Below are 57671 nucleotides of genomic sequence, written 5' to 3' on the forward strand. Positions count from 1 at the left end.
GGAACAACCTCCACAACTCGTCCGGCACCAACCGCTCAACGATCCCCACCATGACTCACAGAATACCGAGTTCGCCCAAATGAGATGACCTCTAAAGGCTGTTCGCGGTGAGGCGGGCGACGGCCTCGCGGGTCAGTGCGCGGGCATGGGGTTCGCGGTCCAGGGCGCGGTGCAGGGTCATACCCTCGATCAGCGCGTCGACCTGGCGCGCGGTGTCCGGGTCGAAGCACTGCTCCAGGAGGGCACGGCTGCGCAGCATCCAGGTCTGGGTCAGCTCTCGGTACTCGGCCCGGCGGGCAGCGAGGGTGTAGAGCTCCTGGGCGAGGATCAGGTCGCGGCGGGGCCCCTCGGAGAGCGTATGGATGAGGTCGGTGACCGCCTCCCGGGCCTGCTCGACCGTCTTCACGCCGGTGAGATGACGCTCGAAGACGGCCACGATGTGTCCGGCGAAGAGAGTGAACGCCTCGCGCAGCAGTCCGTCGATGCCGTCGAAGTGGTACGTCATCGAGCCGAGGGGGACCTCCGCCCGCGCTGCGATCTTGCGGTGCGAGACGCCGGGGACCCCGTCGTCCGCCATCAGATCGAGGGCGGCGGCGAGGATGCGCTCCCGCCGCTGCGGGTCCGCCTGCCCGGTCGCCATCAGATCGTGCGCACGGGGCGGGCCGGGTTTCCGACCGCGACGACACCGGCGGGGATGTCCTTGGTGACCACGGAGCCCGCTCCGACGACGGAGTTGTCGCCGATGGACACGCCCGGGCACACGATGACGCCGCCGCCGAGCCAGACGTTGTCGCCGATGGTGATGGGGCGGGCCGCCTCCAGTTTGTCCCGGCGGGGCTGCGGGTCCACCGGGTGGGTGGGGGTGAGGAGTTGCACGTTCGGTCCGATCTGGCAGTCCTCGCCGATGGTGATCCGCGCGACGTCCAGGGCGGTCAGGTGGTAGTTGACGAAGGTGCGGGCCCCGATGCTGATGTTGCTGCCGTAGTCGACGAAGAGCGGCGGCCGTACGTCGACGCCCTCGCCCACGGAGCCGAGCAAATCGGCCAGGACGGACTGTGCTTGGTCTGCGTCGCCGAGGTAGGCCTCCTGGTAGGAGGCGGCGAGCCGCATCGCGTGCCGCTGACGCCGGACGATCTCGGGGTCGTCGGCGATGTAGAGGTCCCCGGTGAGCATGCGCTCCAGCTGGGTACGCGGGTCGTCGGCAAAGTAGTCCGTCGTCGTCATGCGTACGACCGTACACCTTGAAGGTGCGGGCGTACGTCTCCCCGTCCTGGACCACGCCTCGATCCCCGTCCCGATCTCACCTCGGCGGCGTCCCCGACGCGCGGGTGCGCGGGTGCTCAACGGCCGTCGCCGGTGCTTCGTCAGCCGATCCCGCCGACCCCGCCTGCCTCGCCGGCCGTGTCGGTCCCGCTGGCCCCGGACGCCGCCCCGTTCTGCACCCGCGGCGGCAGCCGCTCGACGGAGGAGCGGGCGCGGCGGTGGGCCGCGACCCGTTCGCGGGTCGCGCAGCGGCGTGAACAGTAGCGGCGGTCGGGTCCGCTGCCCCGGGTGAGGAAGACGTTGTGGCAACCGGAGGAGGAGCACACCCCGCCGGGCGGCCGTTGGGAGTCCCAGAGGAGGACGGTCAGGGCCAGGCACGACGAGGTGAGGAACCACTCCTCCCACGGGGCCTCGTCGTCGTGATCGAGGTGTGGGTGCCAGGGGCTGCCGCCACCGTGGGAGGTCAGCCGGAGCCGCCCGGTGTGATCCGTCAGGAGTTGGTTGAGCGCCGCGGCGGCGGTGTCGGTGTGCTCGGCGGCGAACACCTCCCGCAGGAGACCGGCGGCTTCGCGCATACCGGCGACGTCGTCCGGGGTGAGGCCGACGCAGCCCGTCTCGCCGAAGTCGCGCAGTACGGAGCCGATCGCACGGCCGTCGGAGCACTCCTCGGTGAGAGCGTTGATGAGCGCGACGGTCCGCCGGGCCGTGGTCCGTACGGAGTGCCGGGTGGACCAGTCGTCGGGAGTGGTGGGCATACGTCGAATGTAACGCGTATTGCGAGGTTTTGAGTTACCCACGTAACGTCCGACGGATGGACAAGCGTTACATCCTTCCGCTCTTCGTCGCCGGGGCGTTGGTCGCTCGTACGGGGGACGAGATGTCCGGCCCCGCGCTGCTGCTCGCCGGCTACGCCCTGACCGGGTCCACCGCCGGGGCGTCCGCACTGCTTGCGGGCATCACCGTCGCGGCCGTGGTGGGCGGACCGGTGCTGGGGGCGCTGCTCGACCGGGCGGGGCGTCCCGGCCGCATGCTGGCCGGATCCCTGGTCCTGTACGCCGTCGGCCTCGGGGCCGTGCTGCTGGGCCTCGGACGGCTGCCGTTCGCGGTGACCCTCCTGATCGCGGTGTCGGCGGGGCTCGTGGCTCCGGCCCTCTCGGGTGGCTGGACGGCTCAACTGCCCGGCGTGGCGCCCCCCGACCGCTTGCAGCGTGCGAACTCGTCCGACGCGATGACCTTCGGTGCGGCGAGTCTGGCCGGTCCGGCGCTCGCGGGGGCGGTGGCCGAAGTGCTGGGTGCGCCGACCGCGCTCGTCGTCTCCGCCGTACTCGTCGGCGCGGCGGTTCCGGTTGCCTGGACACTGCCCGCAGCCCGGCCACCTGCCGCGTCTCCCGGCCCACGTGTCCGCGTCCGTGACGGCACGCTCCGGGGCGACCTCGCGGCCGGGGCGGCGACCATGGTGAACAGGCCCGCGCTCGCCCGTGCGACGCTCACCTCGACCCTGTCCTGTGCGGCGCAGGGCATGCTGGCTGCCTGCGTCGTACCCCTGGGCGAGCATGTTCTGGGCGGAGCCGGCCGAGGAGCCGTGCTCCTCACCTGCGTGGCGGTCGCCGCCCTGACGGCCAACGCCGTGCTCGCGAGATGGCCGCTCCCCTTCACGCCCGACACGATCGTCTGGGCCGCTGCCCTCGTCCAGGCCGCAGCCCTGGTCCTCGCCGCCAGAGCCGGGCCCACCTTGCTCCTCGGAGCCGTACTCCTCGCGGGAGCGGCCGAAGGCCCCCAGCTCACGGCCGTGTTCGCGATCCGGCACCGCGAATCCCCGCCGCGTCTGCGCGGCCAGATCTTCACCACCGGCGCCGGAGTGAAGCAGACGGGCTACGCCCTGGGCGCGGCTGTCGCCGGTCCGGCAGCGACCCGCTCCCTGCCGGGCGCACTGTTTCTCGCGGCGGGTGTGGCGGCCCTGGGGGCGCCGGCGTTCTTCGCGATCCGGCCGCCGACGGTCGCACCCCCGGCGGAGCACCCGGACGTGAGCACCCGGACCTGAGTACCCGGACGTGAGCAAGCGCCGCCTTCGACGGGCGCCGTGGCCGGGACGCGGCGACGAGGGCACGGCAACCGAGGTGTCCGGAGCACCCGTCGACCGTGGGGCCGGGCCCACGCAGGCGACGTGGGACACCGCCCCGCTCCGGCCGGCCCCACAGGCAGGACGGCCGGAGCGCCCGGAGCGGTGGTTCGCAGGAGGGAATCGCGGCCCGTCCCCCGGTCAGACCCCGGTCCGTCCTCCGGTCAGGCGGCCGCGAGGAGTTCGAGGGTGTCGATCACACGGTTCGAGAAGCCCCACTCGTTGTCGTACCAGGCGACCACCTTGACGTGGCGGCCGTCGACGCGGGTCAGGGCCGAGTCGAAGATCGACGATGCCGGATTGCCCGTGATGTCGGACGACACCAGCGCGTCCTCCGAGTACTCGAGCACCCCGGCCAGCGGCCCCGCAGCGGCGGTGCGGTACGCCTCCAGCACGTCCTCGCGGGTGACGTCACGGGCGACGGTCGTGTTGAGTTCGACGATCGAGCCCACCGGCACCGGCACCCGGATCGAGTCGCCCGACAGCTTGCCCGCCAGGTTCGGCAGCACCAGGCCGATCGCCTTGGCGGCGCCGGTGGTGGTCGGCACGATGTTGACGGCTGCCGCGCGGGCGCGGCGGGCGTCGCGGTGCGGGCCGTCCTGCAGGTTCTGCTCCTGCGTGTAGGCGTGCACCGTCGTCATGAAGCCGTGCTCGATACCGGCGAGTTGGTCGAGGACGGCGGCCAGCGGCGCGAGCGCGTTGGTCGTGCAGGATGCGTTCGAGACGATGGTGTGCGCCGCGGGGTCGTACGCGTCGTTGTTGACGCCGTACGCGAGGGTGACGTCGGCGCCGTCCGCAGGGGCGCTGACGAGGACCTTCCCCGCACCCGCGTCGAGATGGGCGCGGGCGGCGCCGGCCGAGGTGAAACGGCCGGTCGCCTCCAGCACGATGTCGACGCCGAGTTCGGCCCACGGCAGCCGGGCCGGCTCACGCTCGGCGAGCACCTTGATGCGACGGCCGTCCACGACGAGGGTGTCACCTTCGGCGGAGACCGGGCGGCCGAGGCGGCCCGAGGTCGAGTCGAAGGCGAGCAGCCGTGCCAGCGCGGCCGGCTCGGTGAGGTCGTTGACCGCGACGATCTCCAGCTTGCTGTCGCGTTCGAGGAGCGCGCGCAGCACGTTGCGTCCGATGCGGCCGAATCCGTTGATGGCGATGCGAGTCATGAGCTGTGTCCCTTGTCCCTGGTGCGGTCTCCGGTTCGCTTCCAGGTTCGCCTGCCGCGCGGACCGGTGACAGCGGCTCGATCGCCACGGTCCGCAAGGATCGTGCCAAGCATCCGCGAGGACTTCTGACCGTGTGGTGGGGACTACTCGCCCCGCGCGAAGGTGTGCCGGTACTCGCTCGGGGTGGTGCCGAGGATGCGCTGGAAGTGCAGCCGCAGGTTCGCACCCGTGCCGAGCCCGACGTCAGCGGCGATCTGCTCGACGCTGCGCTGCGAACGCTCCAGCAGCTCGCGGGCCATGTCCACCCGGGCTCGCATGACCCACTGCATCGGGGTGTATCCGGTGTCCTCGACGAAACGCCGGGAGAAGGTGCGCGAGGAGACAGCGGCGTGACGGGCGAGGACGCCGAGCGTAAGCGGCTCGCCGAGCCTGCGAAGCGCCCACTCGCGGGTGGAGGCGAACCGCTCGCCGAGGGACTCCGGCACACTGCGGGGCACGTACTGCGCCTGGCCACCGCTGCGGTACGGGGCCGCCACCAGTCGCCGGGCGGCATGGTTCGAAGCGGCCACACCGAGGTCGCCGCGCAGGATGTGCAGGCAGAGGTCGATGCCCGAAGCGGCGCCCGCCGAGGTGAGCACGCTGCCGTCGTCGACGAAGAGGACGTTCTCGTCTACCCGGACGAGCGGATGCTTCGACGCGAGCGCCCGGGTGTAGTGCCAGTGGGTCGTGGCCCGCTTGCCGTCGAGCAGACCCGTGGCCGCGAGGGCGAAGGCGCCGGTCGAGATCGCGGCGAGCCGGGCGCCCCGGTCGTGTGCGGCGATCAGCGCGTCGAGGACGGCCCGGGGAGGGTCGTCACGGTCGGGAGAACGGTAGCCGGGGACGAAGACGATGTCGGCCCAGGCGAGCGCGTCGAGGCCGTCGGCGACGTGGTACGACAGCCCGTCGCCGCCGGTCACCAGCCCGGGGGCGGCGCCGCACACCCGTACCTCGTACGGCATGCTCGCGCGGTTCGTGAACACCTGGGCGGGAATGCCGACGTCGAGCGGCTTCGCGCCTTCGAGCACGAGTACGGCGACGTGGTGCGGGGGTGGCGAGGCGGACACGGGGGACAGCGTACGCGGGGCGTCGGCCACGGTCCGGGACCGGACGGAGTGCCTCCGGCCCTCCACGCGCCATGGCGGCCATCCTCCCGGCGCGGATCCTGTGCGGGCCTTGCGCGGGCCGCTCCCGGCTCCTTCGCGAATCCTTCGCGAGGATGGAGTGGGAGGGCTGGCAGGCCTGCTTCCGCCGGACGGGGGCAGGAGTTCTTCAAGGTCCCGCGGACCGCGGGACGTCAACCGGTCTACCTCCCTCAGTCGAGGGAGTGGGATGGAGCGAAGATGTTCTCGTTGACGAGTGCCGCAGACGCCACGGCCGCCCCCGCGTGGTTACACGTCGCGGTGATGGTGATCGCCGTTCTGGTGTTGCTGTACAGCCTTTCCAAGCGCAGGAGTTGACCGGCCCGGAGGCCGCATCCGCCGCACGCCGCACTTCGGACGTGAGGCCGGCCCGGGGCCGCTGTGCCCGGCCGCCGGAGAGGGTCACCCGCCCATGGGCGTCGGGCCGCGACCGTCCAGGACGGTCGTACGGAAGGACGCCACCACCGGCCGGAGATCGATCCGGTGCCATGCGGCCCACAGCTGCACCGACGCCCGGTGCCAGGGAAGTTCACGGACCGTGACCCCCTCGGTGGCGCCGCGGACCATGCTCCGCTGGACGAGTGCCAGCCCCAGACCGGAGGCGACCAGCCCCAGAGCGGTCAGCGGCTCCGGAGCGCTGAGGCGGATGTCCGGGGTGAAGCCCGACGCCACGCAGTCGGCGACGAACCCGTCCCTCGTTCCCGGTTCACCCGCACCTTCGACGGCGATCCAGGGCTGACCGTCCAGATCCCGCGCCGTGATGTCCTCCCGGCCCGCCAGCGGGTGGCCGGCCGGCAGCGCGAGCAGTAGCGGGTCCTCCAGCAGCGGGGCGGCCGTCAGGTCGGGGTCGTCCTCGGCCGGCGGGTGCGGGACGAGAGCGATGTCGAGGCTGCGCTGCCGCAGCCCCACGAACTGCTCCTGGGGATCGAGACTGTAGAGCGCGACGTGGATGCCGGGCCGTTCCCCCTGGAGCGTGCGCAGTGCCGCCGGGAGCACACCGGTGTGCATGGCGTCGGAGACGTATCCGATGCACAGGCCGCCCTCCTCGCCGCGTCCGAGGCGCCGGCCCAGGTTCTCCAGGCGGTCCGCGTGCCGCAGCAGCGCGCGCGTCTCGCCGAGGAAGACCCGTCCGTCGGCGGTCAGGCGGATGCGCTGCTGGCTCCGCTCGAACAGCGTGAGGCCCAGGTTCTTCTCCAGCTGAGCGATCTGCCGGCTGAGGGGCGACTGCGAGATGTGCAGTTCCTCGGCGGCCCGGCCCACGTGTTCGGCCTCGGCCACGGCCACGAAATAGCGAAGGTGTCGCAGGTCAAGCATGTAAGACCTCGGGGGACTCAAGTCAGTCCAAGCGTGTCTTGGACAGTCTCAAGTATCGCTCCTACTGTCGGAGAAGTCAGACCGGCGCCCGCCGCGGCTCTCCTGGAGAACCGTACGGAACGACGCCATCCCCCACTTTCCGTAAGGATTTCCACCATGGGCATCGCCCCGCTCCTCTCCGGACCGCTCGGCTTCGGAACCGCCCCGCTCGGCAACATGTTCCGCGCCATCCCCGACGCGGAGGCGACCGCCACCGTCCAGGCCGCCTGGGACCACGGCATCCGTTACTTCGACACCGCCCCCTTCTACGGCGCCGGCCTCGCCGAGCTCCGCGTGGGCGAGGTGCTCGCCGCCCAGCCCCGCGACGCGTACGTCCTCAGCACCAAGGTCGGCCGGGTGATCCTGGACGAGGCCGAGGACCCCGCCGCCCGCGAGCTCGGCGAGAAGGGCGGCCTCTTCGAGCACGGCCGTCCCAACAGAATGGTCAACGACTACTCGGCCGACGCCACGATGCGCTCCATCGAGGACAGCCTCACCCGCCTCAGGACCGACCGGCTCGACATCGTCTGGGTCCACGACATCGCCCAGGACTTCTACGGCGACGAGTGACTCGCCCAGTACGAGAGCGCACGTACCGGCGCCTTCCGCACCCTGGACAAGCTGCGCGCCGAGGGTGTCATCAAGGCCTGGGGTGTGGGAGTGAACCGGGTCGAGCCGCTGGAACTCACCCTCGACCTGGACGAGCCGAAGCCCGACGCCTTCCTCCTGGCCGGCCGCTACACCCTCCTCGACCACGACCGCGCCCTCCAGCGGCTGCTGCCCGCGGCCGCCGAACGGCACGTCGACATCGTCGTCGGCGGCCCCTACAGCTCGGGCATCCTCGCCGGTGGGAGCCACTTCGAGTACCAGCAGGCACCGGCGGAGATCATCGCCAAGGTCGAGCGGATCAAGGCGCTCGCCCAGCGGTACGGGGTCGGCATCAAGGCCGCCGCCCTGCAGTTCTCCCTCGCCCACCGGGCCACCGCGGCGGCCATACCCGGCGCCACCCGGCCCAGCCGCATCGCCGAGGACGTCTCCGCCCTCGGCGAGCGGATCCCGGCCGACTTCTGGGCGGAGCTGCGCGAGGAGCGACTGATCGCGCCCGGCGCGCCCGTGCCGGCCGTCTGACCCTCGGCCCGCCCGCGGCACGGCGGGAATCCGCCCGCCGGCCCTCCCAGTCCTGTACAAGGAGAACCTCATGGCCACCACCACCGCCTCGGTCCGAGTCCCCCTCCCGCCCGACCGCGTCTGGCGGCTCATCGGTGGGTTCGGCACCCTGCCCGACTGGCTGCCCTACATCCCGACGAGCGAACTCGGCGAAGGCGGCCGGGTGCGCACCCTCACCGACGCGGACGGCGGCGTGATCGTCGAGCGCCTCGAAGCCTTCGACGACAAGGCCCGCACCTACAGCTACTCGATCCTCCGCGCACCGTTCCCGGTGACCGGCTACCTCTCCACCCTCACCGTCCACCCGGAGCCGGGCACGGACTGCGCCCGGGTGGAGTGGAACGGAAGCTTCACGCCCGAGGGGATCGGCGAGGCGGAGGCGGTCGCCCTCTTCCACGGCATCTACGCCGACGGGCTCGCGGCGCTCGCGGCGACGCTGAAGGGCTGACGGCACATCACCCGCCCCATGGGGGCCGCCGATGGGGCGGTTCCGGTGAGGCGCCGACGCGTCAGGGACGGTCGGTGAGGTATCCGCCCATGGAGGTGAAGTACTCCGTCGCGGGCATCTCCCGGCCGTCCTCGGTGCGTACCCGGGTGAGGGCCAGACCGTGGTTGCGTCCGGTGCGCGCGTCGGCCCCGGCGACGATCACCACGCCCTCGCCCTCCCGGTAGAAGACGCGGCCCGGCGTGCCGCCGTAACGCGCCTCGGAGACGACAGCGGCGAGGACCTCGAGCCGCTTGCCCCGGTGGAAGGTGAAGGCGCTGGGGTAGGGGTCGGACTGGGCACGCACCAGCCGTTCGAGGTCCTCGGCCGGCCAGGCCCAGTCGATCCGGATGTCCTCGGCGGACCGCTTGTGGAAGAAGCTCGCCTGCGAGCGGTCCTGCCGGGTGAACTCCGTCTGTCCGGAGGCGATGAGCGCGAGCGCGCCGGTGGTGACCGGGGCGATGAGGTCGACGGTCTTGTGGAAGAGGTCGGTGGCGGTGTCCGCCGGACCGACGGGCACCGCCTCCTGCCGGACGATGTCACCGGCGTCGAGCTCGTCGTTCATCATGTGCGCGGTGACGCCGACTTCGGTCTCTCCGTTGATCAGCGCCCAGATCAGCGGGGAGAATCCCGCGTACTTCGGCAGCAGCGAGTCGTGGATGTTCAGCGTGCCGTGGCGCGGCAGCGCGAAGATGCGCGGGGGAATCCACGTACGCCAGTTGTTGGCCACGATGATGTCCGGTTCCGCCGCTTCGAGGCGCTGGAACAGTTCCTCGTCGTCCGGGCGGTTGCGGATCAGGACGGGGACGCCGTTCGCCTCGGCGAGGTCGGCGACGGAGTCGCTCCAGATCTTCTCGTACGCGTGCTCGCTCTTGGGGTGGGTCACGACCAGCACCACGTCGTGCTCGGAGTCCAGGAGGGCTTGCAGGGTCCGGTGACCCCAGGTCTGGTAACCGAACATGACGACCCGCATGGGGGTTCCTCCTCTGTGCCGGAATGGACCGTGGGTCAGTAAAGCAAGGCTAACCTTCGTTGGCAACGGGCGTGCGGCGCAACGTTCTTGACGCGGCGTGCGCCGCCCGGGCTGCCCGAGCACCCCCTCGACAGCCACTGGAGATTAGCTTAGGCTCACCTAAATTCGAGCCGCGCCGTCGGTGTGCCCGACGCTCGCACCTTCCCCATGCCATGAGCGGCTTCCCCGCACGAATGGGAGTGACATGTCACCGGTTCCCCCCTCCGACGCCCCGCAGGTCCACGACCTCGTCGGCATCGGTTTCGGACCGTCCAACGTGGCCATGGCCATCGCGATCAGTGAGCACAACGCCCGCGCCGGCGAGGGGCGGCCGGTCGGCGCCCGCTTCTTCGAGCAGCAACCGCGCTTCGGCTGGCACCGCGGCATGCTGATCGACGACGCGACCATGCAGGTGTCCTTCCTCAAGGACCTGGTGACGCTCCGGAACCCCACCAGCGGGTTCAGCTTCCTCTGCTACCTCAAGAGCAAGGGGCGGCTGATCGACTTCATCAACCACAAGAACCTCTTCCCCCTGCGGGTCGAGTTCCACGACTACTTCGAGTGGGCCGCCGCCCAGGTCGCGGACATGGTCTCGTACGGGCACGAGGTCGTCGCCGTCAGGCCCGCCGTCCAGGACGGGATCGTGGAATACCTGGACGTGACGGTCCGGTCGGGGGAAGGGCTCTCCGCCCACCGCGCCCGCAACCTCGTCATCGGTACGGGACTGCGCCCCCTCCTGCCCGAGGGTGTCCAGCGCGGCGACCGGGTGTGGCACAACTCCGAACTTCTCTCCAGAGTCGGTGAACTGGACGGAACCTCCCCCTCCCGGTTCATCGTCGTGGGCGCCGGACAGAGCGCCGCCGAGAACGTCGCCTACCTGCACCGCGCCTTCCCCGACGCCGAGATCTGCGCGGTCTTCTCCCGGTACGGATACAGTCCCGCCGACGACAGCGCCTTCGCCAACCGGATCTTCGACCCCGGCGCCGTCGACGAGTACTTCGCCGCGCCCGACGACATCAAGCAGCGGCTGATGGGCTACCACGGAAACACCAACTACTCCGTGGTCGACATCGACCTGATCGACGACCTCTACCGGCAGAGCTACCAGGAGAAGGTGCTCGGCACCGAACGGCTGCGCTTCCTCAACGTGTCCCGGCTCGTGGGCGTCGAGGAGACCCAGGAGAAGGCCCACGCCACCGTGACATCCCTGGTCACCGGCGAGGAAACCACCCTCGACGCCGATGTCGTGGTGCTCGCCACCGGCTACAGCCCCGTCGACCCCCTCGGCCTCCTCGGCGAGGTGGCGGACCGATGCCGCACCGACGACCGGGGCCGCGTCCGCGTCGAGCGCGACTACCGCATCGGGACCGACCCCGGCCTGCGGTGCGGCATCTACCTGCAGGGCGGTACCGAACACACCCACGGCATCACCTCGTCGCTGCTCTCCAACACCGCGATCCGGGTCGGCGAGATCCTGGATTCGCTTCTCGACCGGAGGGCCAAGGCCACTTCGGACGAAGCCGGGGCCGGGGCGATCGCCTCAGAGGTCGTCGCGGCCGCCCGCTGAGGCCGACGAGGGCTACGGTGCGCCGACCCGAGAGCGGGTCCGGCTTCGCCGAGCGCCCGGCCCGCTCTCCGGCCGGCAGCGGCGACGCGTCCGGGTGTCGATGCCCCCGGCCGAGGGTGCCGAGCCGCCGACGCCGGCCGGGCCGGTGGGTGCCCCGGCCCCTCATCGTGCTGCCGCACCGACGGCCGTTCCAACTGGCCTCCGCAGCACAGGAAATCGTCTGGTCAGGCTAGGCTCGCCTCACTTCTTCGGGTTACGGTTCGGCTGCTCCGACGACCGGGGGGGTGAGCGGCCGACGTAAGAGCAGCCGGCGTAAGAGCGGCCGGTGCGAGAGCAAGGGATTCAGGATGCTCCTCCAGAGAACGACGGGTACGAAGCCGTGGCAGGACACAACTGTGCACATCGCCGAGCCGCTCGGCACGGAGACCGAGGGGCCTTCCCTCCCGGGCGCCCTCGACGGACTCGTCACCGCGGTCGATCAGTGACTCCGCCCGCCCCGTCCCGCACCGCACGTCCCGCCAGGGGGCCGGAATGAGCGCCACGCACACCCGCACCGCCCCCGCGACCCTGCGTACGGCGGGCGGACGGGAAGCCACCCGCTGGCTCGTCGCCCACTGTCGGCAGGTACCTCTGCTGACCGCCGCCACCGTGCTCACCACGGTGGCGGGAGCCGTCCTTCAGGTGCTTCCGGTGCTGCTGCTCGGCCGGGTGGTCGACGGGGTGGTCGACGGCGAGTCACGATCGGTCCTGGTCACGATAGGAGCCCTGATGGGGGCCGCCGCGCTGCTCGGCGCGGCGGCCGCCGCCGGATCGGCCTACCTCGTCGGACGGCTCGGCGCGGACCTGCTCGCGCGACTGCGCGAAGGCGCCGTCCACGCGGTGCTGGGGATGCCGAGTGCCCGGATCGAGCAGGTCGGCCGAGGAGACGTGCTCTCCCGGGTGGGCGACGACGTCGCCGTGCTCTCCAAGGGCATCCGGTCGGCCGTTCCGACGGTGTTCACGGCCGGAGTGCTGGTCGTCATCGCCACGGCCGCCATGTTCCAGCTGGACTGGCGGCTCGGCCTCGCGGGAGCCGCCGCGCTGCCGGCCTACGCCTTCGCCCTGCGCTGGTACCTTCCCCGGTCCGCGCCGCTCTACCAGAAGCAGCGGGCCGCCCAGGCGGACCGCGCCCAGGCGCTGATCAGCGGCCTCGACGGAATCGACACCGTCCGCGCGTACCGCCTGGAGGGCGCCGTACGCGAGAAGGTCACCGGCGAGTCCTGGCGGGTGCGCGAACTGGGCGTCGAGGTGTTCCGATTCTTCGGCCGCTTCGTCGGCCGGGAGAACCGCGCCGAGTTCATCGGCCTGGTGCTGATCCTCCTGGTCGGCTACGCCCTGCTGGAGAACGGCGCCGCGAGCCTCGGCGAGGTGGCGTCCGCCCCGCTGATGTTCCACCGGCTCTTCACCCCGCTCGGCTCCATCATGTTCACCTTCGACGAGGCCCAGAAGTCGGGTGCGAGCCTCACCCGGCTGGTGGGAGTGGTGGGGGAGCGGGCGGAAGGCCGGCTGGTCGGTGACACCGCGGTCGCCCCGGCGGACGCCGTTGCGCACCCGGTCACGGTGGAGGGACTGACCTTCGGCTACCCCGACGCCGAGGAGCCGGTCCTGCGGGACGTGACTCTGACGATCCCGGCCGGCGGCTCGCTCGCCCTCGTCGGGGCCACCGGGGCGGGCAAGTCGACCCTGGCCGCGCTGATCGCCGGCATCGGCACCCCGCACTCCGGCGCCGTACGCGTCGGGGAGCACGACCTCGCCGACCTGGACGAGGCGGGGGCCCGGGCCCTCGTCAGCATTCTGACGCAGGAGACACACGTCTTCTCCGGTCCGCTCGCCGACGACCTGCGCCTCGCCGCGCCGACGGCCACCGACACCGAACTGGCCGACGCGCTGCGAACGGTCGGCGCGGGAGAGTGGCTCGACGCGCTGCCGGAGGGGCTGTACACACCCGTCGGCGAGGGCGGCGAACGACTGGACGGCACCAAGGTCGCCCAGATCGCCCTGGCGCGGCTGGCGTTGGGCCGCGCGCCCGTCGTGGTACTCGACGAATCGACCGCCGAGGCCGGCAGCGAAGGCGCTGCCGGCCTGGAGCGCGCCGTACTGGCCGCGTGCGCCGGCCGGACCACCCTGTTCGTGGCACACCGGCTCACCCAGGCGATGGCGGCGGACCGGATCGCCGTGCTGGACGCCGGGCGCGTCGTCGAGCAGGGCACCCACCGGGAACTGGTCGCCCTCGATGGCCGGTACGCACGCCTGTGGCATGCCTGGCGCGAAGGAAGTCAGGACCCGGACACCTGAATGGTGGTCCGGCGGACCATGACCGGGTAGGGCGACGCGTCCGTCCCTGCCTCACCAACCCCGTTCCGCCGGCCCCCGCGCGCCGGACGACGTCCCCCGAACTCTCCGCGACGCAGCGGACCGACGAACGCGCCAGGCCCGGCCCCATGGCCCGGCCCCGCCCCGCGGAAGCCGACGACCCTGCCCGGACCGTCCCCGTTCCGAGCCAACTCTCCAACCCCGGAAGGGACGATGAGTCTTCGATGACGGATTCCCACGCCCACCTCGTGACGCTGTCCCCCGAGAGCCTGTCCGCTCTCCGCCGGCGGACCGGTGACTACTCCGACACCACCCTCACCGAAGCCTGCGCCATCGCTCTGGCGTACTGGGCCACGGGCCGCGGCCCCGAGGAAATGGAGCTGAGTCCCGCCACCCTGTTCCCCGACGTCCTTGTTCAGGTGCACAACGGCGGCGCCGGGACCGCCGGCTGGACGGTCGGCATGGACAGCGCGGGCGGCCGGAGCATCACCGTCCCCGAGGGAGTCGAACCTGCCGGAGTGCAGGGCGTGCTGGACGATCTGGTGGACTTCCCCGACCGGCCCCTCGGCACGATCGATGCCACCGATGCCTCCGCCGGGGCGGCGCTGCTGGCCCGGTGGAACGACACCGACGCCGAACGGGACCGTCCCACCCTCGTGGAGATGTTCCGCGAACAGGTGCGCACCCAGCCGGACGCCATCGCCGTCGTCGACGAGCACCGCACCCTGACGTACCGTCAAATGGACCTTTACAGCACCCAGTTGGCGCACGAGCTCGTGCGTCGCGGCCTCGGTCCCGAGGAGGTCGTCGGCATCTCGCTCAGCCGCTCCGCCGACCTGGTGATCGCGCTGCTCGCCGTACTCCGGGCCGGATGCGCCTTCGTACCCCTCGACCCGCAGTGGCCCGCCGCGCGCCGGAGCGTCGTCATCGAGGACGCCCGGGTCGTCCTCCAGCTCAACGACTCGGGGATGCGCCCCGAGGGCGAACCGGAGGCCGTCGCCGTCGACCTCGGCGACTGGGGCCACGGTTCCCACCCCACAGACGGGGCCTTCGTCTCCGTGCCGGGCCAGGCACTCGCCTACGTGATCTTCACCTCCGGGTCGACCGGACGCCCCAAGGGCGCGATGATCCGGCACGAGGCGATCAGCGAACGCCTCCTCTGGCAGAGCCGCGAGATCCTCGGCTTCGGCCCCGAGGACGCCTCGCTGTTCAAGGCGCCGCTCTCCTTCGACATCTCCATCAACGAGATCTTCCTGCCGTTGGTGACCGGCGGCAGGCTTGTGGTCCTTCGCCCCGGCGGCGAACGCGACCCGCACCACCTGCTCGGCGTGATCTCCCGAGAGCGCGTCACCTTCACCTACCTGGTCTCGTCCATGCTGGACGTCCTGCTGGAGATGGCCGGCGACTCCGGCCGGCTGGACAGCCTGCGGCACGTGTGGTGCGGCGGCGAAGTGCTCACACCCGAACTCTACGAACGCTTCCGCGCCAAACTCGACATCCCGCTCTACCACGGCTACGGCCCCGCCGAGACGACCATCGGCGTCTCCCACGTCGTCTACCGCGGCGCCGCCGAACGCCTCTCGACCTCGATCGGCAAGGCCAACCCCAACACCCGCCTCTACGTCCTCGACGACGAACTGCGCCCGGTCCCGGTCGGGGTGGGCGGCGAACTCTACGTCGGCGGCTTCCTCCTGGGGCGCGGCTACGTCAACGCGCCCGGCCTCACCGCGTCCCGGTTCGTCGCCAACCCCTTCGCCGACGACGGCTCCCGCCTCTACCGCACCGGAGACCTCGCCCGCTACGCCCCCGACGGCTCACTGGACTTCCTCGGCCGCGCCGACAACCAGATCAAGATCCGCGGTATGCGGCTGGAGATCGAGGACGTGGAGGCCGGCCTCGCCGAACACCCCGGAGTACGGCACACCTGCGTCGTCGCGAAGAAGAACGCGGCCGGCGGCACCTACCTGGTGGGATACGTCATCCCCGCCTCCGGGTCCGAAGACCTGCGGGGCGAGCAGGTCAGGGCCTGGGCGGAGGAACACCTGGTGGAATACATGGTGCCCGCCCACATGGTCGTGGTGAAGGAGTTCCCGCTCACCCCGAACGGCAAGCTCGACCGCAAGGCCCTGCCCGAACCCGTCGTCGCCACCGGCTCGTCCGTACCGCCCACCACCGACGCCGAGCGTGCGGTCTGCACGGCGGTCGCCACCCTGCTCCGCCTCGACGAGGTCGGCGTCGACCAGGACTTCTTCCGCCTCGGCGGCGACAGCATCCTCGCCATCTCCCTGCTGGGTGCGCTCCGTGACGCGGGCCTCCATGTCACGGCCCGGCAGATCTTCACCCACAGCGTCGTCGGGGCACTGGCCGCCGTGGCGAGCCACGAGGACGTGTCCGCGCCCCTGCAGCACGACGTGGCCACCGGCGAGATCACTGGATCGCCCGTCCTGCGGTGGCTCGGTGAAACCACCGACGCCGTCGACGGCTTCGTGCAGTCCGTAGTGCTGAACGTCCCGGACGGGTTGACCCCCGACGCCCTGGACGAGATCCTCACCGCCCTGGTCCGCCGCCACGACATGCTCCGCGCCCGGCTGGTTCGCGGCGGCCACTGGAGCTTCGACGTCCCCGACGCGGACGGAGCCCTCGCCGGATGGCAGGAGAGCGACCTGCCGGTGGAGGAGTGCGTCACCCTCGCCACCGGCGCGCTCGACCCCGACGACGGCGTGATGCTCCGGGCGGTCTGGCGCCGCGCCGCACACCAACTCGTCGTCGTCGTCCACCACGTGGTGATCGACGGCGTCTCCTGGCGGATCCTGATGGACGACCTCGCCACGGCGTGGCGCCAGTGGTCCTCCGGCACGCCCGTCGAACTGCCCCCCGTCCGCGCGTCCTTCCGGCACTGGACGGAACTCCTCGCACGGACCGACTTCGACGCGGACCGCGCGTACTTCGCACGCCCCCTGCCGGGAGCGGACGGACCGGTCGGCCGCCGGGCGACGTCCGAGGCCGACACCGTCGAACGGGAACGTACCAGGACCATCGCGATCGGCCCCGGCCCCACCGCCGCGCTGCTGGGCGACGTGCCCGCCCGGTTCCACGCGGGCGTCAACGACGTACTCCTCACCGCGCTCGCCGTCACCCTCGTCCGGTGGCGCCGCGACCTCGGACAGGACCAGACGTTCGCACACATCGAGATGGAGGGCCACGGCCGCGAAAGCCGGTTCGTGACCGGTCCCGAGCCCGACCTCTCCCGCACCGTGGGCTGGTTCACCACCCTCTATCCGGTGACCGTGGACCCCGGCCCCGCCGGCGACCCCACCGCCCCCGGCTACCTCACCGCCGCGCTCAAGGCGGTCAAGGAGGACCTCGCCGACGTCCCGGCGGGCGGTCTCTCCTACGGGGTGCTGCGCCACCTGACCGGCACGGTGTTCGACGCACCCGCGCCCCAGGTGCTCTTCAATTACCTGGGCCGCTTCGACGCGGAGACCTCCGGCGACTGGCGCCTCGCCCGCCGCACCGGGCAGCTCGGCGAGCGCCGCGACCCGAGGATGCGCCTGCCGCGCGCCCTGGAGGTCAACGCGATCGCGGAAGCCTCGTCCACCGGCGCCCACGAACTCCTCACCACCCTCTCCTGGCCCGACGGAATGTTCACCGAGGAGGACATCGACACGCTCGGCACCTACCTGCGTGAAGCGCTGACCGGCCTGGCCGGACTCCAGCAGGGCGGCCACACCCCCAGCGACTTCCCCCTGGTGCCCCTCACCCGGGCGGACGTCGACGCCCTGGACGGACCGGCGCTCCGCGACATCCTGCCGCTGACCCCGCTCCAGGAGGGCCTCTACTTCCACTCGGTCTTCGACGACGACTCGGCGGGCGCCTACGTCGAGCAGCAACTGCTCACCCTCGAAGGCGAGGTGGACCCCGAGCGGCTCTCGGCGGCCGCCACCCGGCTGCTCTCGCTCCACCCGAACCTCGCCGCACGGTTCGTCCCCCTCGCGGACGGCCGTGTCGTGTCCGTCCTGGAGAGCGGAGTACGGGCGCCCTTCACGGTGCTCGACCGGCCCGGCATCACCGACGCCGAGATCCATGACCTCGCCGAACGGGACCGGCGCGCCGGATTCGACCTGGCCGAGGGCCCGTTGATGCGCTACACCCTGATCCTCGCCGGCTCCGGCCGGACCCTGCTGGTGCAGACCGTGCACCACATCGTCGCCGACGGCTGGTCCGTGCCGCCGATGCTCCGCGCGCTGCTGGCCGAGTACCACGCGCCCGGCACGGTGTACCCGGTCGGCGGGTTCGCCGACTACGTACGCCTGCTCGCCGGTCTCGACGACGAGGAGAGCGACCGGGTGTGGCGGGAGGAACTCGCCGGACTCCCGGGCCCCTCCCTGGTCGCTGCGGACCACACCGCGCCCGACCGTTTCGCCGACACCGCCGTCGAGGAGGGAGCGGACTTCCGGACCGGCATCGACGCGGCGGTACGTTCGGCCGGCGTGCCCCTGAGCGTGGCCGTGCACAGCGCCTGGGCGCTGACCCTGGGCGGCATCCTGCACGCCGGGGACGTCGTGTTCGGCTCCACCGTGTCCGGACGCGACGCGGACGTCCCCGGCATCGAGGACATGGTCGGTCTCCTCATCAACACCGTTCCTGTGCGCGCCCGTTGGTCCGACAGCACCACGGCCGGCGAGCTGCTCGCCTCGGTCCGTGAGCACCAGAGCGCGACGCTGCCGCACCACCACGTCTCGCTCGCGAGGACCGGCCGCCTGGCCGGCCCCGGCACTCTCTTCGACACCCTGGTGGTGTTCGACGTCGCGACCGACGTGGACGCGCTGCGGCGGCCCGGCGACGACCTCGCCATCACCGCCGTCGAGAACGAGGGCGCCCCGCACTACCCCCTCACCCTCGTCGTCGAACGCACCCCCGACGGGCGCGCCCGCTTCCACCTCATCCACGACGCCGACCTGCTCGGGAAGAGCGGCGCGCGGGAGATCCTGCGCACCTTCACCCGCACCCTCACGGCCCTCCTCGCCCGGCCGGACGCCCCGGTCCGCGAACTGACGCACCCGGAGCACAGGTCCGTCGAGCGGACGGGACCGGCGACACTCGGAGGGCTCTTCGACGCCGCCGCACGCCGCGACCCGGCCGCCACCGCGGTCACCGAATGCGCCCTCGACGGCGCCACCCGCTCCCTGACCTACGGCGAACTCGCTTCCGCGCGCGACGCGTTGGTACCCGTACTGCGCGCGGCCGGAGTCCGGCCCGGCACCCGGGTCGCCGTCGCGCTACCGCGCTCCGTCGAGCAGGTGGTGGCCCTCATCGCCGTCGTCACCGCCGGAGGCGCGTACGTACCCCTGGACCTGGCGTACCCGGACGACCGCCTGGAACACGTCCTCACCGACGCCGACCCCCAGGTCGTCCTCGTCGCCCCCGGCCACCGCGACCGCTTCACGGCCCTGCTCGGCCGGCAGGACGAGGGGACCGCCCGCCTGCTGGTGCTGGGGGAGGAGCCGCCGCGTACGGACCCGCCCGCGGCGGACACCGCAACGACCGAGGCAGGCGCGCACGACGCCGCCTACGTCATCTACACCTCCGGATCGACCGGCCGGCCCAAGGGCGTCGTCGTCCCGCACGCCGCCGTGGTGGCCCTCCTCGCGAACACCGGGCCCGCCATGGACTTCGGCCCCGACGACGTGTGGGTCCAGTTCCACTCGTACTCCTTCGACTTCGCCGTCTGGGAACTGTGGGGCGCGCTGGCGCACGGCGGGGAACTGCTCGTGCCGGAGTACGCGCTCACCCGCTCCCCGGTGGACTTCCACCGGCTGGTCCGCGAACGCGGGGTGACCGTCCTCAACCAGACCCCGTCCGCCTTCCACCAGTTCGCCGAGGCCGACCGGCACGCCGGCGAACCGGTCACCGCGCTGCGACGGATCATCTTCGGTGGCGAAGCCCTGGACCTCGGACGGCTGCGCGGCTGGGTCGATCGGCACGGCACCGCCATGCCCGAACTGGTCAACATGTACGGCATCACCGAGACCACCGTCCACGTCACCCACCGGGTGCTCACCGACGACGACTTCCGCGACGGCGACACCAGCCCCATCGGAGGCCCCATCCCGGGCCTGACCACGCACCTCCTCGACGACCGGCTCCGGCCGGTACCGCCGGGGCGGGTGGGCGCCATCTACGTGGCCGGTGACCAGGTGTCGCTGGGCTACCTCGGCAGGCCGGAACTCACCGCCGGCCGGTTCGTGGCCGACCCGTTCGCCGGTGACGGCTCCCGCATGTACCACACGGGCGACCTCGCCCGCCGTACGCTCGGCGGAGAGCTGGAGTTCGTGGGCCGCGCCGACGACCAGGTGCAGGTCAAGGGCTTCCGCATCGAACTCGGCGAGGTGGAAGCCGCCCTCAGGGAACTCGGCGGCGTCACCGACGCGGCCGTCACCCCCGCGGACAGCGGCGACCACCTGATCGCCCACGTGGTGGGCCGGGCGCACGGAGACATCGCCCGCCTGCTCGCCGCGAAGCTGCCCGCACACATGGTGCCCGGCCGGGTGCGGCCCGTCGAAGCCCTGCCGCTGACCGTCAACGGAAAACTGGACCGCAGGGCCCTGGCCGAGAGCGCCGCGCGGGACGCGGTTCCCACGGCTGCGACCCCCCCGACCGCGCGCAGCCGCCCCGCGCTCGACACACTCGTCACCCTCTTCGCCGAGACCCTGCCGGAACCGGACGTGGACGAGGACACCGACTTCTTCGCAGCCGGCGGCGACAGCATCGTCGCCATCACCGTGATCAACCGGGCCAGGGCGCTCGGCCTGCCCATCGCCCCCCGGGACGTCTTCCTGCACCGGACCCCGCGCGCGCTCGCCGCACACCTGGATACCCGCACACCGCCGCTCCCCGCCGCCCCCGGGCCCGCCCGCCCCCAGGACGGGCCGCTCCTCCCCACGCCGATCGTCCTGCGCCAGCGCGAACTGGGCGGCTCGCTCGACCGGTTCGCCCAGGCCCGTACCCTCCGCGCGGCCGACGCCACCACGCCCGCCGACGTCCGGCGCGCGGCGGACGCCCTGCTGGCCGCGCACCCGGCCCTCCGGCTGCGGCTGCGCGCCGACCACGGGGTGTGGTCCCTGCGCACCGAACCGGCCGGCCCGGCAACCGTCCTGCTCCCTGATACCACCGACCCGACCACCGCGGCGGACGAGGCCGCCGCGGGGCTCGACCCCGGCGCGGGCAGGGTCGTCGCCTTCTCCTGGCTGGCCCGCACCCGCACCCTGGTGGTCACCGCCCACCACCTCTGCGTCGACGCGGTCTCCTGGCTGATCCTCCTCGACGACCTGGCCGCCGCCCTGCGCGGGGAGGCCCCGGCGCCGACGACCACCCCCTTCGCCGAGTACGCCGAAGCGCTGACCGCCCGCTCCGCCGAAGCGGTCGACGACCTCGGTCACTGGCTCACCACGCTCGGGGCACCCGCCCCCCTGCCCCCGGCCGCAGCACTGCGCGGGATCACGACCGTCCTCCCGGCGGCGACCAGCGACCTGCTCACCCGCACCGCCCCCGCAGCCCTCGGCACCGGTCTCACCGAGCTGCTCGTCGGCGCGCTGCGCGCAGCACTGACCCGCGTCCAGCCCGAGCCCACCGATCTCGCGATCGACCTCGAACACCACGGCCGGGTCCCCGCCCGGGACCACCACGACTACTCCCGTACGGTCGGCTGGTTCACCGCCGTCGCACCCGTGCGCCTCACCGCGCACACCGACCCCGTCGCAGCCGCCCGTGAAGCCGCGGCCCGCCGGCCCGACGAGGAGGGGCACCTCGGCTACGGCCTGCTCCGCCACCTCAATCCGCAGACCGCACCCCTGCTGAGCGGCCGGCCGCACCCCCAGGTGCTCTTCAACTACCTGGGCCGGGGTAGCGAAACCGAGGCGCTCCGCCTCGCCGCGGGGGAGCAGGGCAGCCCGTACGCGGTCGAGGTCAACGCCTGGACCGACAGCGCCACCGGCACTCTGCACGCGGAGTTCACCCTCGCCGACGGCATCCCCGACACGATCACCGAGCACTGGCGGCGGGCGCTGGAGGAGATCGCGCACGCCTCCGCCACCGTCGAGCGCACGGCGCCGGTCACCCCGCTCCAGCGCGGCCTGTATTTCCAGACGCAACTGTCCGGCACCGCCGGACAGTACGTCGCCCAGAGCTGGTTCACCTTCGACCGGCGCCTGGACACCGACGCGCTGGCGGAGGCGATGGCGTACGTGATCGCCCGCCACCCGGTCGTCGGCGCAGGCTTCACCACCGACGACGACGGCAACCCCGTCCAGGTCCTCGCCGCGGGCCGGCACGTCGACGTCCGCACGGTCTCCCTCAGCACGAGGGCCGAGACCGATGCCCTGCGCGCCCGGGACCGCGACACCGGATTCGACCCCGGCGAACCGCCGCTGATCCGGCTGACCGCGGTGCGGCGGCCCGGCGACCGCGACGGGCTGCTGCTCAGCTACCACCTGCTGCTCTGGGACGGCTGGTCCCGCGAGATCGTGCTGCGGGACCTCTTCGACGCCTACCGGGCGATCCTCGCCGGCGAACCACTCGACCCGGCACCCGCCAGGCCGGCCTTCGAGGAGCACGCACGCGCGCTCGCGGCCAAGGACCCCGCCGCCTCCACCCGCTTCTGGGCCGGCCACCTGGCCGGCCTCACCGGCCCGACCCTGCTCGCGGGCCCGGCACCGTCCTTCCCGGACCGGCTGCCGCGCGCCCTCACCCAGACCCTCACCACCGAGGCGTCGGACCTCCTGCGCCAGGCCGCCAGGACGCACGGTGTCACCCTGAACTCGGTGCTGACCGGCGCCTTCGGCCTCCTGCTCGGCGCGCACACCGGCCGCGCCGACGCCGTGTTCGGCGTCACCGTCTCCGGCCGCGAGGACGAGGGCACTTCCGGCATCGTCGGCGTGCTCCTCAACACCGTGCCCCAGTGGACCCGGCCGCGCCCGGACGACACCGCCGGGGAGTACCTCACCGCCGTCCAGGAGGCCCGCGTCGAGGCGATGGAGCACGAACACCTGGGACTCGGCGAGATCCAGCGGGCCGCCGGCCACGACACCCTCTTCGACAACCTCTTCGTACTCCAGAACTTCCTGGACATGGAGGCGTTCGCCCGGATGAACGCCCGGCACGGCATCACCTCGGTCGAGGCCGACGACTCCACGCACTACCCCTTCACCTGGGTCGTCACCCCCGGCGACCGGCTCACCGTCAAGCTGGAGTACCGCGACGAGGACACGGCGGGCGCCCGCCGCCTGCTGGACGGCTACCTGCGCGTGCTCGACGATCTGGCCCGCTCCACCGGCCCCCTCGGCCGGCTCCCCGGACTCGGCGACGAGCCCGGTCCCCCCGACGTCACGGACATCGGCACGGACACCGTCGTCGACCGGTTCGACCGGGCCGCCGACCGTGACCCGCAGCGGGTCGCACTCGTCGCCCACAGCGCCAGGATGACCTTCGCCGGACTCCGCGACCGCAGCCGCGCCGTGGCCGGCGTGCTCGCCGCACGCGGCATCGGCCCGGAGACCACCGTGGGCCTCGCCCTGCCCCGCTCCCTCGACTCGATCGTGGCGCTCTTCGCGGTGCTGCGCACCGGAGCCGCGTACGTGCCCCTGGAACTCGACCACCCCGACGAGCGGCTCGCCACGATCCTCACCGACGCCCGGCCCGAGGCCATCCTCACCGTGAGCGCCGTCGCACCCCGGCTGACGGGTGAACTGATCGAACTCGACCGCCCGCTCCCCGACGCGGAACCCCTCACCACCTTCGCCCCCGACGACCCGGACCGCCTGCGCCACCCCGCGTACACCATCTACACCTCCGGATCGACCGGGAAGCCCAAGGGCGTGGTGACCGAGTACGCCGGTCTCACCAACATGCTGATCAACCACCAGCGCCGCATCTTCGAGCCGGTACTCGCCGAGCACGGCCACCGGACCTTCAAGATCGCCCACACCGTGTCGTTCGCCTTCGACATGTCGTGGGAGGAACTCCTCTGGCTCGCGGACGGCCACGAGGTGCACATCTGCGACGAGGAACTGCGCCGCGACGCCCCCCGGCTCGTCGCCCACTGCCTCGAACACGGCATCGACGTCATCAACGTGACCCCGACCTACGCCCAGCAACTGGTCGCCGAGGGCCTGCTCGACGACCCCGCACACCGCCCCGCGCTGGTCCTGCTGGGCGGCGAGGCCGTGACCCCCGCGCTCTGGCAGCGTCTCGCGGCGACGGAGGGCACCGTCGGCTACAACCTCTACGGTCCCACCGAATACACCATCAACACCCTCGGCGTCGGCACGTTCGAATGCGAGGACCCCGTGGTGGGCGTGGCGATCGACAACACCGGGGTGTACGTGCTCGACCCGTGGCTGCGCCCCCTGCCGGACGGCGTCCCCGGCGAGCTCTACGTGACGGGCGTCGGCATCGCCCGCGGCTACCTCGGGCAGTCCGCACAGACCGCGCACCGCTTCGTCGCCTGCCCGTTCGGCGAGCCCGGCGCCCGCATGTACCGCACCGGGGACCTGGTGCTCCGGCGGCCCGACGGGAACCTGATGTACCTCGGCCGCACCGACCAGCAGGTCAAGATCCGGGGCCACCGGGTCGAACTCGGCGAGGTGGAGGCCGCGTTCGCCGCCCACCCGGCGGTACGGTTCGTCGCCGCGGTCGCCCAGCCCGACCCCCATGCCGACGGAGCCCACCGGCTGGCCGCGTACCTGGTGCTCGACGACCTCGCCGGCCCCGACGGCTCCCGCGGCGCCGGCCTCGCCGCGGTCGCCGCCGCCGTCGGCGCCGGGCTGCCGGACTTCCTGCGCCCGACGCACTACGCGCAGGTCGACGCCATCCCGCTGACCGTCAACGGCAAGGCCGACACCAAAGCCCTGCCCGAAGCCAGACCGCTCGGCGTCCTCACCACGGCCGGCGAACGCGCTCCCGAGGGCAAGACCGAGACCCTCGTCCGCGAGTTCTTCGCCGAAGCACTGGATCTGGACGACGACGAGGTCAGCGCCGTGAGCGATTTCGTCTCCCTCGGGGGACACTCCATGCTGGCGGTGCGGCTGACCGGGCTGCTCCGCCGGGAGTACGGCCCCGTGATCACCATCCGTGATCTGCTCACCCTGCGAACCCCGGAAGCGATTGCGCGCCACCTTGAAGACAACAGCTGACCCCCAGCGGCCCCGCCAGGGCGCCGGCATCCTGCGGACCGCTCTGCGCCGCAACCTCGGCGCGATGGTCCGGGGCACCGTCCTCATGGGCCTCTACCAGGCCGGTGAGACGGCGTTCCCGATCGCGCTCGGCCTGATCGTCGAACACACCATGCAGGAGCGCGGTCCCGGCAGACTCCTGCTGTCCGTCGGCGCGCTGGCTGTGATCATCACGACCGTCTCACTGTCCTGGCGGTTCGGGATGCGCATCCTGCAGAAGGCCAACACGACCGAGGCGCACCACTGGCGGGTCCGCGTCGCGGCCTGCGGACTCCAGCCGGTGGCCCGGGACACGGACCTCGGATCCGGCGAGATACTGACCATCGCCACCGAGGACGCCGACCAGACCGCCGACATCATCGAGGTGGTGCCGCTGCTGGTCAGCTCGGTCGTCGCCATCCTGGTCGCGGGGACCGCGCTCGGACTCGCCGACGTACGGCTCGGCCTGCTGGTCTTCGTGGGAGCCGTCGCGATCCTCTCCGTCCTCGGAGTGATGTCGAAACGGATCGGCGCGAGCACCCAGGAGCAGCAGGCCCGGGTCGCCCGGGCGGGCGCGAAGGTCGCCGACCTGATCAACGGACTGCGCCCGCTCCACGGCTTCGGCGGCAACCACGCCGCGTTCCGGTCCTACCGGCAGGTCAGCACGGAGGCGAAGCGCCAGGCGATCGCCGTCGCCCGGGTGACCGGCACGTACGCCGGCGTCGCGCTGGCCCTCAACGCGCTCCTCGCGGCCGTCGTGACCCTGACCGCGGGCCTGCTCGCCTTCGACCGGCAGATCACCGTCGGCGAACTCGTCATGGCGGTGGGACTGGCGCAGTTCATCATGGAACCGCTCAGACTCTTCTCGGAGATGCCGAAGTACGTGATGACGGCCCGCGCCTCGGCCCGGCGCATGGCCCTGGTCCTCGACGCTCCGCCGGTCTCCACCCCGGGGACGGGAAGCCCCGAGCCGGGCGGCGACCTGGAGATCGACCGCGTCCGCCACGGCTCACTGCGCGAGCTGAAGTTCCAGGTGGCGGCGGGCGAGTTCGTCGCGATCGCCGCCTATCAGCCGCGCGCGGCGGCCGAGTTCGCGGCGATCCTGGCCCTGAACGTGCCGCCTCATTCGTACGAAGGGGTGGTACGGCTCGGCGGCCAGGAGATCGGCGACCTGCCGGCCGAGTCGGTACGCGCGCACATGCTGGTGAACCCGTACGACGGGGAGATCTTCGCGGGGACGCTGCGTACCAACATCGACCCCTCCGGCACCAGTGACATGATCCCGGAGGCCGTCGAGGCGTCCCTGCTGACGGATGTCGTCGCCCTGCACCGCGAAGGGCTGGACCACGTGGTCCGGGACCGGGGCGCCAACCTCTCCGGAGGGCAGCGCCAACGCCTCTCCCTGGCCCGCGCACTGGCCTCCGACAGCGACATCCTGGTCCTGCACGACCCGACCACGGCCGTCGACGCGGTCACCGAACAACTCGTCGCCCGCAACATCGCCGAGCTGCGCCGGGGGCGCACCACCGTCGTGCTCACCAGCAGCCCCGCCCTGCTCGACGCCGCCGACCGGGTCCTCGTCCTGGACGACGGCGTCGTCACCGCCGAGGCCACCCACCGCCACCTCCTCGCCACCGACGAGGCGTACTGCCGGGCCGTGGCGCGGTGATCCTCCGAAGGAAGCCGCCGGGCCCCGGGTGGTGTCCGGGCGCGGGAGGTTCAGCCGAGCGCCCAGGCCACGTCCCTGAGCAGTGCGTGCCGCCACCCCACCCGGTCATGGCCCGAGGGTGACCGCGAGACGCGCACGGTCGCCCCGGCCGCAGCTGCCAGCGACTCGACCACCTCGCAGTGGGGGAGCATGCGCGTCTCGTGCTCCCCCACGTCGAATGCCACGCGCAGCCGGGACAGTCCGGGGCGCCGACGCAGCCGGGCGGCCAGGGCGCCGCCGGGCGCGCCACCGAGCGGGTCGGCCGCGCCGACGGCGCCGGGGGACCACCAGAACGACCCCGACTGCACGGCGACCCGGGACACCAGGTCCGGGAACTCCAGCGCCGCGTACAGCGCGCTCAGGCCGCCGAGGCTCTGTCCGGCCACCACCAGCCGGCCCGGGTCCGCCGGCACACCGGACTCCGCCACCAGCGGCAACAGCTCGTCCCGGACCGCCTCCCACAGCGCCGGCCGGCACCCGAACTCCGCCTCCCGGTCCTTCACCGGCAGGAAGACCAGAGTCACCGGCTCCATGTCGCCGGCCGCCACCGCCGAGTCGAACGCGGTGGCGGCCGGATGGAGATGGAGCCAGTCGTCGCCGTCGAGCAGCAGCACCGCCGGCCCGCCACCGCCCGCCGGATGCACCCGCACGGTACGCCGCCCGCCGAGCCGCTCGCTCGCCCAGCGCAGCCGCGTACGCGGCAGGGGCAGGACGTCGTCCGCGCCGACGACGGGCCAGTGCGGCTGGGGCGGGGCGTCCGGGGTCGAGGCCAGCGAGCGGTCACCGCCCGCGCCCGCCGGGTTGAGCGGGTCGGCGTACGCCCCTTCCTCGCCGAGGAGTTGGTAGGTCACCCGCAGCCGCGCGGGCATCGCCACCTCGGCGTACCAGCAGTCCGTGTCGGCGAAGCGGCGCAGCGGCACCGGCTCGGACCAGCTCTCGAAGACGACACGCGCGGGGGACCCGCGCCGCAGGAAGAGGGCCGTCCAGCCGCCACCGGGGCGGGGCACCGGAACCGGACTGTGCGCCGACGCCCAGAACGCCTCCGTCCCCGGACCGCCGGGGAGCCCGAAGCGGGAGAAGTCCGCGAGGCCCGCGTCCCGCGTGAACTCCGCGGTGGACGCGGTCGCGGGCACCCGGGCTCCGTCACCGCTACGGAAGCCTTCTGTCACGGGAAGCATCAACGTCTCCTTGTGAGAGGGAAGTCGAAAGGCTAGGCTCAAGGGTGATTAGGTTAGCCTAACCTGATGAAGCTCCCCGGGTGAACAGCGTCCGACCGCGGCCCACCCGTCCGACACGGCCACCCGGCCGCTCCGCCGAGGAGGCGCTGGCGCATGAGCACCAATCCGTTCGACGACCCCGAAGGCCGTTTCCTGGTCCTGGTGAACGACGAGGGCCAGCACTCGCTCTGGCCGTCCTTCGCCGACGTTCCCGGGGGATGGGCGATCGCTTTCGAGGAGAACACGCGCGAAGTCTGCCTGGAGTTCGTCGAGACCAACTGGACCGACCTGCGCCCCCGTTCGCTCGCCGCGTCCACGGAGGTCTGACTTCCGGAGGCGGGACGGCCCCCGGGGCGCACGCGGCCGTTCCCACCGGCTCCCCGGGGAAGAAAGGGCGCCGGTGAGGGGTTACTGGCAGACATGACGTCATTCGCGGGCTTCGACCCCGCCACCGCCGAACTTCTCGACGGCAGGAACTTCGCCACCCTCGCCACGATCAACCCCGACGGTGGTCCACAGACCTCGGTGGTCTGGTTCGAGCGCGAGGGCGACGCGCTGCTCGTCTCCGTGACCGCCGGCCGCAAGAAGGCCCGGAACATCGAGCGTGACCCGCGCGTCAGCCTCACCGTCTTCGATCTGGGCAACCCGTACCGTTCCGCCGAAGTCCGGGGCACCGCCGAACTGCTGCCCGACCCGGACAAGGTGTTGCCGAAGCGGCTCTCGCAGCGCTATCTGGGCGAGGACCCGCCCCTCGAGAGCGCGACGGAGAAGCGGCTGATCATCCGGGTCACCCCGGAGCGGGTGAACGGCTTCGCCGTGTGAGTCCCCGGGCCGCCGGGTGACCCGCTCCGGCGCCAGCCCCGGTCGCACCGGCTCGGGCCCTCGCCTCCGGCCCCGAGCCGTGCCGCGGTTCCGCCGCGCCGGTGCGCCGAACCCGCCGCGGGTGTCACACAGGCGCCGGCAGCGTCCGTACGGACCCGGGGGCAGTGAGGGACTCGGCGCCGCTCGGCACGGGCACGGCGTCGAAGACGGCGTCCTGCTCCCGCTGCAACTCCTGCTTGCGCGCGGGACCGGTCGAGGGAAGCCGCTGCTCCTCGTACAGCTTGTGGGTCACCTCCTGGGCGTGCTTGCTGGCCGGCGTGTGGAACTGGATCTCGAACAGCTGCCCGGAACGGGGCGCCCGCCAACCGGTGTTGAGAGCCCGGTACCCGCTGGCACGGCCCCAGGTGTTCGACCACTTGGTGCTGTCGTTGCGGAAGGCGTCGAGCGTGTCCGAGAAGTCCGTGACGCCGGCCGTGTAGGCGGCATCCTGCCACTGCACGGTGTAGCGCACGGCGTCCGTGATGCCGGCCAGCACGGTGTCGACGTTGCGTCCGGCGTGCTCGACGAGCGCGGTGGCCACCTTCCGCTTCAGGGAGTCGGGCGACTTCAGGCGCTGGTCGAAACCGATGATCTCCGCGCCCGAGAGCGCGGCGGCGGCGCGCACCTGGACGCTGATGGTGCGTTCCGCCCGCCGGGCGTGGTCGAGGTAGGCGTCGACCTCGTTGTTCTCGTCGGCTGTCAGGGCGAGGCCGCCCTCGCCTTTCCAGCCCTGGGGTTCGTCGGCCGCGGCCACGGACCCCAGGGAGAGGACGGCGGTGACGGCGAGTGCGACTGCCGTACGGCTCACAACGGGACGGGTGTTGATGTTCATGCGGCGATGACCGGTCCTTCTGCTCGGGGAGGTGATCCCCGTCCATGAGGTGGATCACGCCCTGCGAACGATCACGGCCGCCGTCGGTCACGTACCGCAGCGGACCGGCGCCCCGGTGCACCGCGGGCCCGTGCACCGCCTCTTCTTCACTCGGCTTCCCAGTCCCAGGTGTCGAAGTACGCCGTCTCGCCCGACCGCCGGGCCCCGTCGATCGCCAGCAGCCTGCTGTAGTCACCGTCCGGCATGTGGTCCCGCCACTCCTTCAGCGGCAGCACGCGCACCTCGTCGTGCTCCGCCGGATCGAGGACGAGGTCCTCGATCTGACGGCGGGTGAGGCGGCCGCCGTCGAAGACGCACCCGAAGGTGCTGTACGGCCACTGGGCGCCCGGCAGACCGTAGACGGCGGCCAGGAGCCGGCGGGGCGGGCCGTCCACGACCATCCCGGTCTCCTCCCTGCACTCGCGCACAGCCGTACCCCAAGGGCGCTCGCCCGGGTCCATCGTCCCGCCGGGAACCTGCCACGGGTGCGAGGCGGAGTACACCGCGTGGAGCTGCAGGGGGTTGTCGTCCTCGTCGGTGAAGTAGAGCCCCGCGAAGCCCGTCGCGCGCAGGACCGTCTCCGCGAACTGGGCCGTCGACAGACCCGCCGGGTCCACCGGCCGCCGGACGGGAGTCCTGGTCATCCGCAGGAGCGCCGCATCGTGGGAGAAGCCGAAACGCTCGTAGAACGAAGCCGGTTCCCCGCCCGTATGGAGCGCGTACTCGCAGACGCCCAGCTCCTCCAGATGCCGCAGCAACGCGCCCAGCGCCGCCCCGGCATGGCCGCGCCCGCGGTGGGCCGGCTCGGTGGCGACGACGTCCACGTGCGCCGCGAGGCCCTCGGGGGAGCCGGGCGACGGAAACACGGGGTGGACCAGGGCGAGCGCGCAACTGACCAGCCCACCGCCCGCAGGGGCGTCGACGACGTAACCCACCGCACTGCCGGCCGCGGTCAGACGGGCGGCCAGCAGGGTCCGGGTGGCGGCGAGCCGCTCCGGCGAAAGCGGCTCGGAAGACACGTACGCCGACTTCATCCGCGCGATCTCCGCAGCGTCCCCGGGGACGGCGGGCCTGGGAGCGGGGGCGGCGGAGGCGGAGGACCGGTCCGGGCCGGCCTGCGCGGACCGCCCCGCCACACCCTCCGGACGGCGCGCCCGCGGTACCGGGCTCCGGCCCCGGTTCGCGACCGCAGGCAGCACGTGTTCGCCGTGCCCGGGAGATGTCCGTGGCACGTGCGCCGACAGGACGGTGGGGCGTGCGGTGGGCTGCTCTCCGGCAGCCTCGGCCCTCACGCGAGGTCTCCGGGCCGCCGGGCGAGACGCACGGTGAACACGCTCTCCCCGGTCAGCGGGCCGAGAGCGGCGTGGGCGTGGAGGAGCCGGTGTGCGTCGTCCTCGAAAGCGGCGTGCCGCTCACCGAAGAGCGCCGGGCCGGCGAACGACGTCGTCGTGAGATGACCCAGCACCCCCTCCGGCGTCCATACCCGCGTCACGGGGAACGCGTGCACGCTCACCCGGCTGAACGCGGAGGCGGCCAGATCCTCGTCGAACGACCGGGAGGACTCCACGTACACGCCGCCCGTACCGGCACGACGTACGGGGCCCAGGTACGACTGGACCAGTCCCCGCAGAGCACGCGTCCAGTCGGCGTCCTGCGTCCACAGGCTTTGGTCACCCATCACCGCGAAGGCCGCGCCGGGAGCGGCCACCCGATCGGCCATCGCGAGGACCGCCGGCCGGTCCATCCGGTGGAAGGAGCGGCAGCACGTGATCAGATGGGGACGACGGTCCGGGGCCACCGGCCCGAAGTCCTCGGCGCGCCCGACGAACCCCGTGACACGCGGCGCGCCCAGCTCCGGCAGCAGGGCACCGAGCGCCGCGCCCATCCGTTCCGGGCTCGTGTCCACCACGGACACATGGGCGAGGGGCAGTGACTCCAGCAGGGACAAGGGGACTTGACCGGTCCCGGTCCCCAGGTCCAGCAACACCGGGGCGGCCACCGGCGCGAGTGCCGAGGCGAGGAAGCCGGCCGCCTCAGGTGGCACGCCGGGCCGGTGACGCGCGTACGCACGCGCGGTCCCGAAGCGGTCCGGCGGCAGAGGGCTCGGGGCCACGTGGTCTTCCGTCATCAACGGGGTTCCTCCTTGGGACGTTCGGGAGCGGTTCGCGGGCTCCGGCGCCGTACGGTCGTGGCGGCCGACGGCCGAGGGACACCCGCCGACACCTGCTGCCCGGTGAACGGAGGTTCCCCGCTCGCGGTCACGGACATCCGCCGGCGCGCGGACCTACGGGTCGCGCGGGTCCGGGCGGTTCCGGGGCAGTCCGAAGCCCGCCATCCCCTTCTCCTCGTAGGACAGGAAGCCCAGACTCCGGTAGAAGGCGTGGTTGCGCTTCCCCTCCGGGGACGATGCGTGGTCCTTGGAGAGGAGGAAGAAACGGCAGTGCGAGTAGCGCGGCACGAGGGCCTCGACCAGGGCCCGACCGACGCCCTGCCGGTGGTGGGCGGGGTTGACCACGACGTCCTGGACGTAACAGATGTGCTCGTTGTCGGAGATGGTCCGCGCCAGTCCGAGGAGCGTTCCCGCACCGTCCCCGGCCGTGATGACGAGATGCGAATTCAGCAGCCCTCGGCAGAGTTTGTCGACGTCACCGGTGTAGCCGGTCCAGCCCACGGAGGCGTAGAGGCTGAGCATCTCCTCAGGATCGAAGGCGCTCTCTGTCGCTGTGAACACATCGGACTCCTGTGCGGCGGTACCGCTGTGGACCATCGGACTCGACACTGCATCCGACGTCACGCTCGCCGGACACGTCAAGATCGGCACTCACCGGACTCAGCTGGTTCCGCCCCCGGGCCTTCGATGCGGCAGACCGTCCGGCAGGGCAGGTGCCCCGGCGACTGGGACGCACGCGACACCCACTGCCCGGATCGTCAATGCCGCCACCGGCACGTGCCTGACCGCCGGCTCCCGGACAGCCGGTTCGGTACTGGCCGTCCAGCCCCGCGGATCCCCGGCGGGCACCCGGACGTGGGCCTTCCCCGACCAGGACCGCACCCTGCGGGCGCCGACCGTACACGGGTGAGCGTCCCGCCCGCGTAGGGTCGCCGTCGCCGGCGGACCGGTCACCCGGCCACCAGGACGGCGGCGAGCGCCAACGCCCCCGGCAGCGCCTGAGCGATGAGGATGCGCCGGTTGGCGGTGAGACCGCCGTACAGGCCCGCGACGAGCACGCAGGCGAGGAAGAAGACCTGGACCCGGAAACCGGTCGGGTCCCCGGCGATCAGTCCCCACACCAGTCCGGCTGCGAGGAACCCGTTGTAGAGGCCCTGGTTCGCGGCCAGCGGCACGGTGGCCCGGGCCATCGCCGCGTCAAAACCGGAGAGTCCGCGGCCAGGCTTCTTCTCCCACAGGAACATCTCCAGAACGAGGATGTACACGTGCAGCGCGGCCACCAGGGCCACCAGCACGTTCGCGGTCATCTCCATGCGCGTCTCCGCTCTCCAGGGGGCGTCCCGCACGGGGGTGGAACTGCCCTTCCGCGATGCCGGGGCGCCGCGGCGCAGCGCGTTCCATGACGCCCCCGGCCCACTGCCTGCGCGAAGCGTACAGCGGAGTGATCACCCGAGACGAACAGGCGAGCGACCGGTCCGTGACGGACGTGTACACGTGGAAGGCGGGTGCGGGCAGCCGGACACGGAGTCGTCGCCGCGCTCCGCGACAACCGCACGGGTGCACGTCCGAACAGCTCGACGGGGAGGAGGGGTTGACGGTCCGCACAACGTGCGGAACCGGACCCGCGAGATCGTCCCCACGGCCGCGTGGCAGGCCGCGCCGACGGAGCGTCAGCAGGGATTCCGTAGGCCCGGCGGCCGCCGCGCGGTCGGCGATCTACCGCTCGGCGGGTACGGCCGTCAAGCCGCTCCCCGTGTGCCGATCCACGCCCGGACAAGGTCTGGTGTTGCCCCGGTCGGACGGGGCAGCATCAGACCCCCGCCCCCTCGCAGACCGTGCACGGCGGCCCAACTCTCCGAAGGAGCCCTTTCCATGCGCATCGGAGTGACCCGCGAGCCGACCGGGGAGACCCGCGTGGCCGCGACACCCACGACCGTCAGACAGCTCATCGCCCTCGGCTACGAACTGGTCGTCGAGTCCGGAGCCGGCGAGCTCTCCGCCTTCACCGACCTCGCGTACGCCGAGGCCGGAGCCACCCTGGGCTCCGCCGACGAGGCGTGGAGCGCGGACATCGTCCTGCGCGTCAACGGCCCCTCACCGGATGACGTCGACAAGCCGAAGGACGGCGCCTACCTGGTCTGCATCCTGGCCCCGGCCCTCAACCCCGGGCTCGTGGACGCGTTGGCCGAACGGGACATCACCGTCCTGGCCATGGACGCCGTGCCCCGCATCAGCCGCGCCCAGTCCCTGGACGTCCTCTCCAGCATGGCCAACATCGCCGGCTACCGCGCGGTGATCGAGGCGGCACATGAATTCGGCCGCTTCTTCACCGGCCAGGTGACAGCCGCCGGAAAGGTCCCGCCGGCCAAGGTGCTGGTGGCCGGAGCCGGCGTCGCGGGCCTCGCCGCGATCGGGGCGGCATCCAGCCTCGGTGCCGTCGTACGCGCGACGGACCCGCGCCCCGAGGTCGCCGACCAGGTCGGATCGGTGGGGGGCGAGTACCTCCCGGTGGTGGTGGAGGAGGAGGCCCAGCAGTCCGCGGACGGCTACGCCAGGGCCACCACGGACCTGTACGACACGGCCGCCGCCGAGCTCTACTCCGCCCAGGCCGCCGACGTCGACATCATCATCACCACCGCGCTCATCCCCGGGCGCCCGGCGCCCGCCCTGATCACCGCGGCCGACGTCGCCTCGATGAAGGCCGGCTCCGTGATCGTCGACATGGCCGTCGCGCAGGGCGGCAACGTCGCCGGCAGCGTCGAAGGCCAGAAGGTCGTCACCGCCAACGGTGTGACCATCCTCGGATACAGCGACCTGGCGGGCCGACTCCCCACCCAGGCCAGCCAGTTGTACGGCACCAACCTCGTCAACCTGCTCAAGTTGCTCACACCCGGGAAGGACGGCGAAGCCGTCCTCGATCTCGACGATCCCGTCCAGCGCGGCATCACCGTCGTCCGTGCCACCGGGGACGGACGGGGCGAGAAGCTCTGGCCACCGCCTCCCGTCCAGGTCAGCGCCGCCCCCGCGGCCACGCCGGTCGCGACGGTGGCCGCGGCGCCGGCGAGGAAGCCCCTGCCCGCCGTCGCGAAGCTCGCGCTCGTCCTCACCGGAATCGCCCTGCTCTGGCTCGTGATCGCGTTCGCCCCGGCGCCGATCCCGCAGAACTTCACCGTACTCACCCTTGCGGTCGTCATCGGCTACTACGTCATCGGCAAGGTCCACCACGCGCTCCACACGCCCCTGATGAGCGTCACCAACGCCATCTCCGGAGTCATCGTCGTCGGCGCGCTGGTCCAGGTCGGGCTCGGCGGGCACGCCATCCAGGCGCTGGCAGGCCTGGCGACCCTGCTCGCCTCCGTCAACATCGTCGGCGGCTTCGCGGTGACGCGCCGCATGCTCGCCATGTTCAGCAAGGGGAACTGACGTGACCGCAGCCTCGATCTCCACCGCGGCGTACCTCGTCGCCGCGCTGCTCTTCATCCTCTCCCTGGCAGGTCTGAGCAAGCACGAGACGGCCAGGCAGGGCTGGACGTACGGGGTGGCCGGCATGGCCGTCGCCCTGGCCGCCACCATCGGACTGACCCTCCACGACAGCCAGGTGCGCGGCGCGACCGCGCTCGTACTCGCGGTCTCCCTCGCCGTCGGCGCCGTCATCGGGCTGTGGCGCGCCCGCGTGGTGCGCATGACGGGCATGCCCGAACTCATCGCGCTGCTGCACTCGTTCGTGGGACTCGCCGCGGTTCTGGTCGGCTGGGCCTCCTACATCGAGGTCGAGCGCAATGGCGAAGGCGGCTTCTCCGGATCCCTCCTGAGCATCCATCACGCGGAGGTCGCGCTCGGCATCTTCATCGGTGCCGTCACGTTCACCGGATCCATCGTCGCCAACCTCAAGCTGAGCGCGAGGATCAAGTCCGCCCCGCTCGTGCTGCCCGGCAAGAACCTCCTCAACCTGGGCGCACTGCTCGCCTTCGTGGTGCTCACCGTCGTCTTCGTCGCCCGTCCTGCACTCTGGCCGGTCATCGCGGTCACCGCCGTCGCGCTGCTCTTCGGGTGGCACCTGGTCGCCTCGATCGGCGGCGGCGACATGCCCGTGGTGGTCTCCATGCTCAACAGCTACTCCGGATGGGCGGCGGCCGCGAGCGGCTTCCTGCTCGACAACGACCTGCTCATCGTCACCGGTGCGCTGGTCGGCTCCTCGGGTGCCTACCTCTCGTACATCATGTGCAAGGCCATGAACCGCTCCTTCGTCTCCGTCATCGCGGGCGGCTTCGGTATCGAGGCGCCCGGGGGCGGCGGCGACGGCGAACAGGGCGAACACCGCGAGACCAACGCCGAAGAGACCGCCGAACTGCTGGCCGGCGCGTCGCGGGTGGTGATCACCCCCGGATACGGCATGGCGGTGGCCCAGGCGCAGTACCCGGTCGCCGAACTGACCCGCGTCCTGCGGGCCCGGGGCGTCGACGTACGGTTCGGTATCCACCCCGTCGCCGGCCGCCTGCCCGGTCACATGAACGTGCTGCTCGCGGAAGCCAAGGTGCCGTACGACATCGTGCTCGAAATGGACGAGGTGAACGACGACTTCGCCGGCACCGACGTCGTGCTGGTCATCGGTGCCAACGACACGGTCAACCCGGCCGCCATGGACGACCCGGGCAGCCCGATCGCCGGCATGCCGGTCCTGCGGGTCTGGGAGGCCGCGCACGTGGTCGTCTTCAAGCGTTCCATGGCCAGCGGATACGCCGGAGTGCAGAACCCGCTCTTCTTCCGCGAGAACACCGCCATGCTCTTCGGCGACGCCAAGACCAGGAGCGACGAGATCGTGGCCGCTCTGGCCGCTTCGGCCGCACTGCCCGGAGCCCGCGCCGTGACCGTCCCCGCCTGAGAGACCCCCATCGTGCCCCGCCTGCTCCCGAGGGAGCAGGCGGGGCACCGGTCGGTCGTCGCGGTCCCGCCCGGGCGGCGAGGGGACGGGCGAGGACGGGACGGAAGGGGCCGGGTGCGAAGATGCGGTGAACCAGGAGCGGGCCGACCGAGGGATTGCTGTGGCCTACGAACTTTCCAACCGGCTCGTCGTCGGGATCGCGTCCAGCGCTCTCTTCGACCTGACCGAGTCGGACGCCATCTTCCGCGAGCAGGGCGAGGACGCCTACCGCGGTTACCAGGAGAAGCACCGGGACGACGTGCTCCGGCAGGGAGTGGCGTTCCCCTTCATCCGGCGCCTGCTGTCGCTGAACGACCTGAGCGAGGCCGACGACCCCCTGGTGGAGGTCATCGTCCTGTCCCGCAACGACCCCGACACCGGCCTGCGGGTCATGGGCTCCATCAAGTCCCACGGACTTCCGATAAGCCGGGCCATATTCATGCAGGGCCGTTCACCGTACAAGTTCATGCCCGCGCTCAACATGTCGCTCTTCCTCTCGGCGAACGAGCGGGACGTCCGCGAGGCCGTCTCGTCCGGCCTGCCGGCCGGGCACGTCCTGGGCGCCCCGCACGCGGACGACGCCGAGGACGACGATTTGCGCATCTCCTTCGACTTCGACGGTGTACTCGCCGGCGACGAGTCGGAGCAGGTGTTCCAGACGGGCGGAATCGAGGAGTTCCGCGCCCACGAGACGAGGAACGCCGCGATCCCGCACGACGCCGGGCCGCTGCGGGAGTTCCTCGCCGGCGTGAACCGCATCCAGCAGCGTGAGGAGGAGGAACGGAGGAACCGCCCCGACTACCGGCTCCGCCTCCACGTCTCCCTCGTCACCGCACGGAACGCGCCTGCCCACGAGCGCGCGATCACGAGCCTGAAGCAGTGGGGACTGACGGTCAACGACGCGTTCTTCCTCGGCGGCATCGACAAGGGCGAGATCATGAAGATCCTCAGACCGCACATCTTCTTCGACGACCAGACGACCCATCTGGTCGGCACCTCGCAGACCACCCCCAGCGTCCACGTCCCCTTCGGAAAGATCAACGAAATCGCCGGAACCGTCCGCCCCGCAGCCCGTCCCCCGGCCCGCCCCGGGCCCGTGTCTCCCTCCTGACCGGTGGTCCCCGCCGCCTCCCGCTCCCACGGAGCCCGGGCCCAGGTACCCGGGCCTCCGCCCACCGGGGTTCAGACCACCGGCCCGGGCCCCGGCCGAAGACTGACGAGGAGATCGTCGGCCGTCACCGCAAGCAGCCGTCCGGCGTACGGGGCGAGAGCCGTGGCGGTGGGAAAGGGGCCGGTCGGCACGAACGGGGCGTCGGTGGTGACCGGCGGGCGGGTGAGCAACCCGTCGGGCCCTGCGGCGTACAGACGCGCGTCGAGCACGGTCAGGGAGGACGCCTTGCCCGCCGGGCCCACCGCGGTCCACGACCCCTCCGGGTGCAGGGCAGGCCGGTGGTGCAGGGTGTCGTCGTGCGCGGTCACCGCGAACAGCGTGTTGTCGCACATCGCCAGGGCCGTCGTCCCCGCCGGGACCTTACCCGCCGGGACCCAGGGGGACGGCCCCGGCACCGGTGCGCGTACGAGGAGCCGGTCGTCCGTGTCGACGGCCAGCAGGGCCAGCGGCACGGGGTGGCAGGCCTCGCGCGGAGCGGTCAGGCACCGGATCTCCGGAGCGGGGCCCGGGGCGGGCGGGCAGGCGGACCAGGGCAGGTTCTGGTCGGAGGGCTCGCGCCGGAGCAGGGACCTGCCGTCCTCGGCCACCGCGAAGAGCAGCCCCTCGCAGGCGGCGAGCGCCCGCAACCGGGGCGCCCGGCCGACGGTGTGCCAGGAGGGTCCGGGAGCCGCGCCGCCGAGCCGGTCCAGGACGTTGCGGGTGACGCGGTCCACCACCGGATCGGACAGGGCACGCCCCCAGTTGATGGTGGCCGCGTTGAAGACCGTGCCGGCGCCCAGGCGGAAGACGCCCATGGTGGCCCAGCCGCCCTGCCCGTACGCACGCCAGTGGCGCAGGTCGGCGGTCGCGAGGACGGCGAAGGAGCGCGGGGTGCCGTCCCGCCCGGTCGCGCGGGGCACTCCGGCCGACCAGTCGAGTTCGGCGGCGTCCGTCTCGTACCCGAGGGCGCCCCGGGCGAAGGCGTCCCCGTCGCGGAGGCCGGTGCCTTCGAAGACCCAGTGGTCGGCGAACCGGACCGTGTAGGACTCCCGGCCCATGAGCGCCATGCCCTCACCCCAGGCACCGGCGCCGTTGCGGAAGCTGACACCGGTCAGGGAGTTCTCGGGACGGTCCACGGGCGAGCTCGACCACTCGACGGTGGTGCGCCGGGGGTCCACGGCGCAGACGGGGTCGGCGGCCGCGTCGCGGTGGCAGACCATCGTGCGGCCACCGTCCTCCAGGCGCATCTGCCACCACGCCGTGTTGCCGGCGAAGACGGCCAGGTTGCCGCCCTTGCGGACGAAGGTCTCGACACTGTCACGCATCCCGGCCGACCAGTACTCGTCGTGCCCGTTGACGACCAGCAGCCGGTAGGGGGACAGGAGTTCGTCGCCCTCGTCCAGATCGAGACCGGAGCAGAACTCGACCGGGTATCCGGCCCCGGGCAGCCAGCGCAGCAGCGGCTCCTCCCAGCGCTCGGGCGGCGGCCCGCCCCCGGGATCGGCGAAGGACACCCGTGCGGCGCGGCCCGGCTCCTCGGCGTAGTAGAGGCTGCGGCCCGGCTGTCCCGCACGGTGGTAGGCGCGCCAGGTGGCGAAGGGGATGGAGACGAGCACGGACGAGGTGGCCGCGGGCCGCGCCGCGCGGACGACGAACCACACCTCGTGTTCGGCGTCCCGCTCCGGCTCCGGCGTCTCGGGGCGGTCGTCGTGGAAGCGGGCCACGTACAGCGAACTGGGCCAGTGATGCGGGACATCGAGGGCCCAATCGGTGCCGTGCACGGGTGCCCGCGCCACCGGGCGCCCGGTGACGACGTCGGTGACGACGACGTGACCGGTCAGCGGGCCGCCGTCGCCCGAGGTCACCCCGAAGCGCATCGTCCCGCCCTGCACGCAGGACGTCGTCCCCGCGCGGGCCACGGGCCGCGGCGTGAGCGGAACGCTCATCGCGCGGCCTCCCCGGTCGCCAGGAGCGCCGGCAGCTCCGTCAGGCGGTGCGGTCTTCCGGCCGACGCGTTCACGACGACCTCCTCGAGGGCGCGCAGGTGGGCGTGGATGGAGCCGGGCGGGAGGAACGCGGTGTCGGCGGTCAGGGTGACGGTGAGCGCGCTGTCGTCCCCGCTGACGTGCAGGCAGTACCGGCAGGCGACAAGGTCCTGGGTGGCGGGGAAGTCGAGCACGCTCCGGCGGCGGAGCGCGTCGAGTTCCTCCGGGCGCGGCGCCGGGCGGGGGGCCGTCGGCCGCTCCACGAGGCGCATGTCGTTGAAGCAGCAGTACGGGTGCACCTCGACGCCCCGCTCGACGGCCGCCCGGCCCAGCAGGGCGTCCCACTCGGCGGGGTCGTACGCCCCGGCCCGGTATCCGGCGAGCGCGGCCGGCCAGCCGGCCGCCAGCAGACCGGTGAAGTCGGCGTCCGGGCCCGGGGCCTCGTCCATGCGCAGAACGAACAGCGCGTCCTGGGACAACGTGGTGACCAGGGTGCGGTGGGCCTCGGCCGCGCGATTGCCCGCGATCGGCATGACCGCCGCCACCGAATGTCCCTGGCCGGCGGCGACCAGGGCGGCCGAGGCGGTCAGCAGCACCGTCGAGGAGCTGACCCGGTGCGCGGCGGCCAGCGCGTCGACGGCCCGGGGGAGCGCGGCGGAGACCAACCGGCCGGTCCAGAAACGGGGGCTGCGCGGCTCCGCGACCGGTGCCGGGAACATGGTCGGGGGCGCCGCCCGCAGCCCCTTCTCCCAGTGGTCGAGCGCGGCCCGGCCCGAGCGGCGCCCGGCCGGGGACGCCTGATGTCGCGCCAGGTCCAGGGGGTTCGCCGCACACGCGGCACCGGCCGACCCGCGGCGGGCCAGCAGCCGCAGATCACGGACCAGGATCTCCGCGGCATGCCCGTCGGCGGCCAGGTGGCACAGCGCCAGCACGACGTGTGTGATCCGCCCCTCGTGGCGGACTGCGCCGAACCGTACGGGCCACTCGCCCGCGTAGTCGAAACGGTGGGAGGTCAGGGACGCCAGCAGGTCTTCGGCGGCACCCGCGGCCTCGTCCGGGGCAGCCACCTCGCGGACGCGGAGGTCCACCAGCCCCTGACCGTGCAGGACCTGGCGGGCTTCGCCGCCGTCACCGCGCACGGTCCGGGTGCGCAGCGCCTCGTGGCGGACGAGGAGCGCGGCGAGCGCGACCGTGAGCCGGGGCAGGTCCACCGGTGCGCCCCGGTCGGCGAGCGTCAGGAAGCGGCCGATGTTGAAGTAGTGATCGTTGGGCACGGTGCGCCCGATCGCGTGCCAGATCGCCCGCTGGCCCCACGTGAGCGGGGCCTCACCGCTGCGGCCGCCCGCGAAGGCGACGGAAGCCGTCGCCTCCGCCGTCGTCGCCGTCACGGCGTGCCCTCCGCGACCAGGCCTCGTACGCGAGCGGCGAGCCCGGCGAGTCCTTCGGTGTACAGCGCCGGGTCGCCGAGGTCGATGAGGACGCCGTACTCCGACTCCAGGCTGTCGGCGAGCCGCAGCAGGGAGAGCGAGCCGACACCGAGCGCGGCCAGGGGTTCGGCAGCGCCCACGATGTCGGCGGCAGCGAGCCGGCCGTCCGTGGCCCGCTCGACGAGCCGGGCGAGGCTCTGGAGGCTGGGGGCGGGCGCGGTCACCGGGCACCGCCGTCCTGCCGGGCGGCTTCGTCGGCCAGCCGGCGGCGCAGGCTGAGGGGCCGGATGTCCGGCCACACCCGGTCGACGTGCGCGACGCACTCCTCCTCGGTGCCGCTGAAACCTTCGGCCCGCCAGCCCGCGGGCAGCGGGGTGCCCGCCCGCCAGAGTGCGTGCTGCTCCTCGTCGTTGACGGCCACGAGGTACGGAGTCGGATCGGTCATGGGGTCACTCCTTGCGCAGTGCGGTGATGGCGGCGCTGATGCCGTGCACGGTGGGGGCGTCGAAGAAGACGTCGAACGGGAGGTCCACGCCGAGGGCGCGGTGGATGCGGGAGGCGATGGCGATCATGGTCAGGGAGTGGCCCCCGAGGTCGAACAGGTCCTCGTCGGGACCGAGGTCGTCCAGCTCCAGGACCTCGCGCCAGATGGCGAGCACCACTTCGGCGGTGGGACCGAGCGCCGCACCCCCCTCGCGGCCGGCCGCGGGCCCGCGCTCCGGGGCCGGCTCCGGGAGCGCGGCCCGGTCCAGCTTGCCGTTGGGGGTGAGCGGGAAGGCGTCCAGCAGCGTGTACGAGGCGGGGACGGCGGCGGCGGGGAGCGCGGCGGCGAGGTGGGCGCGCAGTTCCTCCGCCGTGGGCGCCGGACCGGCCGGGACGACGTAGGCGCTCAGCCTGCGGTCCCCGTCCGTGCCGTGCACTGTCGCGGCGGCCCGGGCCACCGCCGGGTGCGACGCCAGCCGCGCCTCGATCTCGCCCAGTTCGATCCGGTGGCCGCGCAGTTTTATCTGGGTGTCCGAGCGGCCGAGGCAGACGAGGCCGCCGCCGGGCAGGCGCCGGACGAGGTCCCCGGTGCGGTACAGGCGTGACCCCGGCGGGCCGTACGGGTCGGGTACAAAATGCGTCGCCGTCAGTCCGGGGCGGTGGAGGTAGCCGTGGGCCAGGCCCGCGCCGCCGAGGTAGAGCTCGCCCGGCAGTGCGTACGGGACGGGGCGCATCCGTCCGTCCAGGACATGGGCGCGGGTGTTGGCGAGCGGTTCGCCGATGAGGACCTGTCCGTCGTCGGTCACGGCGGGTTCCGCCAGGGTGGACCAGATGGTGGTCTCGGTCGGCCCGTAGACGTTCACGAGGCGTTTGCTCACGGCACCCAGCTCCGTGGCCAGGGCCGGCGGGAGCGCCTCCCCGCCGGTGAGGGCGGTGAGCCCCGCGGCGGACCCGCCGAGACCCGCGTCCAGGAGCAACCGCCACCCGCTGGGCGTGGCCTGGACGTGGGTGACCCCCTGGCCGCCGATGAGGGCGAGGAGGGCGGGGCCGTCGCGGTGGCCGCCCTCCGGCACGAGGACGACGCGGCCGCCGCTGATGAGCGGCAGGAGCAGTTCGACGGCGGAGATGTCGAAGGAGAGCGAGGTGAGTCCGAGCCAGCGGTCCTCGGGACCGCAGCCCAGACGGTCGCGCAGGGCGCCCAGGACGTTGGCGAGCGCGGAGTGCGGCACCTCCACACCCTTGGGCCGCCCGGTCGATCCGGAGGTGTAGAGCACATAGGCGGGATGGGCGGGCGTCGGGCCCGACGGCAGTGCCGGGGTGTCCGTGCCGTCGGGTGCGAGAGCGGACGGGGCGAGGTCGCCGGGTCCGTCGGGGCGCGGGGTGACCCGGAGCGAGAATCGGGAGTCGGACCGGATGAACGCCAGCCGCTCGGCCGGGTAGCCGGGGTCGAGCGGCAGATGGGCGGCTCCGCAGGCCAGCGTGGCGAGGACGGCCACCAACTGGTCGCGCCCGCGCGGCAGCTCGATGCCGACGAGGGTGCCCGGGCCCGCGCCGTGGCGTATCAGAGCGGCGGCCGCGTGCGCGACGAGAGCGGAGAGTTCGCGGTAGGTGAACACGTCCTCGCCGCAGACCACGGCGACCGCGTCGGGACGGGCCGCCACCGCTTCGGCGAACAGCGCCGGCACGGTGCTCCGGGCGAGTTCCGGGCGCGGCTCCGGAGCGGTCGACTGCGCCGACCGCTCCTCGTGCGTCAGCAGCGGCAGATCACCGACGGGCGTGCCGGGGCCGGCCAGCGCGCCGTCGAGGAGGGTCGTCCAGTGGTCCGCGATGCGCCGCGCCGCGTCGGCGGTGAGGGCGTCGGCGCGGAACTGCAGGCTCGCGTCCACCTCGGAGCCGGAGTCGACGAGCTGGAGGTGCAGGAGGTTGCGGGCGGTGCCGCAGAAGCCGAGCCAGCGGACCCCGGCGCGCACCGCCGGACCGAAGTCGGGGTGCGGCTGGGTGGCCGGGCGCCGCCGGTAGCTGACGGAGAGAGGCGTGAGGGCGGTGCGCGGGGTGAGCCCGCGCACACAGCGGCCGAGCGGGACGGCCCGGTGCCGGTACAGGGCGCGCAGTTCGCCGCGAACCGTCCGCGACCAGGCCGCGAAGGTCACTCCGTCGCCCGCCGTGCTGAAGAGGGGCAGCTCGTTGACGGCCGGACCCACGCCGACCGCCGCGCCGCGCGGACGCAGCGACAGTTCGACGGCCGTGACGGGGGTGGAGTCGCCGTAGCGGGCGAGCAGCGCGTGCCAGGACGCCATGAGCAGTTCGAAGCGGGTGAGGCCGAGCCCGTGCGCCACCGCCCCCAGCAGGGCGCTCCGCTCGGGGCCGAGGCGCCAGGCGAACTCCGCGCCCGGTGCGGGTGAGGTGCCGGGCAGGGGAGAGGTCACCAGCCCCGGAAGCGGCGGCGTGGCCGGATCGCGCCAACGGGTGGCCCAGTACGCCTCGGCGTCCGTGAACGCGTCGTCGGACGGATCACCCCCCGGCAGTGGGGAGGCCGAAGGGAGCGGGTCCCCCCGGTAGGCGGTGGCCAGGTCCTCGATCAGCCGGTCCTTGGACTCGCCGTCGAAGACGAGGTGATGGGCGGTCAGGGCAAGGACATGGCGCACGGGGGACAGCCGGACGAGGACGAAGCGGTGCAGCGGTCCGTGGGCGAGGTCGAAGGGGAGGGCCCGCTCCCGGGCCAGGAGCGCGTCGAGTTCGGCGGCGGTGCACTCGACCGTGCGCGGACACGCCGGTCCGGTGCCGGGCCGGGGGGTGCCGTCGGGGCCGAACACCGTGGCGAGGACCGGGTGATGGGCGGCGACGGCCGAGCACGCGCGGGCCAGACGGCCGGCGTCCACGGGGCCGTCGAAGCGCACGGTCAGGGTCAGGTGGTAGGCGGAGGCGGTGTCCAGGGTGCGCTCGGTGAGCCAGACGCCGTGCTGGGCGGAGCTGAGGGTCGCGTTCACTTAGGTGGCCTCGGGATCGTCTTGGGCGAGAATGCGGCGCAGTTCGCGCTTGAGGACCTTGCCGCCCTCGTTGCGCGGCAGAGCGTCGCGGAACAGCACGGTGGCGGGCAGTTCGTGAAGGGCCAGCCGGTCGAGCAGGAAGGTCCGCAGGGCGGCGGCGGTGAGACCGTCGTCGGCGACGACCACTGCGGCGACGACGCTTCCGAGCACGGGATGCGGCACCCCGACGGCCGCGGCGTCGCGGACCTGCGGATGGGCGTGTACGGCTTTCTCGACCTGGAGGGTGGAGACCTTGTGCGCACCCGACTTGACGACGTCGCGTTCCCGGTCGAGCAGGTGCAGGAAACCCTCGTCGTCCACACGGCCCAGATCGCCCATACGTGTCCAGTGCCCCTGGAAGACCTCACTCTCCGCCTCCCCCACGTACGCGCGCGGAGCCGCCGCCGAACGCAGCCACAGCTCGCCCGGCTGCCCCGCCGGGACCGGCTCGCCCCCGGCGGTGGTCACCCGCAGATCGGCCAGGGAGGCCGGCCGGCCGGGCGAGTGGGGACGGGCCGGGTCGAACAGCAGGGTGATCTGCGCGGGCGCGGCCTCGGTGGAGGTGTAGTAGTTGACGATCTGCGCCTTCGGGAAAGCCCGGCCGAGCCCGAGCGCGACCGGCTGGGGCAGGGCGGCGGCCGTGGAACCGACCAGGCGCACCGCGTCCCGCGCGCCCGCGGAGGCGGCGTCGGCGAGGGCCGGTGATGCCAGTAGCTCGATCGCCATGGCTGGGACGAGGAAGACGCTCCCCACGTCGTGCTCCGACAGCAGCCGGAGGAAACGGGCCGGGGTGAAGTGCGGAGCGGTGACACAGGTGGCGTGCGCGTTCAACGCGTCGACCAGCATGGTCTGTCCGGCGTTCGTGCCGACCGGGAAGGCGTGCAGGAACGCGGCGGAGTGGCGCAGTGGTCGCCGTCGCTCGTCCAGCGTGCAGCCGTACGCGAGGTTGGCGTGACGGGCGCCGACGGCCTTGGGGGTTCCGGTGGTGCCCGAGGTGTAGAGGATCTGGGCGAGGTCGCCGGGCGCCGGGTCGGGCAGGTCCGGGCGCGAGGCATGGCCGTCGGCGTCGGACTCCGTCAGCACGGTCGTCCCGCGGGGGAGCCCGGGCGGCAGGTCCCCGCCGCCGTGCAGCAGGAAGCGGGCTCCCGCATCCGCGAGCACGTACGCGGTGGTGGCCGGCGCTGACCGGTCGGAGAGCGGGACGGCCACCCCGCCGGCGCTCAGGACCGCGAGGAAGGCGACGGCGAACTCCGTCCACCGGCTCGTGCCGTGGTGGAGCACCACCCGGTCCCCGGGCCGCACCCCGGCGGAGCGCAGAGCAGAGGCGTACGCCCCCGAACGGGCCTGCCAGGACGCGAAGTCCAGCCGCTCGCGGCCGGTGACGAGGGCGGTGCGCTCCCCGTGGAGTGCGGCGCGGTGGGCGAGCAGGGCGGGCAGCGTGGCGACCGCGGTCCGGGTCATGTCCGGCCCGCCTTCGCACGGCGGGCGGCGGCGATACGGGCCCGCTCGCGCAGGCCGACCAGGTCGTCCGGCTCGGCCTCGGGCACGTCGCGGTCGAAGCGCGCCAGCACCGGAAGGCGCAGGCCGAGCGCGACCAGAGCGAGCATGGCGCAACCGAACAGCACGTACATCAGGGCGATGCCACGTCCGGGGCCGGTACCGATCAGCGGGCCGAAGACGGGGGCGAGCGCCCCGTCCGGCTCCATCAGGGGCCCCAGCAGCGAGGAGCCCAGCGGGGCGATGACGCCGTGGCCCAGCGGCAGGGTGGACCAGGCGACCAGGGTGTTCAGGGCGAAGACCCGGCCGTGGAAGCGCTGGGCCACTTTGACCTGGACGATCGTGGAGTAGACGCCGTTGACGAGGGAGAGCGCGAAGGACATCCCGAACGCTCCGGTGGCGATCACCCAGAGACCGGCGTGCAGTCCGGTGACGGCTCCGGCCAGCGCCAGGAGCGCCGCGAGGCCGAGCATGCCCCGCAGCCGGTGACGGCGCGGGCCGCCCCAGAACCCCATGACGATCCCTCCCAGGATCGCGCCCGCACCGCCCGCCACGGCCACCCGCGCCGCGCCCTGGAGGTCGTCGAAGGCGAGGACAAGCGGGGTGATGAGCAGGAAGAGCGGTGAGAGGAAGAGATTCAGCCCCGCGAACCACAGGAGCATCGCCCGGAAGCCCCGGTTGCGCCAGGAGTGGGCGAACCCGTGCCGGATCTCGGAGACGAGGGATTCGCGCCGGGTCCACGGCAGGGTGCGGGGGAACCTGACCGCCAGCAGGACGCCGACGGCCACGGCGTAGCTGACCACGTCGATCACGAGGATGCCGCGCAGTCCGATCGCTGCCATCAGCGCCACTGCCACCAGGGGCACGACGAACTGCGCTGTTCCGAAAGCGAGTTGGACGATGCCGTTGGCGTGGCCGAGGTACTGCTTGGGTACGAGTTGCGGGACCGCGGAGGCGTAGGCGAGCCGTTGGAACGTCAGCGCGAGGGAGAGTACGCCGAGCAGCACGTACACCTCCCAGGAGTGCAGGTTGCCGGTGAGGAGCAGCGCCAGGAGCCCGGTCTGCGTGGTGCAGGCGGTGATGTCGCCGGCGAGGAGCACCTTGCGCCGGTCCACCCGGTCGACGAGCGCCCCCGCGAGCGGGCCGACGAGGATGCCCGGGACCATCGCGACGACCGCGTACAGCGCGTACCGGGTGAGGGAACCGGTGTTCAGCAGGATCCAGAGGGGCAGCGCGAACTCGGTCAGCGCCGAACCGGTGATCGAGACCAGCTGGCCGCTCGCGACCGCGAGGAAGCGACGCATGCTCGGTTCGGGCCCCGTGTCCGGTTCCGTCCCCGCGTCCGGTGGCCCCCCGGGCTCGTCACCGGCGGTGGCCGACGCCGTGGCGACGGGCCCGCTGTCGCCATGGAACCACCAGGAGTGCAGCGGATCGCGGGCGGGCAGCTCGTCGGTCCGTCCGTCGCGGACGGCGAGGTGCACCGTGGTGACCGCCTCGGCGACCTCGGCGGCCCGGTACTTGAGGAAGAAGTGCCCGCCCTGGTCGAGCACGGCGACGGCCGAGCGCTCGGCCAGCAGCAGCCACTCGCGGAAGCGCTCCTGGTAGAAGTCGGCGGCCGGGTCCTGGTCGCCCACCAGGCAGACGAGCGGGGCGCGCAACCGGGGGGCACCGGCGGCGACATCGGCGATGGCACGGGTGAAGTACTCCTCGGCGGCCTGCGTGTCGCGGCGCATGTTGCCGATGATGAACGCGGCCTGCTCCTTGTCGAGGTCGGAGGTGTTCACGCCGAGCCCGATGAGCCAGTTCGCGTAGACCCGGTCGCCGAGGAGCGGTTCCAGGGAGGCGACGCGGCTGAGAGCGTTGAGTACGCGGCTGCGCGGCCGGGCGAAGGGGAACTGGGCACCGGCGTAGACGGCCTCCAGAGGATGACCGGCCGCCTCCAGCCACCGGGAGACGGCGATCGCCAGGGCCGTGCCGACGGCGCAGTGGCCGTAGACCACGACGGGTCCCTCGGTCCGCTCCCGCACCTCGGCCGCGATGCGCTCGGCGAGTTCGCCGAACGGCACGGACTCCTCGGTGACGCCGACGTCGTGGCCCGGTACGGCGACCGCCCACAGTTCGGTGTCCGGGGGCAGCACGTCGGCGACGGGCTGGTAGACGACGGGGCTGCCGCCGCCGTAGGGCACACAGACGAAGGTGCGGGTGCGGTGGGCTGCGGACACGGGCGGGGTGAGCCGGTGCAGCAGCGGCCTCGGCGCGTCGTCGTGCTCGTCGCGGGCGGCGAAGGCGGCCAGGTCGCGGACGGTGCGGTGGGTGAAGAGGTCCATGACACTGACGGGCCGGGCACCCGCCTCGGCCAGCCGGCCGCGAGCCCTGGCGACGACCTGGGTGGCGAGGAGCGAGTGGCCGCCGATGTCGAAGAAGTCCTCGTCCGTGCCGACCTCCGTCAGGCCGAGCACCTCGCCCCAGACCCCGGCGAGCAGGCGTTCGATACCGGTGGCCGGCCGGGTCGCGCCGGACGCGCGCCGCAACTGGGGAGCGGGCAGCGCGTGGCGGTCGAGCTTCCCGTTGGGCGTCAGCGGCAGAGCGGGTACGACGGCCACCACCGAGGGGACCTGGTGATCGGGCAGCAGCCGCTTGAGGGCGGTACGGAGCCGTGCCGGCTCGGGCTCGTCGGAACCCGCAGCGGCCACCACGTACCCGACGAGGCGCTTGTCGCCGGGCCGGTCCTCGCGCAGGACGACGGCCGCGTCCGCGACGCCGGGCTGGGCGCGCAGCGCGGCCTCGGTCTCGCCCGGCTCGATGCGCAGCCCGCGCAGCTTGATCTGCTGGTCGACACGGCCGAGGTGCTGGAGAGTGCCGTCGGGGAGGCGGCGGGCCAGGTCTCCGGTGCGGTAGAGGCGGGAGCCGGGCGGCCCGTACGGGTCGGGCACGAAGCGGGCTGCGGTCAGGCCCGGCCTGCGGTGGTACCCGAGCGCGACCGGGGTACCACCGATGTGCAGTTCGCCGGGGGCGCCGGGCGGCACCGGACGCAGCGCGTCGTCCAGCACGTACAGCCGCGTGTTGTCGATCGGCAGCCCGATCGGCACCGTCTCCAGCGGACCGGCGCACTCCCAGGAGGAGACGTCGACGGCGGCCTCCGTCGGCCCGTACAGGTTGGCGAGGGCGCACGTCGGCAGCCGGCCGGTCAGCTCACGGGCCGTGTCGGGCGGGAGGGCTTCCCCGCTGCTGATCACGCGGCGCAGCGCCGCGCACCGTTCGACGCCCTCCTCGGCGAGGAAGACCGTCAGCATGGCCGGAACGAAGTGTGCGACCGTCACACCGGCGGTGACGATGAGGTCGAGCAGATAACCTGCGTCCTTCTGGCCGCCCGGTTTGGCGAGGACGAGGCGCGCCCCGGTGGTCAGGGGCCAGAAGAACTCCCAGACCGACACGTCGAAGCCGAGGGGGGTCTTCTGCAGGACGGCGTCGTCCGGACCCAGGCGGTAGGCGTCCTGCATCCACTGGATGCGGTTGGCGATGGCCCGGTGGGTGTTGGGCACGCCCTTGGGGCGGCCGGTGGATCCGGAGGTGTAGATGAGGTAGGCGGGGTCGTCGGGGGAGGGGCCGACCGGCCGGCGTCGCGACCGGGGCGGTTCCACCGGATCGTCCAGCAGCATGATCTGCGCGGTGCAGCCGTGCGGGGTGGGCAGTCCGCGCTGGGTGAGCAGGACGGGCGCGTCGCTGTCGGCGAGGAGGAAGGCGAGGCGCTCGGCGGGGTAGCCCGGTTCCAGCGGGACGTAGGCGGCGCCGGTGCGCAGGATGCCGAGCAGGCCGGCGACGAGTTCGGGCGAGCGTTCGGAGCAGATGGCCACCAGGCTGCCCGGACCGACGCCCTCGGCGGTCAGCCGCGCGGCGATCCGGTCGGCCAGCGTGTCGAGCTGCCGGTAGGTGAGGGCCGCCCGCCCCTCGACGGCCACGGCGACCGCGTCCGGCGTCCGGGCGATCTGCTCGGCCACCAGGGCGGTGAGAGTGGTGGCGGGCCGGTCCTGGGCGGTGTCGTTGAACCGCCGCGTCTCGGTGTCGCGTTCCTCCGGGGTGGGCCCCGCGAGGCCGGACAGCGGGGTCTCGGGGGTGGCTGCCGCGGATCCCAGCAGCCTGCCGAGATGGTCGGCGAGACACGCGATGTCGGAGGCGTCGAAGAGGTCGGTGTTGAAGTTGAAGGAGCCGTGCAGCCCGTCGGGCCACTCCTGCAGGAAGAGCTCCAGGTCGAAGCGGGTGCCACTGGCCCGCACCCCGAACGGTTCGGCCGTCAGGGCGCCGTCCGTCCCGGCGTCGCGCTGGGTGGCGTAGTTCTGTACGGCCAGGACGGTCTGGAAGACCGGCGGCCGCGAGACGTCGCGGGGCACCTTCAACTCGCTGACCAACTGGGCGAAGGGCAGTTCCTGGTGCGCGTAGGCGTCCAGGCAGGTCTCCCGGGTGCGGCGCAGGAGCTCGGTGAAGGACGGGTCACCCTCCAGCCGGGCCGGCAGCGCGATGACGTTCACGAACATGCCGACCAGCGGTTCGAGTTCCGGTTCGGAGCGTCCGGCGACGGGGGAGCCGACCGCGAAATCGCGCTGGCCGCTGAAACGGGCGAGCAGGACCTGGAACGCGGCCAGGAGCACCATGTGCACGGTCGCGTCGTGCCGCCGGCCGAGCGCCGCCAGCCGGTCGAGGAGGGGCCGGTCCAAGGCGAACGCGTACCCGGCGCCGTCGAAGGTCTGACGGGGTGGCCGGGGACGGGCGAAGGCGAGCTCCAGCGGCTCGACCCCGGCGAGTTCACGCGACCAGTGGGCGACCTCGGCGGCCAGCCGCTCGCCGCTCAGCTGCTCGCGCTGCCACAGCGCGAAGTCCCCGTACTGCACCGCCAGTTCCGGCAACGGGTCGGGTTCGTCCGTGACCCGTGCGGCATAACCGCGCAGCACCTCGCCGAGCAGGACTTCGCTCGACCAGCCGTCGCTGACGCTGTGGTGGACCACCAGGAGCAGTACGTGGTCGTCGGGGGCGAGCCCGATCAGCAGGGCGCGCAGCAGCGGGCCGCGCTCCAGATCGAAGGGGACGGCCGACTCCCGGTCCACCAGGCGTTCGGCCTCCGCCGGGGAGCCCGCCTCCACCCGGGTGAGGACGGCCGGGCCGGGCGGGTCGATGACCAGCAGCGGGCGGCCGTCGTCGGTGGCCGGGTAGCGCGACCGCAGCGTCTCGTGCCGGGCCACGGCGGTGTCCAGGGAGGCGCGCAGCACCTCCGCGTCCAGCGGGCCGCGCAGCCGCCGGACGACCGGGATGTTGTACGCGGCGGTGCCCGGCGCGAACTGCTCCATGAACCAGAGGCGTTCCTGCGCGAACGACAGCGGGACCGGCATGTCCGGCTCCCGGCGGGGGATGGTGGCGTGGGCGGTGGGACGCGCGGTGAGACGGCGGCGCAGGAGTTCCCTCTTGGCGGCCGAGAGGCGGGCGGCGGCGGGTTCCGCCGGGCGGGCGGTGTCGGCGCTCATGAGAGGGGCCGGCTTCCTTCCGGTGAGTTCTGCGCGGCCGGCAGCACTTCGGCGGCCGCGTCCGACAGGGCGTCGATCCCGGCCGGCAGAGCGGCCTCCACCGCTTCGGCGAAGGCGGCACAGGTGCGGTGGGTGGACAGGGTGCGCAGGAAGACGGGCTCGAACCTGTCCAGGAACCAGAGGCGCTCCTGCCCGACCGGGAGAACAGCCGATGCTCCGGGCCCTCTCGGCCCCCCGGCTCCTCCGGGTGCCGGGGGACGGGGCTGCTGATCCGAGACGGGCATGACGCTCCTGGAGCCGGGCGGAGGGCCGAAATGGCCGAAACTGCATGCATGCACGGCCCGCGAAGGGGACGTGCCAGGGTGAGGGACAGCTGCCTCGGGAGGGTGCCTTGGTGCGGCAGATGCTAGAGAGACACGGGAGGGAGGGTCAATGGTCTGGACCAAACATTGTGTGATCCGCTCAAACCTCCAACGCTCCCGCATCGGGGGAAAACGGCTGAAACCAGTTTTCGGCACCCGCCCCTGGGTGTCCGGCCATCCTTCGGGGCCCGCCGCCTCCGCCGGGCTGGCAGTTGTGGCTGGCTGAGTCTCCCGAAACCGCTCCGGCGACCGGTGCCGTGCCCCACCAGTACGTTCCTCGGTCCGGGCCGTCTGCCGGCCGGAAGCGGGGCTGGTTCGGCCGCCGGAAACACGATGACACCAGTGAGCTCGAAGAGCTGAGGGCATGGATCGCGCAGGCTCATGGCGTGGACGCCGCGCAGGTTGCCGGGCTGGTGGAGCGCACACCTCAGGAAGCGGCCGTGCTGCTGACACGGGCCCGGACCGAGGCCGAAGGGATCGTCGAGGAAGCACGCCAGGCCGTCAAAGTCATCAAGAGCGAAAGCAAGCAGGTCGCCAAGGACGCCGAGAGAACCCGCGAGGAGGCGGCAGCCCAGCGTGAGCTGGATCGCGAATGAGAGAAGCTCAACAAGGAACTCAACCACTACGAGGCCGCTCTCGAACGCCTCCGTTCCCAGGGCAGCTACGAGGCGGCACGCGACATGGAGGCCGAACCGGCCGAGATCCAGCAGGCACTCCAGGACGTCGACGCACGGGCGGCGAATATCCGCACCGGCTACGTCTACGTCGTCTCCGACATCGGCGCTTTCGGGGACAGCATCGTCAAGATCGGCATGACCCGACGTCTTGAACCCCTCGACCGTGTCCACGAACTCAGCGGTGCCGCCGTCCCTTTCCGTTTCGACGTCCACGCCCTGATCTTCAGCAAGGACGCCGACGGCCTGGAAACCCGACTCCATCAGAAGTTCGCCGACCGGCGCGTCAACCGCGTCAACAGCAGGAAAGAGTTCTTCTGCGTCACTCCCGCCGAGGTGCGCACCGCACTGGAACGCTTCGCGGGAGAACACCTGGTGGAGTTCAGCGAGACCCCGCAAGCACTCGAATGGCGGGCCGGCGGGACCTCTGCCGCTTCCGCCGGCCGGCCGCAGGCCCTGAGTCAGCGCATGAGATCTCGTTACCCGTCCGCAGCGGGGGGACACCAGCGCTGAGCCGACCACGGGCCCGCAGGCGCACCTGTTGACGCATGGCTCACCCGCAAGCCCGCACGGTCACGGAGACGAGGTCGGACGTGTTCGCTCGATGGACGCGTCCGAGCCAGTACCGCTCAGGGGGCTTGGCTGCGGGGTGCGGGCGGGGAAGGGGAAGGGCAGACCACGAACCCGCTGCCCCGCGCTTCCACCGGTGTCGGCCGTCGAGAGCGGTGCGGGCGCCGCCTTCGGAGCGCTGGTCCCGCCCGAGACGACGACAACGACGAACTTGTCGCCGGCATGGAGGTCGTGCCGCACGAGGGTGGCGTGGTGGCCGTTCCTGCTCTCGGCCGTCGCGAACTTCCCGTCCGGCCGCAGCCCCTCTACCGTCCGACAGCCCGACGGCCCAGACTCTCTGTTTCTCGGTTCCCGTGGTTTTTTGCGAGTTCTCCGCTGTCCATTGCGTCTTTGTGTCCATGACAATACGCTCCGTGTCACCGCCTTGCCCCGACGGCATGGACGGATCCAATCGGTCGCAGCGAGTTCGTCATACCGGGAGGAAACAGATGGGTGTTACACGTCGTGCGATCCTGCAGGCGGCCACCGCAGCAGGGGCCGTCGGTGCCCTGGGGCTGGGCCAGACCACGCTGGCCCGCCCCGCCGTCGCGGCGAGTCCGCCCGGCGACGTGGTAGGCAAGGTGACCGTGGGGTACCAGGGATGGTTTGCCTGCGCCGGGGACAGTGCCCCGATCAACGGCTGGTGGCACTGGTCCCAGAACTGGGGCCAGTCACCGTCCATGAGCAACAAGGCCATCGTCTCCTGGCCCGACGTACGTGACTGTCCGACCACCTACCGCACGGCCTTCAGCAATCTCGGCAACGGGCAGCCGGCCGCCCTGTTCTCCTCCTACGACCAGTCAACGGTCGACGTGCACTTCCGGTGGATGAAGGAGTACGGCATCGACACCGCCGCCCTCCAGCGCTTCAACCCCACCGGAGGCGAAGGCCCGACCCGCGACGCCATGGCCGGCAAAGTGCGCAGCGCAGCCGAGTCCCAGGGCGTGAAGTTCTACATCATGTATGACGTCTCGGACTGGACGACCATGCAAGGCGACATCAAGGCCGACTGGACCGCCAAGATGCGCTCCCACACGGCCTCGCCCGCCTACGCGAAGCAGAACGGCAAGCCGGTGGTCTGCATCTGGGGCTTCGGCTTCAACGACGCCCAGCGTCCCTTCACCCCGGATCAGTGTCTGGATGTCGTCAACTGGTTCAAAAACCAGGGATGTTACGTGATCGGCGGTGTCCCGACCTGGTGGCGGACGGGTGACAGGGACTCCCGGCCGGGCTTCTCCGGCGTCTACCACGCCTTCGACATGCTCTCGCCCTGGCTGGTCGGCCGTATCGGCAACGCGGGAGACGCCGACCACTTCTACGACGTCGCGACCGTGCCCGACGCTGCCGAGTGCGCCGCACATGGCATCGACTACCAGCCGTGCGTGCTGCCCGGTGGAGTCACCGAACGCCAGCGAGCTCATGGTGACTTCATGTGGCGGCAGTTCTACAACATGGGACGGGCCGGGGTGCCGAGCGCCTACATCTCCATGTTCGACGAATACAACGAGGGCAACCAGATCGCCAAGACCGCCGAGTCCCAGGCCTGGGTACCCACCGGTTCGAGCTTTCTTGCCCTCGACGAGGACGGAACTGCCTGCTCCTCCGACTACTACCTGCGCCTGACCGGCGACGGCGGCCGGATGCTGAAGGGCCAGACCCCCCTCACCCCCCTCCGGCCCACTCCGCCGGTGCTCGGCGGCGACACCGTACCGCCGACGGTGCCGGGGAACTTCCGGGTGACCGCGGTAACCGACACCACGGTGGCGCTCACCTGGACCGCCTCCACCGACAACGTGGGTGTGACGGGGTACCGCATCCGCCGGATCACCGACGGCACCGCCACCCCGATCGGCACCGCCCCCGCGAACGTCAACGCCTTCACGGTCACCGGGCTCACCGCCTCGACCTCCTACACCTTCGACATCCAGGCCCTCGACGCGGCCGGCACCGTCTCTCAGCCGTCGGTCCAGGTCATCGTGACCACCAGCGGCTCCCCCCGCATCAACCTCGCGCTGTACCGGCCGACGACGGCAAGCAGCTCCACCCAGTCCTACGGCCCGGGCAACGCGGTCGACGGCAACACCGACACGTACTGGGAGAGTGCCAACAACGCCTTCCCCCAGTGGTTCGGGGTGGATCTGGGCACCGCCACGGGCGCCCGCAACATCGTTCTGACCCTCCCCCCGGCCACCGTCTGGGCCACCCGCACCCAGACCGTCACCGTCCAGGGCAGCACCAACGGCACGTCCTACACCACCCTGCTCGGCGCCTCCCCATACACCTTCGACCCCTCCACCGGGAACACCGCCACCCTGACGCTGCCCACCGGCACGAGCACCCGCTACCTGCGCCTGATCTTCACTGCCAACACCGGCTGGCCGGCCGGCCAACTCTCGGAGTTGCGGGTGTACGGCGCGTGATCGAACATCGAGCGACGGCCCGTTCGGCCACGGCTGCGGTGGCCGCCGGGGCGAACCGGCCCCCGCCGCCGACGGGGCGGGAACCGCATCTGCTGATGGTCCAGTGGTCGGTGGGGTACACACGCTCCCCATGCCGGCCCGCTACGACCCAGCCGCCCGGGCCGGGGGCCGGCGGGAGAGCGACGGGTGAAAGGGGGCTCACGGGCGGGTTCGGTACGCGACCGGGATCACCATGGCGGGTGAGGGGTTGCGGGTTGGGCAGGGCATGAATGGTGGTCGCTCTGCTGGAGACGTGCCGGTCCTGCCCTGGGCGGGCGCATCGAGGGCTCCGGTGGGGTCGGGAGTGTGCGGTGCCGGCTGGCAGGCGGGGGAGCGCGGCGCGCGGGAGTAGGTGGAGCGGTGGAAGCTGGCGACTGATCCGGTCCAGGAGCGGCGGCTGGCGGGCGCTGGACATGGACGTATGGCCGGTTTCACGGTGCCGTCCGCGTCGCCGGCCGAGTTCGGACTCCTCGCGTGCTGGGGGGCGTTCATCACGCTGGTGGACGATGCCTTCGACCGCGGTCCGGAGCCGGTCCCGGCGGCCGAGGCGGGCAGGACGCTCGATCCGCTGATTGCGGTGGTCACCGGGGGTGCCGAAAATCCGGCCGACCGCGATGCTGGAAGAGCGGGTGCGCCGCTCCCTCACCGGGACGGCCCGTCGCCACGGACTCGCCGCCCCGCGCGGGCGGGGCCTGTCGTGGGGCCTGCCCTTCGACCGGCCCGGGGCGGCCCGCGAGGTGTGCGACGCCGCCTACCGGGCGGGGCTGCTGCTGGAGACCGCGGGCGCCCAGCACGACGTCGTCAAGCTCCTGCCGCCGCTGACGGTGACGGACGCGCAGCTGGAGCAGGGACGGGCGATTCTCGACGAGGCCGTCACGGCTGTCGCCGGCGTCCGGGCCCCTGTGGCCTGACCGGGGCCCGGCCTGGGGAACCGGGAACCTGCGGGCCTGCAACCTGCGCGCGGGCGCCCGTCCGGCCGGCCATTCGCCGACCGCTTCCCACACCGCGTCTTGCAGCCCATATGACCAACAGCCGGTATGTGTCCGGAGCGGCGGCGGCGCTTATGCCTGAAAGACGATGAAGTCGTCTTCGTCGTCCTCGTCGAACTGGGCGTGCTCGTCGTGCTTGTCCGGGGGCGTGATGACGATCGCGGATGCCTTGTCGTGGAGGCCGTCTCCGACGCTCCGGGTGTCGGTCTCCAGGGTGACCTGCCGGCCGGTGAAGTCGGCGTGCTCGTGGAGCGTGGCACTCCAGCCGGCCGGAACGCGGACGGATGAGATGACATCGTTCATACCTTGGTCGAGCTTGTGGCGTCCCGGGCCGAGCGTGGCGCTCTTTCCCTGGTAGTCGGCATCGGCGTACACGGTCACGGGCATCGGAGTTACCTCTTTCACGTGGAGTGCAGGACTTGGGGGCAGGAGCTGCCCACTGGTGGTCTGGGAACTCGCTTCCACGCCGTGCTGCGTTCCGCTTCTGTGTCGTGGAGTGGAGTGCCGGCGTCGGGAACGAGGAGGGTCACCGAGTCCTGAAGCGGCGGTAGAGGTTGCGCGCCACGTACACGCCTGGGCCGCCGAAGCCGACGATGTCGAGGCGTCCCTCGCCGGTGATGTCGGCGAGGAAGCGGGGGTGTTGGTCGACCCGCCAGGCGCCCGCGTCGTCGTCATGCCCGAATCCGCGGCACACGAACTGGGCCTGCTCGAACGTGCCGTCGCCGAGACTGTGTGCCACCCAGACTCCCTGGTCGCCGAAGCCGACGATGCCGGGGATGCCGTCGCCGGTGACGTCGGCGAGGAACCTGAGGTGCTTCGCGCTGGTCCATCCCTGGTCCGTTCCGAAGTCGTTCAGAACGAGCTTGGCGGGCTCGAACGTGCCG

General features: G+C 72.4%; 40 protein-coding genes and 1 pseudogene (1 of these 41 running past the window's edge). 17 read left to right on the forward strand and 24 right to left on the reverse strand.

All coding sequences use genetic code 11. From position 1 onward, the window contains the following. Positions 1 to 91: 91 nt before the first annotated feature. The 3 genes from ACFYPN_RS30680 to ACFYPN_RS30690 form a co-directional block, all read right to left on the reverse strand. A complete protein-coding gene (locus ACFYPN_RS30680) occupies positions 92 to 640 on the reverse strand; it encodes a TetR family transcriptional regulator (protein WP_358766070.1) in 549 nt (182 codons plus the stop codon). Continuing rightward, positions 640 to 1224, reverse strand: a complete 585-nt coding sequence (locus tag ACFYPN_RS30685) for a sugar O-acetyltransferase (RefSeq protein WP_389302784.1) — start codon at positions 1222 to 1224, stop codon at positions 640 to 642. Before ACFYPN_RS30685 ends, ACFYPN_RS30680 begins: the two co-directional genes overlap by 1 nt. A gap of 140 nt (positions 1225 to 1364) precedes the next feature. After that, on the reverse strand, positions 1365 to 2018 hold the full coding sequence (locus ACFYPN_RS30690) for a CGNR zinc finger domain-containing protein (RefSeq protein ID WP_358766074.1): 654 nt from the start codon (positions 2016 to 2018) through the stop codon (positions 1365 to 1367). 56 nt (positions 2019 to 2074) lie between these two features. Here ACFYPN_RS30690 and ACFYPN_RS30695 point away from each other — a divergent pair, with 56 nt between their 5' ends. Further along, positions 2075 to 3304, forward strand: a complete 1230-nt coding sequence (locus ACFYPN_RS30695; protein ID WP_389302787.1) for an MFS transporter — start codon at positions 2075 to 2077, stop codon at positions 3302 to 3304. Between the two features lie 242 nt (positions 3305 to 3546). Here ACFYPN_RS30695 and gap read toward each other — a convergent pair whose 3' ends face one another. The 4 genes from gap to ACFYPN_RS30715 all read right to left on the reverse strand — a co-directional run bounded on the left by gap (position 3547) and on the right by ACFYPN_RS30715 (position 7037). Then, a complete protein-coding gene (gap, locus tag ACFYPN_RS30700) occupies positions 3547 to 4545 on the reverse strand; it encodes a type I glyceraldehyde-3-phosphate dehydrogenase (protein WP_358766078.1) in 999 nt (332 codons plus the stop codon). Between the two features lie 143 nt (positions 4546 to 4688). After that, complete coding sequence (locus tag ACFYPN_RS30705; RefSeq protein ID WP_389302790.1) at positions 4689 to 5648, reverse strand: GlxA family transcriptional regulator; 960 nt, start codon at positions 5646 to 5648, stop codon at positions 4689 to 4691. Between the two features lie 248 nt (positions 5649 to 5896). Next, positions 5897 to 6028, reverse strand: a complete 132-nt coding sequence (locus ACFYPN_RS30710; RefSeq protein WP_358766082.1) for a hypothetical protein — start codon at positions 6026 to 6028, stop codon at positions 5897 to 5899. Between the two features lie 97 nt (positions 6029 to 6125). Then, positions 6126 to 7037: a LysR substrate-binding domain-containing protein gene (locus ACFYPN_RS30715; protein ID WP_358766084.1), complete on the reverse strand. Its 912-nt coding sequence runs from the start codon at positions 7035 to 7037 to the stop codon at positions 6126 to 6128. Positions 7038 to 7193: 156 nt separating this feature from the next. Here ACFYPN_RS30715 and ACFYPN_RS30720 point away from each other — a divergent pair. Together ACFYPN_RS30720 and ACFYPN_RS30725 are read left to right on the forward strand one after the other, a co-directional pair. Further along, a pseudogene (locus tag ACFYPN_RS30720) lies at positions 7194 to 8204 on the forward strand (aldo/keto reductase). A gap of 70 nt (positions 8205 to 8274) precedes the next feature. After that, a complete protein-coding gene (locus ACFYPN_RS30725) occupies positions 8275 to 8691 on the forward strand; it encodes an SRPBCC family protein (protein WP_358766088.1) in 417 nt (138 codons plus the stop codon). Positions 8692 to 8752: 61 nt separating this feature from the next. Here the strand turns inward: ACFYPN_RS30725 and ACFYPN_RS30730 are convergent, their stop codons facing one another. Next, complete coding sequence (locus tag ACFYPN_RS30730; RefSeq protein WP_389302794.1) at positions 8753 to 9700, reverse strand: methionyl-tRNA formyltransferase; 948 nt, start codon at positions 9698 to 9700, stop codon at positions 8753 to 8755. A gap of 244 nt (positions 9701 to 9944) precedes the next feature. Here ACFYPN_RS30730 and ACFYPN_RS30735 point away from each other — a divergent pair, with 244 nt between their 5' ends. The 5 genes from ACFYPN_RS30735 (at position 9945) to ACFYPN_RS30755 (ending at position 26534) form a co-directional block, all read left to right on the forward strand. Next, positions 9945 to 11306 carry a lysine N(6)-hydroxylase/L-ornithine N(5)-oxygenase family protein gene (locus ACFYPN_RS30735; RefSeq protein WP_389302796.1) on the forward strand — a complete coding sequence of 454 codons (1362 nt, stop codon included), beginning with the start codon at positions 9945 to 9947 and terminating at the stop codon, positions 11304 to 11306. Between the two features lie 347 nt (positions 11307 to 11653). Beyond that, on the forward strand, positions 11654 to 11791 hold the full coding sequence (locus tag ACFYPN_RS30740) for a hypothetical protein (protein WP_389302799.1): 138 nt from the start codon (positions 11654 to 11656) through the stop codon (positions 11789 to 11791). A 46-nt stretch (positions 11792 to 11837) separates the two neighbouring features. After that, the gene (locus ACFYPN_RS30745; RefSeq protein ID WP_389302802.1) at positions 11838 to 13640 is read left to right on the forward strand and encodes an ABC transporter ATP-binding protein; all 1803 of its coding nucleotides are present in this window, start codon (positions 11838 to 11840) and stop codon (positions 13638 to 13640) included. Between the two features lie 242 nt (positions 13641 to 13882). Then, positions 13883 to 24847, forward strand: a complete 10965-nt coding sequence (locus tag ACFYPN_RS30750) for an amino acid adenylation domain-containing protein (RefSeq protein WP_389302805.1) — start codon at positions 13883 to 13885, stop codon at positions 24845 to 24847. Continuing rightward, positions 24831 to 26534, forward strand: a complete 1704-nt coding sequence (locus ACFYPN_RS30755; protein ID WP_389302808.1) for an ABC transporter ATP-binding protein — start codon at positions 24831 to 24833, stop codon at positions 26532 to 26534. Before ACFYPN_RS30750 ends, ACFYPN_RS30755 begins: the two co-directional genes overlap by 17 nt. 50 nt (positions 26535 to 26584) lie before the next feature. Here the strand turns inward: ACFYPN_RS30755 and ACFYPN_RS30760 are convergent, their stop codons facing one another. Further along, a complete protein-coding gene (locus ACFYPN_RS30760) occupies positions 26585 to 27751 on the reverse strand; it encodes an alpha/beta hydrolase-fold protein (RefSeq protein ID WP_389302811.1) in 1167 nt (388 codons plus the stop codon). A gap of 153 nt (positions 27752 to 27904) precedes the next feature. Here ACFYPN_RS30760 and ACFYPN_RS30765 point away from each other — a divergent pair, with 153 nt between their 5' ends. Next, positions 27905 to 28117 carry an MbtH family protein gene (locus ACFYPN_RS30765; RefSeq protein WP_389302813.1) on the forward strand — a complete coding sequence of 71 codons (213 nt, stop codon included), beginning with the start codon at positions 27905 to 27907 and terminating at the stop codon, positions 28115 to 28117. 93 nt (positions 28118 to 28210) lie between these two features. Next, positions 28211 to 28612, forward strand: coding sequence for a PPOX class F420-dependent oxidoreductase (locus ACFYPN_RS30770; RefSeq protein ID WP_358760613.1), 402 nt, complete (start codon positions 28211 to 28213; stop codon positions 28610 to 28612). Between the two features lie 124 nt (positions 28613 to 28736). Here the strand turns inward: ACFYPN_RS30770 and ACFYPN_RS30775 are convergent, their stop codons facing one another. The 5 genes from ACFYPN_RS30775 to ACFYPN_RS30795 all read right to left on the reverse strand — a co-directional run bounded on the left by ACFYPN_RS30775 (position 28737) and on the right by ACFYPN_RS30795 (position 33005). Continuing rightward, positions 28737 to 29483 carry an ATP nucleotide 3'-pyrophosphokinase gene (locus ACFYPN_RS30775; RefSeq protein ID WP_389302816.1) on the reverse strand — a complete coding sequence of 249 codons (747 nt, stop codon included), beginning with the start codon at positions 29481 to 29483 and terminating at the stop codon, positions 28737 to 28739. 146 nt (positions 29484 to 29629) lie between these two features. Further along, positions 29630 to 30541: a GNAT family N-acetyltransferase gene (locus tag ACFYPN_RS30780; protein WP_389302818.1), complete on the reverse strand. Its 912-nt coding sequence runs from the start codon at positions 30539 to 30541 to the stop codon at positions 29630 to 29632. A gap of 269 nt (positions 30542 to 30810) precedes the next feature. After that, entirely contained in the window at positions 30811 to 31650 is an 840-nt protein-coding gene (locus ACFYPN_RS30785; RefSeq protein ID WP_389302820.1) for a methyltransferase domain-containing protein, read from the reverse strand. Between the two features lie 156 nt (positions 31651 to 31806). Next, complete coding sequence (locus ACFYPN_RS30790) at positions 31807 to 32253, reverse strand: GNAT family N-acetyltransferase (protein ID WP_389302821.1); 447 nt, start codon at positions 32251 to 32253, stop codon at positions 31807 to 31809. 389 nt (positions 32254 to 32642) lie between these two features. Then, on the reverse strand, positions 32643 to 33005 hold the full coding sequence (locus ACFYPN_RS30795; RefSeq protein WP_358760618.1) for a DUF1304 domain-containing protein: 363 nt from the start codon (positions 33003 to 33005) through the stop codon (positions 32643 to 32645). 559 nt (positions 33006 to 33564) lie between these two features. Here ACFYPN_RS30795 and ACFYPN_RS30800 point away from each other — a divergent pair. The 3 genes from ACFYPN_RS30800 to ACFYPN_RS30810 all read left to right on the forward strand — a co-directional run bounded on the left by ACFYPN_RS30800 (position 33565) and on the right by ACFYPN_RS30810 (position 37724). Then, a complete protein-coding gene (locus tag ACFYPN_RS30800) occupies positions 33565 to 35115 on the forward strand; it encodes a Re/Si-specific NAD(P)(+) transhydrogenase subunit alpha (RefSeq protein WP_358760619.1) in 1551 nt (516 codons plus the stop codon). Between the two features lies 1 nt (position 35116). Then, the gene (gene pntB, locus ACFYPN_RS30805; RefSeq protein ID WP_358760620.1) at positions 35117 to 36574 is read left to right on the forward strand and encodes a Re/Si-specific NAD(P)(+) transhydrogenase subunit beta; all 1458 of its coding nucleotides are present in this window, start codon (positions 35117 to 35119) and stop codon (positions 36572 to 36574) included. Between the two features lie 160 nt (positions 36575 to 36734). Next, on the forward strand, positions 36735 to 37724 hold the full coding sequence (locus tag ACFYPN_RS30810; RefSeq protein ID WP_389302824.1) for a 5'-nucleotidase: 990 nt from the start codon (positions 36735 to 36737) through the stop codon (positions 37722 to 37724). Positions 37725 to 37795: 71 nt separating this feature from the next. Here ACFYPN_RS30810 and ACFYPN_RS30815 read toward each other — a convergent pair whose 3' ends face one another. From ACFYPN_RS30815 to ACFYPN_RS30850, 8 genes are all read right to left on the reverse strand, one after another. Then, positions 37796 to 39640: a N,N-dimethylformamidase beta subunit family domain-containing protein gene (locus tag ACFYPN_RS30815; protein ID WP_389302891.1), complete on the reverse strand. Its 1845-nt coding sequence runs from the start codon at positions 39638 to 39640 to the stop codon at positions 37796 to 37798. 65 nt (positions 39641 to 39705) lie between these two features. Then, positions 39706 to 41136, reverse strand: a complete 1431-nt coding sequence (locus tag ACFYPN_RS30820) for a condensation domain-containing protein (RefSeq protein ID WP_358760622.1) — start codon at positions 41134 to 41136, stop codon at positions 39706 to 39708. Continuing rightward, the gene (locus tag ACFYPN_RS30825) at positions 41133 to 41399 is read right to left on the reverse strand and encodes an acyl carrier protein (RefSeq protein WP_358760623.1); all 267 of its coding nucleotides are present in this window, start codon (positions 41397 to 41399) and stop codon (positions 41133 to 41135) included. The genes ACFYPN_RS30820 and ACFYPN_RS30825 overlap by 4 nt, the downstream gene beginning before the upstream one ends. Then, positions 41396 to 41620: an MbtH family NRPS accessory protein gene (locus tag ACFYPN_RS30830; RefSeq protein ID WP_358760624.1), complete on the reverse strand. Its 225-nt coding sequence runs from the start codon at positions 41618 to 41620 to the stop codon at positions 41396 to 41398. The genes ACFYPN_RS30825 and ACFYPN_RS30830 overlap by 4 nt, the downstream gene beginning before the upstream one ends. Before the next feature lie 4 nt (positions 41621 to 41624). Next, positions 41625 to 44645 (reverse strand): amino acid adenylation domain-containing protein, encoded by a 3021-nt coding sequence (locus ACFYPN_RS30835; protein WP_358760625.1) that lies wholly within the window; start codon positions 44643 to 44645, stop codon positions 41625 to 41627. Beyond that, positions 44646 to 46145 carry a class I adenylate-forming enzyme family protein gene (locus tag ACFYPN_RS30840; RefSeq protein ID WP_358760626.1) on the reverse strand — a complete coding sequence of 500 codons (1500 nt, stop codon included), beginning with the start codon at positions 46143 to 46145 and terminating at the stop codon, positions 44646 to 44648. Beyond that, positions 46142 to 51694 carry an amino acid adenylation domain-containing protein gene (locus ACFYPN_RS30845; RefSeq protein ID WP_358760627.1) on the reverse strand — a complete coding sequence of 1851 codons (5553 nt, stop codon included), beginning with the start codon at positions 51692 to 51694 and terminating at the stop codon, positions 46142 to 46144. Before ACFYPN_RS30845 ends, ACFYPN_RS30840 begins: the two co-directional genes overlap by 4 nt. Further along, the gene (locus ACFYPN_RS30850) at positions 51691 to 51978 is read right to left on the reverse strand and encodes a hypothetical protein (protein WP_358760628.1); all 288 of its coding nucleotides are present in this window, start codon (positions 51976 to 51978) and stop codon (positions 51691 to 51693) included. Before ACFYPN_RS30850 ends, ACFYPN_RS30845 begins: the two co-directional genes overlap by 4 nt. 464 nt (positions 51979 to 52442) lie before the next feature. Between ACFYPN_RS30850 and ACFYPN_RS30855 the strand changes: the two genes are divergently transcribed. From ACFYPN_RS30855 to ACFYPN_RS30870, 4 genes are all read left to right on the forward strand, one after another. Next, complete coding sequence (locus ACFYPN_RS30855) at positions 52443 to 52652, forward strand: hypothetical protein (RefSeq protein ID WP_358760629.1); 210 nt, start codon at positions 52443 to 52445, stop codon at positions 52650 to 52652. 84 nt (positions 52653 to 52736) lie between these two features. Then, positions 52737 to 53243 carry a GIY-YIG nuclease family protein gene (locus ACFYPN_RS30860; RefSeq protein ID WP_358760630.1) on the forward strand — a complete coding sequence of 169 codons (507 nt, stop codon included), beginning with the start codon at positions 52737 to 52739 and terminating at the stop codon, positions 53241 to 53243. A gap of 545 nt (positions 53244 to 53788) precedes the next feature. After that, positions 53789 to 55759, forward strand: coding sequence for a discoidin domain-containing protein (locus ACFYPN_RS30865; protein WP_358760631.1), 1971 nt, complete (start codon positions 53789 to 53791; stop codon positions 55757 to 55759). Positions 55760 to 56388: 629 nt separating this feature from the next. Continuing rightward, the gene (locus tag ACFYPN_RS30870; protein ID WP_358760632.1) at positions 56389 to 56709 is read left to right on the forward strand and encodes an aminotransferase class III-fold pyridoxal phosphate-dependent enzyme; all 321 of its coding nucleotides are present in this window, start codon (positions 56389 to 56391) and stop codon (positions 56707 to 56709) included. Between the two features lie 150 nt (positions 56710 to 56859). Here the strand turns inward: ACFYPN_RS30870 and ACFYPN_RS30875 are convergent, their stop codons facing one another. Both ACFYPN_RS30875 and ACFYPN_RS30880 read right to left on the reverse strand, forming a co-directional pair. Beyond that, positions 56860 to 57174: a peptidase inhibitor family I36 protein gene (locus ACFYPN_RS30875; RefSeq protein ID WP_358760633.1), complete on the reverse strand. Its 315-nt coding sequence runs from the start codon at positions 57172 to 57174 to the stop codon at positions 56860 to 56862. Positions 57175 to 57313: 139 nt separating this feature from the next. After that, a protein-coding gene (locus ACFYPN_RS30880; protein WP_389302832.1) for an RICIN domain-containing protein crosses the window boundary here: on the reverse strand, positions 57314 to 57671 show its final stretch. It continues 1487 nt past the right edge of the window; 358 of the gene's 1845 nt are visible here — the last part of the coding sequence; its start codon lies beyond the right edge, outside the window; the stop codon is at positions 57314 to 57316.

It is taken from the genome of Streptomyces sp. NPDC005576, assembly GCF_042871745.1.
GTDB lineage: Bacteria > Actinomycetota > Actinomycetes > Streptomycetales > Streptomycetaceae > Streptomyces.

Excerpts from the sequence above, each read along its gene's own strand:
- ACFYPN_RS30680 (WP_358766070.1), bottom strand. The coding sequence starts at position 640 with ATGGCGACCGGGCAGGCGGACCCGCAGCGGCGGGAGCGCATCCTCGCC.
- ACFYPN_RS30685 (WP_389302784.1), bottom strand. The coding sequence starts at position 1,224 with ATGACGACGACGGACTACTTTGCCGACGACCCGCGTACCCAGCTGGAG.
- ACFYPN_RS30690 (WP_358766074.1), bottom strand. The coding sequence starts at position 2,018 with ATGCCCACCACTCCCGACGACTGGTCCACCCGGCACTCCGTACGGACC.
- ACFYPN_RS30695 (WP_389302787.1), top strand. The coding sequence starts at position 2,075 with ATGGACAAGCGTTACATCCTTCCGCTCTTCGTCGCCGGGGCGTTGGTC.
- gap (WP_358766078.1), bottom strand. The coding sequence starts at position 4,545 with ATGACTCGCATCGCCATCAACGGATTCGGCCGCATCGGACGCAACGTG.
- ACFYPN_RS30715 (WP_358766084.1), bottom strand. The coding sequence starts at position 7,037 with ATGCTTGACCTGCGACACCTTCGCTATTTCGTGGCCGTGGCCGAGGCC.
- ACFYPN_RS30725 (WP_358766088.1), top strand. The coding sequence starts at position 8,275 with ATGGCCACCACCACCGCCTCGGTCCGAGTCCCCCTCCCGCCCGACCGC.
- ACFYPN_RS30730 (WP_389302794.1), bottom strand. The coding sequence starts at position 9,700 with ATGCGGGTCGTCATGTTCGGTTACCAGACCTGGGGTCACCGGACCCTG.
- ACFYPN_RS30735 (WP_389302796.1), top strand. The coding sequence starts at position 9,945 with ATGTCACCGGTTCCCCCCTCCGACGCCCCGCAGGTCCACGACCTCGTC.
- ACFYPN_RS30740 (WP_389302799.1), top strand. The coding sequence starts at position 11,654 with ATGCTCCTCCAGAGAACGACGGGTACGAAGCCGTGGCAGGACACAACT.
- ACFYPN_RS30745 (WP_389302802.1), top strand. The coding sequence starts at position 11,838 with ATGAGCGCCACGCACACCCGCACCGCCCCCGCGACCCTGCGTACGGCG.
- ACFYPN_RS30750 (WP_389302805.1), top strand. The coding sequence starts at position 13,883 with ATGACGGATTCCCACGCCCACCTCGTGACGCTGTCCCCCGAGAGCCTG.
- ACFYPN_RS30760 (WP_389302811.1), bottom strand. The coding sequence starts at position 27,751 with ATGCTTCCCGTGACAGAAGGCTTCCGTAGCGGTGACGGAGCCCGGGTG.
- ACFYPN_RS30765 (WP_389302813.1), top strand. The coding sequence starts at position 27,905 with ATGAGCACCAATCCGTTCGACGACCCCGAAGGCCGTTTCCTGGTCCTG.
- ACFYPN_RS30770 (WP_358760613.1), top strand. The coding sequence starts at position 28,211 with ATGACGTCATTCGCGGGCTTCGACCCCGCCACCGCCGAACTTCTCGAC.
- ACFYPN_RS30775 (WP_389302816.1), bottom strand. The coding sequence starts at position 29,483 with ATGAACATCAACACCCGTCCCGTTGTGAGCCGTACGGCAGTCGCACTC.
- ACFYPN_RS30785 (WP_389302820.1), bottom strand. The coding sequence starts at position 31,650 with ATGACGGAAGACCACGTGGCCCCGAGCCCTCTGCCGCCGGACCGCTTC.
- ACFYPN_RS30795 (WP_358760618.1), bottom strand. The coding sequence starts at position 33,005 with ATGGAGATGACCGCGAACGTGCTGGTGGCCCTGGTGGCCGCGCTGCAC.
- ACFYPN_RS30800 (WP_358760619.1), top strand. The coding sequence starts at position 33,565 with ATGCGCATCGGAGTGACCCGCGAGCCGACCGGGGAGACCCGCGTGGCC.
- ACFYPN_RS30815 (WP_389302891.1), bottom strand. The coding sequence starts at position 39,640 with ATGCGCTTCGGGGTGACCTCGGGCGACGGCGGCCCGCTGACCGGTCAC.
- ACFYPN_RS30830 (WP_358760624.1), bottom strand. The coding sequence starts at position 41,620 with ATGACCGATCCGACTCCGTACCTCGTGGCCGTCAACGACGAGGAGCAG.
- ACFYPN_RS30840 (WP_358760626.1), bottom strand. The coding sequence starts at position 46,145 with ATGACCCGGACCGCGGTCGCCACGCTGCCCGCCCTGCTCGCCCACCGC.
- ACFYPN_RS30845 (WP_358760627.1), bottom strand. The coding sequence starts at position 51,694 with ATGAGCGCCGACACCGCCCGCCCGGCGGAACCCGCCGCCGCCCGCCTC.
- ACFYPN_RS30850 (WP_358760628.1), bottom strand. The coding sequence starts at position 51,978 with ATGCCCGTCTCGGATCAGCAGCCCCGTCCCCCGGCACCCGGAGGAGCC.
- ACFYPN_RS30860 (WP_358760630.1), top strand. The coding sequence starts at position 52,737 with ATGGAGGCCGAACCGGCCGAGATCCAGCAGGCACTCCAGGACGTCGAC.
- ACFYPN_RS30865 (WP_358760631.1), top strand. The coding sequence starts at position 53,789 with ATGGGTGTTACACGTCGTGCGATCCTGCAGGCGGCCACCGCAGCAGGG.
- ACFYPN_RS30875 (WP_358760633.1), bottom strand. The coding sequence starts at position 57,174 with ATGCCCGTGACCGTGTACGCCGATGCCGACTACCAGGGAAAGAGCGCC.